This is a genomic window from Streptomyces sp. NPDC021562 (genome assembly GCF_040640875.1).
In the GTDB taxonomy this organism is placed as follows: Bacteria; Actinomycetota; Actinomycetes; order Streptomycetales; family Streptomycetaceae; genus Streptomyces.
In genome coordinates this window covers 172,467-228,479 of the sequence record NZ_JBFACN010000008.1, presented here as the reverse complement: position 1 = coordinate 228,479, position 56,013 = coordinate 172,467, and the positions used below count along the sequence as shown (strand labels likewise).

The 56,013-nt window shown below is 71.0% G+C and carries 52 protein-coding genes, 5 tRNA genes and 1 pseudogene (2 of these 58 running past the window's edge); 35 read left to right on the top strand and 23 right to left on the bottom strand.

What is annotated here, in order from left to right:
* Positions 1-490 carry the 5' portion of a helix-turn-helix transcriptional regulator gene (locus AB0G52_RS15120; protein ID WP_207921766.1) on the bottom strand. Its footprint begins 413 nt before the window's first position, so 490 of the gene's 903 nt are visible here — the first part of the coding sequence; its start codon is at positions 488-490; the stop codon falls past the left edge of the window.
* A 95-nt stretch (positions 491-585) separates the two neighbouring features.
* Here AB0G52_RS15120 and AB0G52_RS15115 point away from each other — a divergent pair, with 95 nt between their 5' ends.
* Both AB0G52_RS15115 and AB0G52_RS15110 read left to right on the top strand, forming a co-directional pair.
* Positions 586-1,281 (top strand): SDR family NAD(P)-dependent oxidoreductase, encoded by a 696-nt coding sequence (locus AB0G52_RS15115; protein WP_132889750.1) that lies wholly within the window; start codon positions 586-588, stop codon positions 1,279-1,281.
* Between the two features lie 264 nt (positions 1,282-1,545).
* Positions 1,546-1,677: a hypothetical protein gene (locus AB0G52_RS15110; RefSeq protein WP_132889751.1), complete on the top strand. Its 132-nt coding sequence runs from the start codon at positions 1,546-1,548 to the stop codon at positions 1,675-1,677.
* Between the two features lie 78 nt (positions 1,678-1,755).
* On the opposite strand, the gene AB0G52_RS15105 is transcribed toward AB0G52_RS15110, so the two are convergent.
* Positions 1,756-3,303 carry a metallophosphoesterase family protein gene (locus tag AB0G52_RS15105; RefSeq protein WP_361336724.1) on the bottom strand — a complete coding sequence of 516 codons (1,548 nt, stop codon included), beginning with the start codon at positions 3,301-3,303 and terminating at the stop codon, positions 1,756-1,758.
* Between the two features lie 143 nt (positions 3,304-3,446).
* On the opposite strand from AB0G52_RS15105, the gene AB0G52_RS15100 reads away from it, so the two are divergent.
* Together AB0G52_RS15100 and AB0G52_RS15095 are read left to right on the top strand one after the other, a co-directional pair.
* On the top strand, positions 3,447-4,490 hold the full coding sequence (locus AB0G52_RS15100; protein ID WP_132889753.1) for a 3-isopropylmalate dehydrogenase: 1,044 nt from the start codon (positions 3,447-3,449) through the stop codon (positions 4,488-4,490).
* 237 nt (positions 4,491-4,727) lie between these two features.
* Entirely contained in the window at positions 4,728-5,816 is a 1,089-nt protein-coding gene (locus AB0G52_RS15095) for a branched-chain amino acid aminotransferase (protein WP_132889754.1), read from the top strand.
* Between the two features lie 101 nt (positions 5,817-5,917).
* On the opposite strand, the pseudogene AB0G52_RS15090 reads toward AB0G52_RS15095, so the two are convergent.
* Positions 5,918-6,419, bottom strand: a pseudogene (locus AB0G52_RS15090) (cytosine permease); the annotation flags it as partial.
* Between the two features lie 153 nt (positions 6,420-6,572).
* On the opposite strand from AB0G52_RS15090, the gene ureA reads away from it, so the two are divergent.
* From ureA to cimA, 5 genes are all read left to right on the top strand, one after another.
* Positions 6,573-7,271 (top strand): urease subunit gamma, encoded by a 699-nt coding sequence (gene ureA / locus AB0G52_RS15085; protein ID WP_361336721.1) that lies wholly within the window; start codon positions 6,573-6,575, stop codon positions 7,269-7,271.
* Entirely contained in the window at positions 7,268-8,980 is a 1,713-nt protein-coding gene (locus AB0G52_RS15080) for an urease subunit alpha (protein WP_361336719.1), read from the top strand. Before ureA ends, AB0G52_RS15080 begins: the two co-directional genes overlap by 4 nt.
* Positions 8,981-8,989: 9 nt before the next feature.
* Positions 8,990-10,024 carry an agmatine deiminase family protein gene (locus AB0G52_RS15075; protein ID WP_361336717.1) on the top strand — a complete coding sequence of 345 codons (1,035 nt, stop codon included), beginning with the start codon at positions 8,990-8,992 and terminating at the stop codon, positions 10,022-10,024.
* A 17-nt stretch (positions 10,025-10,041) separates the two neighbouring features.
* Entirely contained in the window at positions 10,042-10,644 is a 603-nt protein-coding gene (locus AB0G52_RS15070) for a TetR/AcrR family transcriptional regulator (protein WP_132889758.1), read from the top strand.
* Positions 10,645-10,942: 298 nt separating this feature from the next.
* A complete protein-coding gene (gene cimA / locus AB0G52_RS15065; protein WP_361336715.1) occupies positions 10,943-12,553 on the top strand; it encodes a citramalate synthase in 1,611 nt (536 codons plus the stop codon).
* Between the two features lie 116 nt (positions 12,554-12,669).
* On the opposite strand, the gene AB0G52_RS15060 is transcribed toward cimA, so the two are convergent.
* Entirely contained in the window at positions 12,670-14,535 is a 1,866-nt protein-coding gene (locus AB0G52_RS15060) for a ricin-type beta-trefoil lectin domain protein (RefSeq protein ID WP_361336713.1), read from the bottom strand.
* A 127-nt stretch (positions 14,536-14,662) separates the two neighbouring features.
* On the opposite strand from AB0G52_RS15060, the gene AB0G52_RS15055 reads away from it, so the two are divergent.
* Both AB0G52_RS15055 and AB0G52_RS15050 read left to right on the top strand, forming a co-directional pair.
* Positions 14,663-17,674 (top strand): glycoside hydrolase family 3 N-terminal domain-containing protein, encoded by a 3,012-nt coding sequence (locus AB0G52_RS15055; protein ID WP_361336711.1) that lies wholly within the window; start codon positions 14,663-14,665, stop codon positions 17,672-17,674.
* Positions 17,675-17,715: 41 nt separating this feature from the next.
* Positions 17,716-19,095, top strand: coding sequence for a hypothetical protein (locus AB0G52_RS15050; RefSeq protein WP_361336709.1), 1,380 nt, complete (start codon positions 17,716-17,718; stop codon positions 19,093-19,095).
* Between the two features lie 44 nt (positions 19,096-19,139).
* Here the strand turns inward: AB0G52_RS15050 and AB0G52_RS15045 are convergent, their stop codons facing one another.
* Positions 19,140-19,583, bottom strand: coding sequence for a MarR family transcriptional regulator (locus AB0G52_RS15045; RefSeq protein ID WP_132889763.1), 444 nt, complete (start codon positions 19,581-19,583; stop codon positions 19,140-19,142).
* 61 nt (positions 19,584-19,644) lie between these two features.
* Between AB0G52_RS15045 and AB0G52_RS15040 the strand changes: the two genes are divergently transcribed.
* Complete coding sequence (locus tag AB0G52_RS15040) at positions 19,645-20,718, top strand: FUSC family protein (RefSeq protein ID WP_361336707.1); 1,074 nt, start codon at positions 19,645-19,647, stop codon at positions 20,716-20,718.
* Between the two features lie 63 nt (positions 20,719-20,781).
* Here the strand turns inward: AB0G52_RS15040 and AB0G52_RS15035 are convergent, their stop codons facing one another.
* Both AB0G52_RS15035 and AB0G52_RS15030 read right to left on the bottom strand, forming a co-directional pair.
* Complete coding sequence (locus AB0G52_RS15035) at positions 20,782-22,293, bottom strand: hypothetical protein (protein WP_361336706.1); 1,512 nt, start codon at positions 22,291-22,293, stop codon at positions 20,782-20,784.
* A gap of 151 nt (positions 22,294-22,444) precedes the next feature.
* Positions 22,445-23,437 carry a 4,5-dihydroxyphthalate decarboxylase gene (locus AB0G52_RS15030; protein ID WP_361336704.1) on the bottom strand — a complete coding sequence of 331 codons (993 nt, stop codon included), beginning with the start codon at positions 23,435-23,437 and terminating at the stop codon, positions 22,445-22,447.
* 99 nt (positions 23,438-23,536) lie between these two features.
* Here AB0G52_RS15030 and AB0G52_RS15025 point away from each other — a divergent pair, with 99 nt between their 5' ends.
* Complete coding sequence (locus AB0G52_RS15025; protein ID WP_361336702.1) at positions 23,537-24,178, top strand: helix-turn-helix domain-containing protein; 642 nt, start codon at positions 23,537-23,539, stop codon at positions 24,176-24,178.
* A gap of 124 nt (positions 24,179-24,302) precedes the next feature.
* Here AB0G52_RS15025 and AB0G52_RS15020 read toward each other — a convergent pair whose 3' ends face one another.
* On the bottom strand, positions 24,303-24,896 hold the full coding sequence (locus tag AB0G52_RS15020; protein WP_132889768.1) for a YceI family protein: 594 nt from the start codon (positions 24,894-24,896) through the stop codon (positions 24,303-24,305).
* Between the two features lie 388 nt (positions 24,897-25,284).
* Between AB0G52_RS15020 and AB0G52_RS15015 the strand changes: the two genes are divergently transcribed.
* Positions 25,285-26,880, top strand: coding sequence for an acyl-CoA carboxylase subunit beta (locus AB0G52_RS15015; protein ID WP_132889769.1), 1,596 nt, complete (start codon positions 25,285-25,287; stop codon positions 26,878-26,880).
* A gap of 35 nt (positions 26,881-26,915) precedes the next feature.
* Positions 26,916-27,116, top strand: a complete 201-nt coding sequence (locus AB0G52_RS15010) for an acyl-CoA carboxylase subunit epsilon (protein WP_046729245.1) — start codon at positions 26,916-26,918, stop codon at positions 27,114-27,116.
* Between the two features lie 178 nt (positions 27,117-27,294).
* Here AB0G52_RS15010 and AB0G52_RS15005 read toward each other — a convergent pair whose 3' ends face one another.
* The 8 genes from AB0G52_RS15005 to AB0G52_RS14970 all read right to left on the bottom strand — a co-directional run bounded on the left by AB0G52_RS15005 (position 27,295) and on the right by AB0G52_RS14970 (position 37,969).
* Positions 27,295-27,876: an ATP/GTP-binding protein gene (locus AB0G52_RS15005; RefSeq protein WP_046729246.1), complete on the bottom strand. Its 582-nt coding sequence runs from the start codon at positions 27,874-27,876 to the stop codon at positions 27,295-27,297.
* Positions 27,857-28,429 (bottom strand): DUF742 domain-containing protein, encoded by a 573-nt coding sequence (locus tag AB0G52_RS15000; protein ID WP_132889770.1) that lies wholly within the window; start codon positions 28,427-28,429, stop codon positions 27,857-27,859. The genes AB0G52_RS15005 and AB0G52_RS15000 overlap by 20 nt, the downstream gene beginning before the upstream one ends.
* Before the next feature lie 96 nt (positions 28,430-28,525).
* On the bottom strand, positions 28,526-28,939 hold the full coding sequence (locus tag AB0G52_RS14995; RefSeq protein ID WP_004983065.1) for a roadblock/LC7 domain-containing protein: 414 nt from the start codon (positions 28,937-28,939) through the stop codon (positions 28,526-28,528).
* A 10-nt stretch (positions 28,940-28,949) separates the two neighbouring features.
* A complete protein-coding gene (locus tag AB0G52_RS14990; protein WP_361336699.1) occupies positions 28,950-32,219 on the bottom strand; it encodes a nitrate- and nitrite sensing domain-containing protein in 3,270 nt (1,089 codons plus the stop codon).
* Between the two features lie 391 nt (positions 32,220-32,610).
* The gene (locus tag AB0G52_RS14985; RefSeq protein WP_046729249.1) at positions 32,611-33,186 is read right to left on the bottom strand and encodes an ATP/GTP-binding protein; all 576 of its coding nucleotides are present in this window, start codon (positions 33,184-33,186) and stop codon (positions 32,611-32,613) included.
* Positions 33,167-33,565: a DUF742 domain-containing protein gene (locus AB0G52_RS14980; RefSeq protein ID WP_019058642.1), complete on the bottom strand. Its 399-nt coding sequence runs from the start codon at positions 33,563-33,565 to the stop codon at positions 33,167-33,169. Before AB0G52_RS14980 ends, AB0G52_RS14985 begins: the two co-directional genes overlap by 20 nt.
* Positions 33,566-33,676: 111 nt before the next feature.
* Entirely contained in the window at positions 33,677-34,090 is a 414-nt protein-coding gene (locus AB0G52_RS14975) for a roadblock/LC7 domain-containing protein (RefSeq protein ID WP_030382516.1), read from the bottom strand.
* Between the two features lie 9 nt (positions 34,091-34,099).
* Complete coding sequence (locus AB0G52_RS14970; protein WP_361336697.1) at positions 34,100-37,969, bottom strand: nitrate- and nitrite sensing domain-containing protein; 3,870 nt, start codon at positions 37,967-37,969, stop codon at positions 34,100-34,102.
* Between the two features lie 570 nt (positions 37,970-38,539).
* Here AB0G52_RS14970 and AB0G52_RS14965 point away from each other — a divergent pair.
* The 9 genes from AB0G52_RS14965 to AB0G52_RS14925 all read left to right on the top strand — a co-directional run bounded on the left by AB0G52_RS14965 (position 38,540) and on the right by AB0G52_RS14925 (position 42,506).
* Positions 38,540-38,728 carry a hypothetical protein gene (locus AB0G52_RS14965; RefSeq protein WP_132889773.1) on the top strand — a complete coding sequence of 63 codons (189 nt, stop codon included), beginning with the start codon at positions 38,540-38,542 and terminating at the stop codon, positions 38,726-38,728.
* Positions 38,729-38,864: 136 nt separating this feature from the next.
* Positions 38,865-39,650 (top strand): fumarylacetoacetate hydrolase family protein, encoded by a 786-nt coding sequence (locus tag AB0G52_RS14960; protein ID WP_132889774.1) that lies wholly within the window; start codon positions 38,865-38,867, stop codon positions 39,648-39,650.
* Entirely contained in the window at positions 39,643-41,127 is a 1,485-nt protein-coding gene (gltX, locus tag AB0G52_RS14955) for a glutamate--tRNA ligase (RefSeq protein ID WP_132889775.1), read from the top strand. Before AB0G52_RS14960 ends, gltX begins: the two co-directional genes overlap by 8 nt.
* An 80-nt stretch (positions 41,128-41,207) precedes the next feature.
* Positions 41,208-41,939 (top strand): HAD family hydrolase, encoded by a 732-nt coding sequence (locus AB0G52_RS14950; protein ID WP_361336694.1) that lies wholly within the window; start codon positions 41,208-41,210, stop codon positions 41,937-41,939.
* 91 nt (positions 41,940-42,030) lie between these two features.
* Positions 42,031-42,102: transfer RNA gene (locus tag AB0G52_RS14945), tRNA-Gln, on the top strand.
* Between the two features lie 21 nt (positions 42,103-42,123).
* Positions 42,124-42,196 (top strand) — tRNA-Glu (locus AB0G52_RS14940).
* Positions 42,197-42,224: 28 nt separating this feature from the next.
* Positions 42,225-42,297: transfer RNA gene (locus AB0G52_RS14935), tRNA-Glu, on the top strand.
* A 21-nt stretch (positions 42,298-42,318) separates the two neighbouring features.
* Positions 42,319-42,390 (top strand) — tRNA-Gln (locus AB0G52_RS14930).
* Between the two features lie 43 nt (positions 42,391-42,433).
* A tRNA-Glu gene (locus AB0G52_RS14925) sits at positions 42,434-42,506 on the top strand.
* Between the two features lie 53 nt (positions 42,507-42,559).
* Here AB0G52_RS14925 and AB0G52_RS14920 read toward each other — a convergent pair.
* On the bottom strand, positions 42,560-43,204 hold the full coding sequence (locus tag AB0G52_RS14920; protein WP_361336692.1) for a MerR family transcriptional regulator: 645 nt from the start codon (positions 43,202-43,204) through the stop codon (positions 42,560-42,562).
* 89 nt (positions 43,205-43,293) lie between these two features.
* Between AB0G52_RS14920 and AB0G52_RS14915 the strand changes: the two genes are divergently transcribed.
* Entirely contained in the window at positions 43,294-43,803 is a 510-nt protein-coding gene (locus AB0G52_RS14915) for a DUF4188 domain-containing protein (protein WP_361336690.1), read from the top strand.
* A gap of 228 nt (positions 43,804-44,031) precedes the next feature.
* On the opposite strand, the gene ndgR is transcribed toward AB0G52_RS14915, so the two are convergent.
* Entirely contained in the window at positions 44,032-44,748 is a 717-nt protein-coding gene (ndgR, locus tag AB0G52_RS14910) for an IclR family transcriptional regulator NdgR (protein ID WP_003993203.1), read from the bottom strand.
* A 205-nt stretch (positions 44,749-44,953) separates the two neighbouring features.
* Between ndgR and leuC the strand changes: the two genes are divergently transcribed.
* The 4 genes from leuC (at position 44,954) to AB0G52_RS14890 (ending at position 48,271) form a co-directional block, all read left to right on the top strand.
* On the top strand, positions 44,954-46,378 hold the full coding sequence (gene leuC, locus AB0G52_RS14905) for a 3-isopropylmalate dehydratase large subunit (RefSeq protein WP_361336688.1): 1,425 nt from the start codon (positions 44,954-44,956) through the stop codon (positions 46,376-46,378).
* Positions 46,379-46,384: 6 nt separating this feature from the next.
* A complete protein-coding gene (gene leuD / locus AB0G52_RS14900; RefSeq protein WP_132889780.1) occupies positions 46,385-46,978 on the top strand; it encodes a 3-isopropylmalate dehydratase small subunit in 594 nt (197 codons plus the stop codon).
* Positions 46,979-47,264: 286 nt separating this feature from the next.
* Positions 47,265-47,495 (top strand): hypothetical protein, encoded by a 231-nt coding sequence (locus AB0G52_RS14895; RefSeq protein WP_046733962.1) that lies wholly within the window; start codon positions 47,265-47,267, stop codon positions 47,493-47,495.
* A gap of 140 nt (positions 47,496-47,635) precedes the next feature.
* Positions 47,636-48,271: an HU family DNA-binding protein gene (locus AB0G52_RS14890; protein WP_132889781.1), complete on the top strand. Its 636-nt coding sequence runs from the start codon at positions 47,636-47,638 to the stop codon at positions 48,269-48,271.
* A 108-nt stretch (positions 48,272-48,379) separates the two neighbouring features.
* Here the strand turns inward: AB0G52_RS14890 and AB0G52_RS14885 are convergent, their stop codons facing one another.
* Together AB0G52_RS14885 and cofC are read right to left on the bottom strand one after the other, a co-directional pair.
* The gene (locus AB0G52_RS14885) at positions 48,380-48,583 is read right to left on the bottom strand and encodes a hypothetical protein (protein ID WP_132889782.1); all 204 of its coding nucleotides are present in this window, start codon (positions 48,581-48,583) and stop codon (positions 48,380-48,382) included.
* A gap of 9 nt (positions 48,584-48,592) precedes the next feature.
* Positions 48,593-49,231, bottom strand: a complete 639-nt coding sequence (cofC, locus tag AB0G52_RS14880; protein WP_361336685.1) for a 2-phospho-L-lactate guanylyltransferase — start codon at positions 49,229-49,231, stop codon at positions 48,593-48,595.
* A gap of 155 nt (positions 49,232-49,386) precedes the next feature.
* Between cofC and AB0G52_RS14875 the strand changes: the two genes are divergently transcribed.
* From AB0G52_RS14875 to AB0G52_RS14865, 3 genes are read left to right on the top strand one after another with little or no spacing between them, the layout of a single operon-like run.
* A complete protein-coding gene (locus AB0G52_RS14875) occupies positions 49,387-50,151 on the top strand; it encodes a lysophospholipid acyltransferase family protein (protein WP_132889784.1) in 765 nt (254 codons plus the stop codon).
* Positions 50,148-51,158 carry an NAD(P)H-dependent glycerol-3-phosphate dehydrogenase gene (locus tag AB0G52_RS14870; protein WP_358974973.1) on the top strand — a complete coding sequence of 337 codons (1,011 nt, stop codon included), beginning with the start codon at positions 50,148-50,150 and terminating at the stop codon, positions 51,156-51,158. The genes AB0G52_RS14875 and AB0G52_RS14870 overlap by 4 nt, the downstream gene beginning before the upstream one ends.
* Before the next feature lie 59 nt (positions 51,159-51,217).
* The gene (locus tag AB0G52_RS14865) at positions 51,218-52,375 is read left to right on the top strand and encodes a D-alanine--D-alanine ligase family protein (protein ID WP_132889786.1); all 1,158 of its coding nucleotides are present in this window, start codon (positions 51,218-51,220) and stop codon (positions 52,373-52,375) included.
* 100 nt (positions 52,376-52,475) lie between these two features.
* On the opposite strand, the gene AB0G52_RS14860 is transcribed toward AB0G52_RS14865, so the two are convergent.
* Both AB0G52_RS14860 and AB0G52_RS14855 read right to left on the bottom strand, forming a co-directional pair.
* Positions 52,476-52,964: a DUF3515 domain-containing protein gene (locus AB0G52_RS14860; protein WP_132889787.1), complete on the bottom strand. Its 489-nt coding sequence runs from the start codon at positions 52,962-52,964 to the stop codon at positions 52,476-52,478.
* A gap of 20 nt (positions 52,965-52,984) precedes the next feature.
* The gene (locus tag AB0G52_RS14855; RefSeq protein ID WP_132889788.1) at positions 52,985-53,218 is read right to left on the bottom strand and encodes an Lrp/AsnC ligand binding domain-containing protein; all 234 of its coding nucleotides are present in this window, start codon (positions 53,216-53,218) and stop codon (positions 52,985-52,987) included.
* A 206-nt stretch (positions 53,219-53,424) separates the two neighbouring features.
* Between AB0G52_RS14855 and AB0G52_RS14850 the strand changes: the two genes are divergently transcribed.
* Both AB0G52_RS14850 and thiD read left to right on the top strand, forming a co-directional pair.
* Complete coding sequence (locus AB0G52_RS14850; protein WP_132889789.1) at positions 53,425-54,390, top strand: thiamine-phosphate kinase; 966 nt, start codon at positions 53,425-53,427, stop codon at positions 54,388-54,390.
* Positions 54,387-55,190, top strand: a complete 804-nt coding sequence (gene thiD / locus AB0G52_RS14845) for a bifunctional hydroxymethylpyrimidine kinase/phosphomethylpyrimidine kinase (protein ID WP_132889790.1) — start codon at positions 54,387-54,389, stop codon at positions 55,188-55,190. Before AB0G52_RS14850 ends, thiD begins: the two co-directional genes overlap by 4 nt.
* Before the next feature lie 372 nt (positions 55,191-55,562).
* Here thiD and rpmB read toward each other — a convergent pair whose 3' ends face one another.
* Positions 55,563-55,748: a 50S ribosomal protein L28 gene (rpmB, locus tag AB0G52_RS14840; protein ID WP_009190838.1), complete on the bottom strand. Its 186-nt coding sequence runs from the start codon at positions 55,746-55,748 to the stop codon at positions 55,563-55,565.
* Positions 55,749-56,006: 258 nt separating this feature from the next.
* Between rpmB and AB0G52_RS14835 the strand changes: the two genes are divergently transcribed.
* On the top strand, positions 56,007-56,013 hold the 5' end (the start) of the coding sequence (locus tag AB0G52_RS14835) for a DAK2 domain-containing protein (protein WP_361336681.1). It continues 1,667 nt past the right edge of the window; 7 of the gene's 1,674 nt are visible here — the first part of the coding sequence; its start codon is at positions 56,007-56,009; its stop codon lies off the right edge, out of view.

Below are 56,013 nucleotides of genomic sequence, written 5' to 3'. Positions count from 1 at the left end.
CGCCGCCCACCGGGAACCGCTCGCGGGCGAGGTTGCGCAGCTCGGGCGGGATGTCCGACGGGTCGCCGAGCAGCGCGGCCCAGGCGGGGTTCCAGCACAGCATCTGCCAGTGCGCGGTGAACACGGCGACCGCGACGTCCCCGAGCCGGTTCAGCACGCGGTGCACGCCCGGCGGGAGCCGGTCGGGGATCGGGCCGTCGTCCGGGGGCAGCAGCCCCGCCATGCGGTAGAGGTGCTCCCGCTCGGTGCGGGTCAGCCGCAGGGCACGGGCGAGTGCGGCGACCACCTGTCCGGAGGGTGCCGTGGCCCGGCCCTGCTCCAGGCGGACCACGTAGTCGACGGACACCCCCGCGCGTTCGGCGAGTTCCTCGCGGCGCAGTCCCGGCGCGCGCCGGGCGGGGCCGACCGGCAGTCCCAGGTCCGACGGGGACAGCCGCTCCCGCCAGGCTCGGATGGTGGTCCCCAGGTCGGTCGTCGTTTTCCCGGTCATGTCCGCCATCCTGCCTCCTCCGCGATCCTGGTACCGCCGTTCCTACGGTCCGGGCGTCCCTGGCAGCGCGTCCGGGCGGCGCGCAGGATCGAGCCATGACCATCACCTTCATCACCGGAGCCAACAAGGGGCTCGGCCGGGAGACCGCCCGCCGTCTCGTCGAGCTCGGCCACACCGTGCTCGTCGGCGCCCGCGACCCGGAGCAGGGCGCCGCCGCGGCCGACGCCCTCGGCGCGCGGTTCGTGCGGATCGACGTCACCGACGACGCCTCGGTCGCCGCCGCGGCCGCCGACGTCGCCGCCCACGAGGGCAGGATCGACGTCCTGGTCAACAACGCCGGTGTCGCCGAACCGGGCGCCGACCCGGCCGGGCTCACCGCCGCCGACGCCCTCGCCGTCTTCGACGTCAACCTCTTCGGCGTGATCCGCACGACCACCGCGTTCCTGCCGCTGCTGCGCGGGTCGGCGGACCCGGTCGTGGTCAACGTCAGCAGCGGACTGGGGTCGGTCGCCGTCACCCATGACCCGGACCGGGTCGAGTCCACCGTCGTGGCACCGCTCTACACCTCTTCCAAGGCGGCCCTGGTCATGCTCACCACCCAGTACGCCAAGGCCTTCAAGGACATCCGCGTCAACGCCGTCGACCCCGGCTACACGGCGACCGACCTCAACGCCCACAGCGGCCCGCAGACCGTCACCGAGGGCACCGACGCGATCGTCCGACTCGCCACCGAACCGGCCGGCGCCGGCACCGGCCGGTTCATCGACCGGCACGGTCCGGTCCCCTGGTAGTCGGCGCGCGGTTCGCCGAAAGGCCCGGTCAGGGCCGGACGGCCGACCTCGCCGTCTCAGATAGTAGGAAGTCCGAGTAATTGTGCAGACAGAGGCGGGCCGCTCCCTTACTTTTGTAGGAGCCGAACGTCTCGCTCGATCAAGCGAATGGCGGTCGTGAGCCGGGCCCCGTGCAGGCAACCCCTGCGGCCTTCGCTCCCCGCCCCTTCCGGCGTCTCGTAACCCCCCTGCCGTACTCCACGTATGCCGAAGGAGTCGATTCCCATGGCCGAGACGACCGTCCGCCGCCGAGTCCGCCACGTGTCCCGCACGAGCGACTCCGAGCGCAAGAACGCAGCCGCCGCCCTCCAGCGCGCCCTCGACCGCCGTGACAACGGCGGTGAGACGGGCCACTGACCGGCAGCGGTCCTCTGATCGGGAGCCGCACCCGCACGGGGTACGGCGCGGCCGGGACCGCCGCGCCGTACTCCGGGATCAGCCGCCGCGGCGTATCTCGAAGTGGTCGATCCGGGCCCCGTCCTGGGCCAGCGCCGACACCTTCAGCCGCGGGCCGGCACCCGCCTCCGCCTCGACCTTGAGGAAGGAGAAGCCGGTGTACCGCACCCGCGACCACTCCACCGTCTCGGCCGCGTTGTGCTGCCCCTCGGTCCAGTGGAAGCTGTCCACCGCGTCGTGCCGGGTGACGTGCCCCTCGTAGCTGTCCTGCACGCCGGAGGGGAACGCGTACAGGGCCCGCCCGCCGCCGCCCGCCGTGACGTGCACGATGCCGTCCCGGGTCGGGTCGGTCGAGCCGCCGACCGGGACCGCGCGGCCGACCCGGCCGTCCCGCACCGCGTCGGTGCGCTCGTAGACGTGGTTGTGTCCGTTGATCACCAGGTCCACCTGGTACCGGTCGAACAGCGGCAGCCAGGCCGCCCGCACGCCGCCGTCGGAGGCGTGCGAGGACGTCGAGTACGCGCAGTGGTGGAAGAAGACCACGACGAAGTCCACGTCCCCGGCCGTCCGCAGCTCCTTGAGCTTCCGCTCCAGCCACGCCGTCTGCCGGCCGCCGCTGTAACCGAGGTTGGCGGGTATCTCGTACGACACGTCGTTCGCGTCCAGCGCCACGAAGCCGACGTTGCCGTAGGTGAACGCGTACACGCCCGGTGCCCCGCGCGGGTCGAAGCCGTTGTCCGGGAGGGCGAAGCGGGCGTACTGGCCGCCGTAGCCGTCGGGGGAGTACCAGGCCTCCATGTCGTGGTTGCCGGTCGTCACCATCCACGGCACCGACCGCGCCACCGGGTCGTTCTGCTGCAGGAACCGGTCCCACTCGCGGGCGTCGTAGCCGTCCGAGGTCTTCCCGGCGCCGTTGCCGTCGGCGTAGCAGATGTCACCCGCGTGGAGGTGGAAGGCCGGGTTCTGCCGCAGCAGCGCGTGGTCGCTCGCCCGGCCCGCCTGACTGACGCCCTGGTCGCCGAAGGCCGTGAACACGAACCGCTCCGGACTCGCCGGCGCGGTGCGGAAGGGGGCGACGGCCGAGCGGTGGGCCGGGGCGGCCGGGTCCAGGCCCTCGTGGCCGACGCCGTAGTAGTAGGTGGTGCCGGGGGCGAGGCCGTCCACCGCCGCGTGCAGGTAGTACTGCTCGACCACCGGGCGCACGCCCCGCACGCCGGGCGTGCGCAGCTGCCGCACCTCCGCGTCGACGCGCCGGGAAAGGTCGTCGGGCCGGGTCCCGATCCGGACGAACGGCTTGCGGACGGGGGAGGGCACCTGCCAGGAGATCCGCATCTGCCGTCTCGGGTCGGCGCCGAAGGCGAGATGGCGGCCGAACGGCGGGACCGCCGCACCCCGGACCGCCGAGGTGGCCGGCGCCCGACTCGCCGACCTCGCCGCGCATCCGGCCAGCAGACCGCCGCCCGCCACCGCGCCCGCCGACACCAGGGTGCGGCGGCTCACCAGCCGGGTGCGCAGATACTCGTACTGCTCGGCCATGCTCATCCGGGCCGCGAGGCGCGGCGGAATGCCGAAGTCGGGGACGTCCATGCCGCAAAGATGCCCAGCACACGTCAACAACCGCCCTGCATGCGGGTGAACGCCGGGTGACGGGGTGAGTGGCGCCCCCCTCCGGGTGTCCGCATGACGGACGGTGCGTGTCATCCCATGGGACGAGGAGTACGGTGCTGTGCATGTCTCGCAGCATCGATCTCGCAGTGATCCCCGGTGACGGCATCGGGCAGGAAGTCGTGGCCGAAGGCCTCAAGGTCCTCTCCGCCGTCCTCCCGCAGGATGTGAAGCTGGAGACCAAGGAGTACGACTTCGGCGCCCGGCGCTACCACGCCACCGGTGAGACGCTCACCGACGCCGACCTCGACGCGCTGAAGCAGCACGACGCCATCCTGCTGGGCGCGATCGGCGACCCGAGCGTCCCGTCCGGCGTCCTGGAGCGCGGCTTCCTGCTGAAGCTCCGCTTCGCCTTCGACCACCACGTCAACCTGCGTCCGTCGAAACTGCTCCCCGGTGTCGCCACCCCGCTGGCCGGCGAGCCGGAGATCGACTTCGTCGTGGTCCGCGAGGGCACCGAGGGCCCCTACACCGGCAACGGCGGCACCATCCGCAAGGGTACCGAGCACGAGGTCGCCACCGAGGTGTCCGTCAACACCGCCTACGGTGTCGAGCGGGTCGTCCGGGACGCCTTCGCCCGCGCCCAGGCCCGCCCCCGCAAGAAGCTCACGCTGGTCCACAAGAACAACGTGCTCACCTTCGCGGGGCACCTGTGGACGAACATCTTCAACAAGGTGGCCGAGGAGTTCCCCGAGGTCACCACGGACTACATCCACGTCGACGCGGCCACCATCTACCTGGTCACCGACCCGGCCCGGTTCGACGTCATCGTCACCGACAACCTCTTCGGCGACATCATCACCGACCTCGCCGCGGCCGTCTCCGGCGGCATCGGCGTCGCGGCGAGCGGCAACATCAACCCCTCCCGCGAGTTCCCCTCGATGTTCGAGCCGGTCCACGGTTCCGCGCCCGACATCGCCGGCCAGGGCAAGGCGGACCCCACCGCCACGGTCCTGTCCGTCGCCCTGCTGCTGCGCCACCTCGGTTACGAGGCCGAGGCCGCCCGTGTCGAGGAGGCGGTCACCGCCGACCTCACCGAACGCCAGGGCAAGCCCGCCCGCTCCACCTCGGAGATCGGCGACGCGCTGGCCGTACGAGTAGCCGGCTGACCCGCCGGGCTTCTCCCTCCGTCAAGAAGCCGCCGGGTCGCACACGCACCCGGCGGCTTCCCCGTGCCTGCCACCGGGTGCCACCATCAACCCCGGGTCCGCTTTCACCCCGATTCCTTCCGCCCAGGCCCCCGCGCGATAATCGAACGCGAAGCCGCGGTATGAGGGAATGCTCGGACGTCCTACGACAAGGGTGTGAGCGCGGCCACCACTACAACCGGTGAAGGACTACCACTCATGACGACGCCCACGATCGAGCTCAAGCCGTCCGCGCACCCGACCGCCGCCGCCGAGCGCGAGGCGATCCTCGCCCACCCCGGATTCGGCCGCCACTTCACCGACCACATGGTGACGATCAAGTGGACCGAGGGCCGCGGTTGGCACGACGGCCAGCTCGTCCCGTACGCGCCGATCCCGCTCGACCCGGCCACCAACGTCCTGCACTACGCCCAGGAGATCTTCGAGGGGCTGAAGGCCTACCGCCGCCCCGACGGCTCGGTGGCCACCTTCCGGCCCGACCAGAACGCCAAGCGCTTCCAGCGCTCCGCCCGCCGCCTCGCCATGCCCGAGCTGCCGGTGGAGACCTTCATCGAGGCCTGTGACGTCCTGGTCCAGCAGGACAAGGACTGGGTCCCGGCGCACGGCGGCGAGGAGTCCCTCTACCTGCGTCCCTTCATGATCGCCACCGAGGTCGGCCTGGGCGTCAAGCCGGCCAACGAGTACCTGTTCCTGGTCATCGCCTCCCCGGCCGGCGCCTACTTCCCCGGTGGCGTCAAGCCGGTCTCCATCTGGGCCTCCGAGGACCGGGTCCGCGCCGTCCCCGGCGGCATGGGCGACGCCAAGACCGGCGGCAACTACGCGGCCAGCCTGCTCGCCCAGGCCGAGGCCGCCGCCCAGGGCTGCGACCAGGTCTGCTACCTCGACGCGGTCGAGCACAAGTGGGTCGAGGAACTCGGCGGCATGAACCTGTACTTCGTGTACGGCAACAAGATCGTCACCCCCACCCTGTCCGGGTCCATCCTGGAGGGCGTCACCCGCGACAGCCTGCTGACCGTCGCCCGCGACCTCGGCTACGAGTCCGAGGAGGCCCGGGTCTCCATCGACCAGTGGCAGCGCGACTCCGAGAACGGCACCCTCACCGAGGTCTTCGCCTGCGGCACGGCCGCCGTGATCACCCCGGTCGGCACGGTCAAGCGGACCGGCGCCGAGTGGCAGCAGTCGGGCGGCGAGCCCGGCGAGGTCACCCTCAGGCTCCGCGAGGCGCTCCTCGACATCCAGCGCGGCACGGCGGAGGACAAGCACGGCTGGATGCACCAGCTCGGCTGATCGACCTCCGGTCGACCGTCCGACGCGTACCACCTCCCCCGTACGGGGGAGGTGCCTCCTACGACGTGGTGGACCGGCCTGAAGCCGGCGTTCGGTGCCACGAAGCCGCCCAGCAGGTAGCCGCCCGCCTCCGGCAGCGCGGCGGTGGTGAAGTGCGGGGCGTAGGCGAGGACCCCGAGAAGCAGCAGGGCCGTCATGCCGACGGCGAGGACCTTGGACATGGCGAGCAGCACCCGGTAGCCGTAGACCGCGCCCGCCACCGTCGCCGCCGATCCACACGGTCAGCGCGGTGTAGCCGAGGGCCAGCAGCAGGCCCACCACCGAGCCGACCAGCCGCCCGCGCACCCCGAACTGGGCGCCGGAGGAGGTGGAGAGGTTGGTGGCGGTGCGCAGGGAGACCAGGGCCAGCGGGGCCGTGAACACCGTGCCGATCAGCGTGCCCGCCACGATCGCGCTCACCGACGCCCACCAGCCGAGCCCGAAGGACGGCGGCAGTCAGCCGAAGACGATCACGCCGAGGCAGAGGTTGGAGCCGAGCAGGATCGAGACCAGATCCTTCGGACCGCTGGTGCTCCCCCACGCTCCGCGCTGTTCTATCGGCATGGCTGGTCTCCTTCGACGGCCGCCCAAATGTTAGAGCGACGTTCAATGTGGGTGACCCGGCGGACGATGTCAATGGTTTCCTTCTCGTGATCCGGTGTTTAGAGTGTTGCTCTAAGTTGAGCGAGGTAAGAGGAAGCGAAGGAGGTGCCGGACGTGCGACTGACGCCCACGGAACGTGACCGGCTGCTGCTCTTCGGAGCCGCCGAGCTGGCCCGTGCCCGCCGCGCGCGGGGCCTCAGGCTCAACGTGCCCGAGGCCACCGCGCTGATCGCGGACACCGTCTGCGAGGCCGCCCGGGACGGAAAGCGGCTCGCCGAGGCGATCGAGGCGGCCCGCGCCGTCCTCGGCCCGGCCGACGTGCTGCCCGGCGTCGCCGACGTCGTCACCGAGGTGCACGTCGAGGCCGTCTTCGACGACGGGTCCAGGCTCGCCGTGGTCACCGACCCGATCGGGGGCGGGGGACTGGGTGAGGAGGCGCCCGGCGCGCTGCTGCCGGGGCCCGAGCACGCCGACCCCGAGGCGGTCGTCCGGCTGACCGTCACCAACACCGCGGCCGTCCCCGTCTCCGTCACCTCGCACTTCCACTTCTTCGAGGCCAACCCGCGCCTCGACTTCGACCGCGCCGCCGCCTACGGCCTGCGGCTCGCCGTGCCGGCCGGGTCGTCCGTGCGGTTCGGGCCGGGGGACTCGCTGGAGGTCGGCCTCGTGCCGATCGGCGGCGAGCGGGTCGCCATCGGCTTCGCCGGGCTCGTCGACGGGCCGCTGGACGCGCCCGGCGCCCGCGAGGAGGCGCTGCGCCGCGCCGCCGCCTGCGGGTACCTGGGCATTCGAGAGCAGGAGACCGGGCGATGAGCCGCCCCGGAGGCCACCCCGCCGAGGCGCGCCGCCTCACCCCGCACGAGTACGCGGCCACCCACGGCCCCCGCGCCGGCGACCGCGTCCGCCTCGGGGACTCGGGGCTCGTGATCCGCGTCGAGGACGACTCCCAGCGCTACGGGGACGAGTTCCTGGCCGGCTTCGGCAAGACCGCCCGGGACGGGCTGCACCTCAAGGCCGCCGCCGTGCGCGAGACCTGCGACGTCGTGATCAGCAACGTCGTCGTCATCGACGCCGTGCTGGGCATCCGGAAGGTCTCCATCGGCATCCGCGAGGGGCGGATCTGCTCGATCGGGCGGGCCGGGAACCCCGACACCCTCGACGGAGTCGACGTCGTGGTCGGCACCGGTACGTCCATCGTGTCCGGCGAGGGGCTCATCGCCACCGCCGGGGCCGTGGACACGCACGTCCACCTGCTGTCGCCGCGCATCATGGAGGCCTCGCTGGCCTCCGGTGTCACGACGATCATCGGGCAGGAGTTCGGGCCGGTGTGGGGCGTCGGCGTCAACTCGCCCTGGGCGCTGAAGCACGCGTTCGGCGCCTTCGACGCCTGGCCGGTCAACATCGGCTTCCTGGGCCGGGGTTCGTCCTCGCACCCGGCGCCGCTGGTGGAGGCGCTGGCGGAGGGCGGCGCGTGCGGCTTCAAGGTGCACGAGGACATGGGCGCCCACACCCGGGCCCTGGACACCGCGCTGCGGGTCGCCGAGGACCACGACGTCCAGGTCGCCCTGCACAGCGACGGGCTGAACGAGTGCCTGTCGGTCGAGGACACCCTCCGGGTGCTGGAGGGCCGCACCATCCACGCCTTCCACATCGAGGGCTGCGGCGGCGGCCACGTCCCCAATGTGCTGAAGATGGCCGGCGTCCCCCACGTCATCGGCTCCTCCACCAACCCGACGCTGCCCTTCGGCCGGGACGCGGTCGCCGAGCACTACGGGATGATCGTCTCCGTCCACGACCTGAAGACCGACCTGCCCGGCGACGCCGCCATGGCCCGCGACCGCATCCGCGCCGGCACCATGGGCGCCGAGGACGTGCTGCACGACCTGGGCGCGATCGGCATCACCTCCTCCGACGCGCAGGGCATGGGCCGGGCCGGGGAGACCGTCCGCCGCACCTTCGCGATGGCCGGCAAGATGAAGGCCGAGCTCGGTGCCCCGGACGACGGCCACGACAACGAGCGCGTGCTGCGGTACATGGCCAAGCTGACCATCAACCCGGCCATCGCCCACGGCCTCTCGCACGAGGTCGGCTCGATCGAGGTCGGCAAGCTCGCCGACATCGTGCTGTGGAGCCCGGAGTACTTCGGGGCCAAGCCGCAGCTGGTGCTGAAGGCCGGCTTCCCGGCCTTCGGCGTCACCGGCGACCCGAACGCGGCCACCGACACCTGCCAGCCCCTCGTGCTGGGACCCCAGTTCGGGGCGCACGGCGCCACCCCCGCCGACATCTCCGTCGCGTTCGTGGCGCAGGCCGCCCTCGACCAGGGCCACGACACCCTGCCCACCCGGCGCCGCCGGGTCGCCGTCCGCGGCACCCGCGGCATCGGCCCGGCCGACCTGCGGCGCAACTCCCGTACCGGAGCGGTCGACGTCGACCAGCGCACCGGCCTGGTCACCCTCGACGGCGAACCGCTGCGCTCCGAGCCCGCCGAATCCGTCTCCCTCAACCGCCTGTACTTCCTCTGAGGATCACCGATGACTGCTGCCTCCGACGGCTTCCGGATGCCCGCCGAGTGGACCCCCCACGAGCGCACCTGGATGGCGTGGCCGGGCCCCAACCCCACCTTCGACGACCCCGACGACCTGCGCCTGTCGCGGATCGCCTGGGCCTCGGTGGCCCGCGCGGTGCTCCGCTTCGAGCCGGTGACGGTCGTGTGCGGCCCCGGTCAGTCGGCGCAGGCGCGGACGCTGCTCGGCCCCGGCGTCGACACCGTCGAGCGAGACCTCGACGACGCCTGGATGCGGGACATCGGCCCCACGTTCCTCACCGACGGGCGGGAACTCGCCGCCGTGGACTGGACGTTCAACGGCTGGGGCGCCCAGCACTGGGCCCGCTGGGAGCACGACGCGAAGATCGCCGCCCAGGTCGCGGACCTCGCGGGCGCCCGGACGTACGCCTCGAAGCTGGTCAACGAGGGCGGCGCGATCCACGTCGACGGCGAGGGGACGGTCCTGCTGACGGAGACCGTGCAGCTCGGCCCCGAGCGCAACCCCGGCTGGACCCGCGAGGAGGTCGAGGCCGAGATCCACGGGATGCTCGGCACCCGCAAGGCGATCTGGCTGCCGCGCGGACTCACCGGTGACTACCCCCCGCACGGCTTCGGCACCCTCGGCCACGTCGACATCGTCGCCGCCTTCGCCCGCCCCGGCGTCGTGGTCGCCCACCACCAGCCGGACCCGGCCCACCCCGACCACGAGGTCACCCAGGAGGTCATCGGGCTGCTGCGGTCCGCGAGCGACGCCCGCGGCCGCGCCCTGGAGGTCGTCGAGGTCCCCGCGCCGACCGTCCTGGAGGCCGACGGACACTGGGCCGACTACTCCTACATCAACCACTACCTCTGCAACGGCGGGGTCGTGCTGTGCGGCTTCGACGACCCGCGCGACGAGACCGCGGCCGGGATCTTCCGCCGTCTCTTCCCCGAGCGGACCGTGACCCTGGTGGACGCCCGTACGATCTTCGCGGGCGGTGGCGGTATCCACTGCATCACCCAGCAGCAGCCGAAGATCTAGGGAACCAGGAGCGGAACATGGCCGGTGCGCGCAGGAACGCCCCGCCCCGCGAGGACGTGCTCGCCGCCGCCATGACCATGATCGCCGACCGGGGTCTGGAGAAGCTCACCATGGCCGCCCTCGGCCGCGAGGTCGGGATGAGCAGCGGCCACCTCCTCTACTACTTCCACTCCAAGGACGAACTCCTGCTCCAGACCCTGGAGTGGAGCGAGGGCCGGCTGGGCGCCGAGCGCGGCCGGCTGCTCACCCGGCCCGGCACCGCCCGCGGGCGCCTCGACGCCTACGTCGACCTGTACGTGCCCGACGGGCACCGCGACCCGCACTGGACGCTCTGGCTGGAGGTCTGGAACCGCTCGCAGAACGCCGAGGAGGCCGCCCGCGACCGGCAGGCCGCCATCGAGGGCGCCTGGCACCGCGACCTGGTGGCGCTGCTCGCGGAGGGCGTGTCCACGGGCGAGTTCCGCCCGGTCGACCCGGACCGCTTCGCCACCCGGCTGCGCGCCCTGCTCGACGGCTTCTCCATCCACGTGGCGATCGGCCTGCGCGGCACGGACCGGGCCCGGGCCCTCGGTCACGTACGGGAGTTCCTGGAAGCGGATCTCGTGCGACACCCGGCATGACGACCGCATCCTGAGACGGTGAGTGAGCCGGGGACACGGTTGTGCCAGACTGCCCCCGTGCTCTCGTTCGCCATGATTATGGGCAGCAGGCGCGCCGGTCCGCAGTGACCACCACGTACGACCAGGTACGGGTGGCCATCGTCGTCCTCGACCCGCGCGCAGACCTCTCGCACCCGCGAGGGGTTTTTTCGTTTTCCGGCCCACCTTCAGCCGGGAGGCAGGCGCGAGGGACCATGGAGGCACGGTGGAGCCGGTCATTCCGGTACGACCGAGATTCGACATCAGGAGCCTTGAGACCATGACCGAGACGGAAACCAGCGAGCTCGACGACTCGTTCCACGTCTTCGACACCACGCTGCGCGACGGCGCGCAGCGCGAGGGCATCAACCTCACCGTCGCGGACAAGCTCGCCATCGCCCGGCACCTGGACGACTTCGGCGTGGGCTTCATCGAGGGCGGCTGGCCGGGCGCCAACCCCAGGGACACCGAGTTCTTCGCCCGTGCCCAGCAGGAGATCGACTTCAGGAACGCCCAGCTCGTCGCCTTCGGGGCGACCCGCAGGGCGGGCGCCAAGGCGGCGGAGGACCCCCAGGTCAAGGCGCTGCTGGAATCCGGCGCCCCGGTGATCACGCTGGTCGCCAAGTCCCACGACCGGCACGTCGAGCTGGCCCTGCGCACCACCCTCGAGGAGAACCTGGAGATGGTCCGCGACACCGTCTCCTTCCTCCGGGACCAGGGCCGCCGGGTCTTCGTCGACTGCGAGCACTTCTTCGACGGCTACCGCGCCAACCCCGAGTACGCGAAGGCCGTCGTCCGCGCCGCCTCGGACGCCGGCGCCGACGTCGTCATCCTCTGCGACACCAACGGCGGCATGCTCCCCGCCCAGGTCAACGCCGTGGTCTCCACCGTCCTCGCCGACACCGGCGCCCGGCTCGGCATCCACGCCCAGGACGACACGGGCTGCGCGGTCGCCAACACCCTCGCCGCCGTCGACGCGGGCGCCACCCACGTGCAGTGCACGGCGAACGGCTACGGCGAGCGCGTCGGCAACGCCAACCTGTTCCCGGTGGTCGCGGCCCTGGAGCTGAAGTACGGCAAGAAGGTGCTGCCCGACGGCCGGCTGCGCGAGATGACCCGCATCTCCCACGCCATCGCCGAGGTCGTCAACCTCACCCCCTCCACCCACCAGCCGTACGTGGGCGTCTCGGCCTTCGCCCACAAGGCCGGCCTGCACGCCTCCGCCATCAAGGTGGATCCCGACCTCTACCAGCACACCGACCCCTCCCTCGTCGGCAACACCATGCGCATGCTGGTCTCCGACATGGCGGGCCGTGCCTCCATCGAGCTCAAGGGCAAGGAACTGGGCATCGACCTCGGCGGCGACCGGGAACTGGTCGGCCGGGTGGTGGAACGCGTCAAGGAACGCGAGCTCAAGGGCTACACCTACGAGGCGGCCGACGCCTCCTTCGAACTCCTCCTGCGCGCCGAGGTCGAGGGCAGGCCGCGGTCCTACTTCCGCGTCGAGTCCTGGCGGGCCATCGTCGAGGACCGCCCCGACGGCACCCACGCCAACGAGGCCACGGTCAAGCTCTGGGCCAAGAGCGAGCGCATCGTCGCCACGGCGGAGGGCAACGGCCCGGTCAACGCCCTCGACCGGGCGCTGCGGGTGGCCCTGGAGAAGATCTACCCCCAGCTGGCCAAGCTCGACCTGGTGGACTACAAGGTCCGCATCCTGGAGGGCAAGCACGGCACCGAGTCCACGACCCGGGTGCTGATCTCCACCTCCGACGGCAGCGGCGAATGGTCCACGGTCGGCGTCGCGGAGAACGTGATCGCCGCGTCCTGGCAGGCCCTGGAGGACGCGTACACCTACGGCCTGCTGCGCGCGGGCGTCGAGCCGGCCGAGTAGCCGGAACCCGAAAACCTGTCACCGCCCCCGCCCCTCACCTTTCTCCCGACCGGGTCGGGTGGTGGGTGGGCGAGGGCCCGGGGGTCCAGGGGGCGGAGCCCCCTGGGTCGGTTCGGCTACTGCAGGTTCCACTTCTGGTTGGCGGCGCCCGTGCACGACCAGATCTGCGCCCTGGCCCCGTTCGCCGACGAGTTGTCCGTGACGTCCAGGCACTTGTTCGCCGCCGTGTTCACCACGTCACCGGTGGACGAGTTGTACGACCACTGCTGCGCCCCGGTCCCGTTGCAGTCGTACAACTGCACCTTCGCGCCGTCCGCCGTCGACGCCGACGTCACGTCGAGGCACTTCCCGAGCGCCCGGATCGACCCGTCGGACTGCACGGTCCACTGCTGGGCGGTGGAGCCGTTGCAGTCGTAGAGCTGGACGGCCGTGCCGTTCGCGGTCGAACCGCCCGCCACGTCCAGGCACTTGCCCGCGAGCCCCACGAACGCGCCGGTCCGGCCGCCGCCGCCCGACTGGGTGCCGGACCAGGTGAAGGTCGCCGAGGTCTTGCCGGGGAGCGCGTAGGTGGCGTGCTGCGAGCCCCAGTTGATGGTCACCGTCTGCGCGCTCGACGAGTCGTTGTAGGCGATCAGCGCCTTCGAGCCGTCGGGGTTGCGCCAGGCCACGTTCGGCACGGTGGTGGACGCGGTGGAGGCGATCCGCTGCGCGCCGGGCCGGACGAACTTGGTCAGGTGGCCCATGTCGTAGTACTCGACGGTGTAGTCGACCGTGCCGCTCGCGCCGTCCCCGTTGTGCACGGTGACCAGACCCGTGCAGGTGCCGCAGCCGCCGTTGTGCGGGCCCATGTTCTGGTCCACGGCCAGCGACCACTTCGTCACCGACTTCGCCCAGTTGCGGGTGTAGTCGATGATGTTGGACATGTCCTCCTTCTGCTGGTTCGCGATCCAGGTGCCGCCGGAGTGCTCGGTGCCGAAGGCGTCCAGTGTCGGGTACTGGTTGTGCACGGTGGTCTGCTCGGAGACGTCACCGCCGTAGCCGTGCCAGGCGATCCCGCCGAAGTTCGGGTGGTTGCGGATCGTCGAGTCGTTGACCAGGGCGGCCGCGTACGAGTCGTACACGTCCCAGTTCCAGTCGTGCGCGAGGACCTTGGTGGACAGCCCGGCCGACTGGAGCTGCGGCAGCAGGTCGTTCTTGAGGAAGTACTGCAGCCCGGAGGCGTTCCAGCTCATCGACGGGTAGCCGGAACAGCAGGTCGGCTCGTTCTGCGGGGTCACGTAGGAGACCTTCACGCCCTGCGCCTGGTACGCCTGGAGGTACTTCACGAAGTACGCGGCGTAGGCGGCGTAGTCCTCCGCCTTGAGCCAGCCCCCGTTGAGCGAGCCGCTGTCCTTCATCCAGGCCGGCGCCGTCCATGGCGAGGCCATGACAGTCAGGGAGGGGTTCAGCTGGAGCGCCTGCCTGGTGAGCGGCACGACGTCCGCGAGGTCGTGCGAGATCGAGAAGCTGTTGAGGTTCGGGTCGGTCCGCCCGGCGGGTACGTCGTCGTACGTGTACCCGTACCGTGCCAGGTCCGAGGCGCCCATCGGATTGCGCAGGAAGGACAGTCCGATGCCGTCCGTGGGGGAGAACAGCTTCTTCATGGTGGCGTCCCGGGTGGCCTGGGACAGCGCCCCGCTGCTGTTCATCAGCCAGGCCGCGGTGTCCGTGAAGGACGCGCCGCCGCCGGTGAAGGTCTGGTACCGGGTGTTCTCGTCGACGGTGATGTTCGTGCCGCCGCCCCCGGTCCCGGCGGAGAAGGCGAACGGCGTCTGTGCCTGGAGCCCGCGGGTGACATGGCGTCCGGCGGAGTCGTCGGTGGTGGTGAGGTACGCGGTGACCTGCTCGCCGGCCGCGTGCGCGGGGGGCGCGAAGACGCTGAAGCCGGCCGCGGTGAGCAGTCCGGCCAGCAGCAGGCGCAGGGTGTGGGGGGTTCTTCTCATGGGCACATCGCCCTTCCTGACGGGACGTCTTGACGGGTGCGCGAGCCGTTAGTTAACTCACGGCGTGATCTAAGCCATGAGTGAACTGTGAGAGCCCCGAGTGAACCAGAGAGTCGAGGGAAGGTCCATGCCAAGAGCCGCCCTGCTCGTCTCCACCGCACTGCTCGCCGCCCTGATCCCCCTGTCCGCCGCCAGTGCCGCCGACGACCCGGCCCCCACCCCCGTCGACCGCTTCGAGGGCGAGGTCCCCTTCGCCTCCCAGCCCGCCGAGGGCATCTTCACCTGGGGAGGCGACAGCGACGACCCGCCCGCCCTCCGGTTCGCCGACCGCGCCGACGCCCCCGAGGGAGCCAAGGTCCTCGCCGGGACCTACGACATCAGCGGCTACGGCGGCTTCACCCACGACTTCGCCGCCACCGAGCCCGCCCACGACTGGTCCGCCCACAAGGGCATCCGCTTCTGGTGGGACGGCCAGGACAACGGCAAGAAGATCGCCTTCGAGATCAAGGACGGCGGGGCCAACGGCGAGGCCTCCGAGCTGTGGACGACGTCCTTCACCGACGACTTCACCGGCTGGAAGCAGATCGAGATACCGTTCACCGACTTCGTCTACCGGACCGACTACCAGCCGGTCGGCGGCATCGACCACGTCCTCGGCCTGACCCGGATGTGGGGCTACGCGGTCACCCTCCCCGTCGGGATCAAGGGCCGGTTCGCCATGGACGACGTGGAGCTCTACGGCAAGGCCGACCAGGCGCTGCGCGCGTCGGTCACCACGGACGCCGCCGTCTACCCGGTGAAGGAGGGCTCCACGGCGACCGTGAAGGTCACCGTCGCCACCACCGGCTCCGCCCCGATCGACGACCCGGTCACCGTGGCGTACGAGACGACGGGTGGGACCGCCGAGCCCGGCAAGGACTACAAGGCGGTCTCCGGCACGGTCACCTTCCCGGCGGGCACGGCCTCCGGGGCCACCCGGACCATCAAGGTGCCGACGCTGAAGGGCCGCTCGGCCGAGTCGGCCGAGACCGTCCCGCTGAAGCTCACGGTCACCGGCGCCAAGGCCCCCGCCGAGACCCCGCAGGTCGTCATCGACGCGCACGGACTGCCGTACCTGGACAGCAGGTTGCCCGTGCGCAAGCGGGTCGCCGACCTCCTCTCCCGGATGTCCCTGGAGGAGAAGGTCGGCCAGATGACCCAGGCCGAGCGCGGAGCCGTGGGCACCGGCGGTGACGTCGCCGCCTACGACCTCGGCTCGCTGCTCTCCGGCGGCGGCTCGACCCCCACGCCCAACACGGCCGCGGCCTGGGCGCGGATGATCGACGACTTCCAGCTCCAAGCGCAGGCCACCCGGTTCCAGATCCCGCTCCTCTACGGCGCCGACGCCGTCCACGGCCACAACAACCTGGCCGGTGCCACGATCTTCCCGCACAACATCGGCATCGGCGCCACCCGCGACCCCGCACTCGCCGAGCAGGCCGGTGCGGTCACCGCCTCCGAGGTCCGGGCCTCCGGCGTCTCCTGGGACTTCGCCCCCTGCCTCTGCGTCAGCCGTGACGAACGCTGGGGCCGCTCCTACGAGTCCTTCGGCGAGGACCCGGCGCTCGTACAGTCCATGGAGACCGTCATCCAGGGCCTCCAGGGGCGCGCGGACGGCCGTGACCTGAAGGACGACGACAAGGTCCTGGCCACCGCCAAGCACTTCGTCGGCGACGGCGGCACCGCCTACGGCTCCTCCACGACCGGCACGTACACCATCGACCAGGGCGTCACCACGGTCACCCGGCAGCAGCTGGAGGCCATCCACCTGGCGCCGTTCCGGACGGCCGTGGACCGGGGCGTCGGCACGGTCATGCCGTCGTACTCCTCGCTGGAGATCGTCGGCGACGGCCGGGGCCCGGTGAAGATGCACGCCCGCGCCGACATGATCACCGGGGTGCTCAAGGGCCGGATGGGCTTCCAGGGCTTCGTGATCAGCGACTGGAACGCCATCGACCAGCTTCCCGGCGACTACGCCTCCCACGTCAGCACCGCCGTCAACGCGGGCGTCGACATGATGATGGTGCCCTACAGCTACCAGGACTTCACGAAGACCCTGATCGACCAGGTGAAGGCCGGCACCGTCAGCGAGCAGCGCATCGACGACGCGGTGTCCCGCATCCTCACCCAGAAGTTCAGGCTGGGCCTCTTCGAGCACCCGTACGCCGACACGGGCAACGCCTCGAAGATCGGCTCCGCCAGGCACCGGGCCGTCGCCCGCGAGGCGGCCGCCGAGTCGCAGGTGCTGCTGAAGAACTCCGACGGCGTCCTGCCCCTGAAGAAGTCGCAGAAGGTGTACGTCGCCGGCTCCAACGCCGACGACCTCGGCAATCAGACCGGCGGCTGGACCATCACCTGGCAGGGCCAGTCCGGCACCCACACCACCGGCACCACCATCCTCCAGGGCATGAAGAACGCCGGGGGAGACGTCACTTACTCCAAGGACGCCTCGGCACCCACCTCCGGCTACGACGTGGGCGTGGTCGTCGTCGGCGAGACCCCCTACGCCGAGGGTGTCGGCGACGTCGGCAACGGCCACGACCTCGCCCTGTCCGCCGCCGACCGGGCCGCCGTGGACAAGGTGTGCGCGGCCATGAAGTGCGCGGTGCTGGTCGTCTCCGGGCGCCCGCAGCTCGTCGGCGACCGGCTCGGCGAGATCGACGCCCTGGTGGCGTCCTGGCTGCCGGGCACCGAGGGCGACGGCGTGGCCGACGTGCTCTACGGGAGGAAGGCCTTCACCGGTCAGCTCCCGGTCACCTGGCCGAAGGCGGAGGCGCAGCTGCCGATCAACGTCGGCGACGCCTCGTACGACCCGCAGTACCCGTACGGCTGGGGCCTGACCACACTGACCAAGGCGCCCCAGGGCGGTGAGGCCACCCTGAGGGCGCTCGGCGCGGCGGCGAGGGCCGCCGAGCGCTCGGGCTCCGGACCGGCGGGCCGGAAGGCGGTCACCCAGGCCCGGCTGCTGGTCCAGGCGAAGATCGGGCAGGCCGTCACGGCGGCCGTCTCGAAGCCCTTCGCCGACGCCGACCACCTGCTGCTGACCGGCAGGTACGCGGCGGCGGTGGAGAAGCTGACGGAGGCCTACCGAGCGGCCTAGGAGGACAGCGCTCCAGGGAGGCTTCGGGGTAGTTTCGAACCATGAACGCGGTGCGACAGACCACCCGAAGCCTCCCGGGGCTGCTGTTCCTGGCCCTTGCGCTGGCGCTGGTCGCCCTGGCCGCGCCCGTCCCACGGGCGAGCGCGGCCACCGGCGTCTCGGCGGTCGCCGACGCCCTGCGCAAGAACCCGGTGTACGTCGACCCGGCGGCCGCCGCCCAGCTCTCCACGGCCGACGCCGACGCGCTGGCCCGGCAGATCAAGGACGCGGACAAACCGCTGTTCGTCGCCGTCCTGCCCGCCGGTTACCCCACCAAGGACCTCTTCACGAACCTGCGCACCGCCACCGGCGTCACCGGCCTCTACGCCGTCCGCCTCGGCGACCGCTTCGACGCCCGCGCCGACTCCTCGGTCCTGCCCAGGACGGCCGTGCGGAACCTGGTCACCAGCGTCCAGGGCGAGAGCGCCAAGGCCCAGCTGACCGACTTCACCGACCGCGCCCTGACCGACATGGGCGGCAAGGCCCCCGCGAGCTGGGGCGGCGGCAGCACCGGCGGCTCCGGAGTCTCCAGTACGGCGCTGATCGCGCTCGGCGCCGTGGTCGTGGCCGGCGGGGCGGGCGCGTACGCGCTGGTCCGCCGGGGCCGCCGGCGCCACGAGCAGGAGCAGCGGGCCGCGCTGGACCGGCTCCGGGTGGTCGTGGACGAGGACATCACCGCGTTCGGCGAGGAACTGGACCGGCTCGACTTCCACCCGGCCGAGTCCGGCGCGGACGACGCGATGCGGGCCGACTACGAGCGGGCGCTGAACGCCTACGACCAGGCGAAGGCGGCGATGGCCGACGCCCGGCGGCCGGAGGACGTCCGCGCGGTCACCGAGGCCCTGGAGGACGGCCGGTTCTCGCTCGCCCAGCTTGCCGCCCGCCGGACCGGAACCCCGCTCCCGGAGCGCCGCCCGCCGTGCTTCTTCGACCCCCGGCACGGCCCTTCGGTCACGGACGCCACCTGGACCCCGCCCGGCGGCGCGCCCCGTGACGTACCGGTCTGCGCGGCCGACGCCGCCCGGCTGGCCGACGGCCGGGACCCGGTGGTCCGCCAGGTCGACACCGACCTGGGCCGCCGCCCCTACTGGGACGCGGGCCCGGCCTACGGTCCCTGGGCGGGCGGCTACTTCGGCGGCGGCATCCTGCCCGGCCTGCTCATCGGCACCGCCCTGGGCGGCTGGATGTCCGCGCCCGCCTACGCGGCCGACTACGGCACCGGCTACGGCGACTTCGGCGGCTTCGACACCGGTGGCTACCAGGGTGGCGACGTCTCGGGCGCGAACTTCGACCCCGGGGACTTCGGCGACTTCGGCGGAGGCGGCGGCGACTTCGGGGGCGGCGGAGGAGGGGACAGCGGGGACTTCGGCGGAGGCTTCTGACCGGGCTCGGGCCCGTCTCCGGTCCGGTCCGGCCCTGTCCTGTCCTACTCGAGATCCCCCAGCCGCTCCATCACCGAGGCGGCGAGCAGCAGCACCCCCCGCTCGGTCTCGCCGAGGGTGTGCAACGCCTCGGCGAGCCAGGCGTCCCGTTGTGCCATGTCGGCCTCCAGCGCCCGCCGGCCGTCCTCGGTGAGGCTCAGCAGGGACTGCCGCCGGTCGACGGTCCCCGGCTCCCGCCTGAGCAGCCCCTCCGCCTCCAGTTCGGCGAAGACCCGGGTGAGCGACTGCGGCCGCTGCCGTTCGGCCGCCGCGATCTCACCGGGTGTCGCACGGCCGTGCCGGTGCAGGTGGCCGAGGACGACGAGCTGATTGGAGCTGAGGCTCCCGTCCCCGCGTTCCCGCCGGAGCCGACGGCTGAGCCGGATCAGGGCACGGCGGATGCGGGCGGCGTCGGACAGGGCGTGATCGTCGGGGAGGGCATGATCCATACGGAATATAGTAAGCGAACGCTGATGACCTAGGCGTCTCGAACCACGTATCCTCCTCGGAGTGACCGCAAAACTGATACGCAATGCGTACGAAGCGGCGCTGACGATGACCGCAGTCCTGCTGTGCTGGTCCACGGCCCTGCTGCTGGAGCACTTGGCCGGGCTGCACACCGACGTCCTCGTCCTCGCGTGCGCCCTGCCCCTGACCCTCGCCGGCAGCCAGCGCACCGCGGACACCCGGCGTCGGCTCACCGCGCTGGTGCTGCTGCCGGTGACGGCGGGCGCGTCGATCTTCGTCGGCCGTCTGATCGCGTCCCACTACCCGATCGGCGCCGCCGTCTACACGGCCGGCATGGCGCTGGCCATCTGGATCCGCCGCTACGGTCCCGCCGCGACCAAGGCCGGCACCCTGATCGCCCTCCCCCTGGTCGCCCTGCTCGTCGTCCCCGGCCCGGCGCTGCCGCCCGAGGCCCAGAGCGAACTGATGACCTGGGGCTGGTCGGCACTGATCGGGGCGCTGGCCTGCGGCGCGGTGTGGCTGGTGCAGGGGCTGGCGGACCGCTTCGGCCCCTGGCGCCCCGACCCGGCCCCCGCTCCACCCGCGCGCCGCTCCCGTCTCCACCCCCGCCCCAGCACCCGTATGGCCCTGCAGATGGCGGCCGGAATCGCCGTCGCCTTCGCCCTGGGCGACCTGCTCTTCGACGACCACTGGCCCTGGGTCGTGCTGACCGCGTACGTCGCCGCGAGCGGCAACCGCGGCCGAACGGACGTACTGCGCAAGGGGATCGAGCGGCTCGTCGGTGCCTGCGTCGGCACCCTCCTGGCGACGGGCGTGGCGGCCCTGGGCATCACGGGCCACACGGCCGTGGCCCTGATGTTCACGGTCCTCGCGATCGCCCTGTGGCTGCGCCCCCTCACCTACGCCTGCTGGGCCGCCGGCATGACCTGCGTCCTCTCCCTCCTCCTCGGCTACTTCGGCCAGAACGCACAGCACCTGCTGCCGGTCCGCCTGGAAGGCATCGCGGTGGGCGCGGTCCTGTCGGTGGCGTCGGCCTGGTGGCTGCTGCCGGTACGGAAACGAACCGCCCCCGGCACACCGCGGCCGGCCCGCACCTGGAGACGCGCCCAGGCGTGACGCAGCCCGGCGGCATGCCGGGCGGCGTGCAGTTCGCGAGGTGACGCCGTGCCGGTCCGGGCGTCAGCGGCCGCTCCGTGGCCGCGACCTGCGTGCCGTGCGGAACACCAGCGTGCCGCCCGCCACCAGCAGGACGGCCATGGCCGCCCGTAGCAGGACCCCGTCCGCGCCCGTGGCGGCGAGCCCGCCGCCGGCCGCCGTCCCGCTCCCGGTTCCCGTGCCGGAGCCGGACGGGCCCGCGGTGGCCGTGGCCGACGGGGACGCGGGGGTGCTGGGCGACGGGCTGGACGGCGCCGAGCCGGTGGCCCGCACCGTGATCGCCGCGGTGTCGTTCGCCGCGTCGTCGTCACGGTTGGGGTATGCGGGATTCGCCACCGCCCGCACGCTGCCCTGCGCGCCGGGGACGACCCGGTCGATCCGCACCCTGAACTCCTGGGTCACGGAGTCGCCGGGACGGAAGTCCGTGCTGCCGATGTCGCAGGTGTAGCTCTTCGCGCCGGCCTTCCGCGGTGTGCAGTTCCACAGCGGCCCGGGGTCGCCCTGCTCGCCGGGGCCGGGGGCGCCGGTGATGGTGGTGCCGGCGGGCGGGGTCACCACGAAGGTGCCGGAGTTGTCGGCGTCCGTCCACTGGAAGCCCATCCGGCCCGGCCCGGTGTTCCGCACGCCCACGGTGATGCTCACCGTCTCGCCGACCTTGCCCTCGACCGTGGCACCGAGCGCCTGGTAGTCGGCGTGCTGGGTGGTGGCGAAGGTGCCGTACCCGGAGCCGGTGAAGCCGGAGCCTGCGGCGACGGACCTCAGGCCGAGCGGCGCGCCGGTGCCCGTCCTGGGGAAGTCGGACGGGTCGAAGGAGTCGGGCGCGGTGCCGCCGACCGGCCACACCACGTAGGTGTTGTAGCCGTACATGGTGTCCGCGGCGGCGGTGTAGCGCAGCGGCGTGTCCGTCTCGTAGGCCGAGCCGGGCGCGACCGGGGTGTCGAACCGGCACCAGGCGCCGACGTCGGGCGAGTCCGAGTAGTGGCAGTTGGAGTGGGCGCGGGCGAGGGAGACGCCGTCGGAGTCCTGCACCAGCAGCATGACGCCCTTGTCGGCGGGGGCGGCGCCGGTGTCGGCGAAGGCCGGGGTGCGCTCGAAGACGGCGCCGGGGGCGATGCCCGTCAGCGCCGGGTAGGGCCGGGTGACGAGCTTCGGGCCGCCGACCAGGACGTTCGTCCTCCCCGTCACGGTGGGCGCGTCGGAGGCGGTGGCGGTGTAGGCGATGGCACCGGTGTCGCCCGCCTTGGCGGCAGCGGTGGGCTTCAGGAAGAAGGGGTCGATCGACTCCCCGCCCGACAGCGGGCCCACGTCGCACCTCACCTTGAGGGCGCCGGTGCTCACGCAGTCCCCCGTGACCTCCATGGTCGCCTTCCCGGCGAGGGACGACGCGTCGACCACGACCGAGACGCCGTGGGCGTCCCCGCCCGAGGCGGTGATACCGAGGTTCAGGTTCGGGCCCTCGCCCTCGGTGGGGAGGTAGTAGTTCTGCTGGGCGTCCAGGACGAGCGTCGTCCCGGCGGCGTGCGCGGCCGGGGTCACGAACGCCAGGAGGGCAGTCGCGCATGCGGCGGCGGCTGCCGTCCGCCATGTTGTTCCACGTAGTGTCAGCACAGTACGTGGACACGCCAAGGCCGCGAAAGGTTGCGCGCGGGCGTCCGCCGGCCGAAGAACAGGTGCTGGTCCGGTGCGACTAGGTGTCGAGGAACTCGGGGACGAAGATGTCGCGGCTGGTCAGCAGGTGCTGGGAGAGGCCCTGTTCGTGGTGGTAGCGCAGGAAGGTGTCGACCGCCTTGCGGTTCGCGCGCAGGCCGTAGGGCCACCAGTCCTCGCCGAGCAGGCTGCGGTTGCGTTCGAACAGGCTGCTGAACCAGGGGGTCACCAGGCTCATGTGCTGCTTGGTGGCGTCCTCGACGTACCTGCGTTCGGCCAGTTCCTTGGCCTTGACGAAGGCGCGGTAGACCGAGCGCAGCTCCTCGGTACGGTGCACCAGGTCCCTGCGGACCGCGACGATGTGCATCGGGGGGAAGATCCCGGTGCGCCGGTAGTAGTCGCGCTCGACGTTCTCGTAGTCGGGGAAGAGCCGGGCGATCTTCGCCGACCCCCGCAGCATGGCCTGCGGCACGTCGACCGAGATGAGCGCGTCGATCTCTCCGGACTCGAGCATGGCGCCGAGGGTCCGGCCGTCGTCGGCGTGCCGCACGTGCACGCCGTCCGGCACCGGCTGCGGGAGCCAGTCGAAGGCGGGGACGGGATGGTTGGTGCCGCCGATGACCCAGCGGCACTGGTCGACGGTCACGCCGAACTCGTCCGACAGGATGCCTTTGGGCCAGACGCCTGCGTCGTGTCCGAAGAGCGCGAACTCGCCGAGGGTCTTGCCGGCGAGGTCCTGCGGCTTCTCGATCCCCGCCTCGGTGTTCACGAAGACGGCGGAGTGCCGGAAGTTGCGGTTCGGGAAGACGGGCAGCGCCATGAACGGCGCGTCGTCCAGGTCGAAGGTCCGCAGAAAGTAGGTCAGGCCGAGTTCCGCCACGTCGTAGCGGCCTTCGAGCATGTGCCGGAAGAGGTCCGAGACCAGGGGCTCCGTCTCCAGGGTGGCGTTCACCCCGTCGATCGTCACGCGGCCGTCGAAGAGCGCCTCGGTGTGCTCGTACCGGTACGTGCCGATGGTCAGGTCGCCGCTCATCGAGATCCTCACTTCCGTGAATGCCCTTTCATTTTTACGATGGTGCCCGATGGCGTTCCGTGTCAAGATGAATGCTCATTCACTTCGAGGAGGTCGGCGATGCCGCGCATCACGCCCGAGCGTCGGGAAGCCAAGCGTGCGGAGATCGTGGCGGCAGCACGCCGGTGTTTCGCGCGGGGCGGCTTCCATGCGACCTCGATGCCGGACATCGCGGCCGCGGCCGGTGTTTCCGCGGGTGCTCCCTATCGCTACTTCGCGAGCAAGGAGGAGATCATCCTGGCCATCGCCGCGGACGCCTTCCGGCTGATCTTCGAGCCGATGGAGCGGGTGGCCGTGGCGGCTGACGCCCCTTCCCTGGGCGACCTGCTGGCCGCCTCCCTCCAGGCCCTGAGTGCCGAGACGGTCACGGACGCCGCGGGGCAGGTGGTGCCGGTCGAGGAACTGCTGCAGTGCGTCGTGCAGACCTGGTCGGAACTGCTGCGCAACGACGGCGTGCACGCCCGCGCCCTGGAGGGCTTCGAAAGGGTCCGCGGCAGCATCGCCGCCGCCCTGCGCCGCGGACAGGCGGCGGGCGTCGTCCACACCGTGGAGCCGGAGAGCGGCGCACGGGTGCTGGTCGGTCTGCTGCACGGATTCCTGCTGCAGCGGGTGGCCTTCGGCTTGACCGACACGGCGGGATTCAACGACGCCGTCCGGGGGATGTTCGACGGAGCCGGGCGCCCGGGAACCGCCTCGCGGTGAGCGTTCCCCGGATCGGGCGGCAGGCCCGCCGCACACGCGGATGCGGCGCCGCCGCATCCGGCGGCGCCTCGATGACCGAGCGCCCGCCCTGCCGCGGTAAGCGGAGGACGTGCGCCGCGGAAGGTCACGCGTTCTTGATCGCCGAGATGTCGAAGTTCAGCTTGATCTTGTCGGAGACCAGGACACCACCGGTCTCCAGCGCCGCGTTCCACGTCACGCCCCAGTCGGAGCGCTTGATCTCGGCCTTGCCCTCGAATCCGACGCGCTCGTTGCCGAACGGGTCCTTGGCGGCGCCGTTGAACTCCAGGTCGATGGTGACCGGCTTGGTGACACCGAGGATCGTGAGGTCGCCGGTGATGCGGTAGTCCTCGTCGCCGAGGGCCTCCGCCTTGGTGGAGCGGAAGGTCATCGTCGGGAACTCGTCCGTCTTGAAGAAGTCCGCCGACTTCAGGTGGCCGTCACGGTCGGGGCTGCCCGTGGTGATGCTGGCCATCTGGATGTCGAGGGAGGCCGTGGACTTCGAGGGGTCCTCGCCGTCCAGGTGCAGCGTGCCCTCGAAGTCCTGGAAGCTGCCCTTGACGTTGGTGACCATCGCGTGGCGGGCCACGAAGCCGAGCGTGCTGTGGGCCGGGTCGATCGTGTAGTCGCCGGTGAGGGCGGCGAGGTCGGCGGCCGGGGCGGTGTCGGCGTCGTCGTTCTTGCGGCCGAAGATGCTCATGGGTGCTCCTTTGGGGGACGGGTCCCGTTGATGTTTAACATTCAACGAACTCAACGACGCTCACCGTAGACCTATTCCGTGCGACCTTCAACATCATCGGATCGCGTGTCGTACTCCTCACGCAACGTAATGCGTTGGATGCCGTACGGTGGGGATGCAGGCCGCCGTCCGAGGGGCTCCGTCACTCCCCGGGTGGTATGGGGCGTGCCGGAATGTGAGGCGGCTCTCGGCCGCCCCCTTTGTGTCACCCCTACAACGGCGACGCCCTCTGAACAGTCGGAACGGCTGCATGTCGGTCAGGTTCTGTTCGGTGCTTCCAGGAAAACGCGCCGGAGACTGTACGGAGTCGACGTCACGCATTCCTTGGTGTCCTTCGTAAGGTCACTACATGACCGTTTTGGAAGAGACGACGGGCGAGCCCACCGGCGAACCGACGGACGCGCGCGGGCGGGTCGCCGAGCTGCACGAGATCCGTGCGGTGGCCGTGGCCGGGCCCAGCGAGAAGGCGACCGAGGCGCAGCACGCCAAGGGCAAGCTGACGGCCCGGGAGCGCATCGAGCTGCTCCTCGACCCGGGTTCCTTCCAGGAGGTCGAGCAGCTGCGCCGGCACCGCGCCGTCGGATTCGGCCTGGAGGCCAAGAAGCCCTACACCGACGGTGTGATCACCGGCTGGGGCACCGTCGACGGCCGTACGGTCTTCGTCTACGCCCACGACTTCCGGATCTTCGGCGGCGCGCTGGGCGAGGCCCACGCCACCAAGATCCACAAGATCATGGACATGGCCATCGCGGCCGGCGCACCCCTGGTCTCCCTCAACGACGGCGCGGGCGCCCGTATCCAGGAGGGCGTCTCCGCCCTCGCCGGCTACGGCGGCATCTTCCAGCGCAACACGAAGGCCTCGGGTGTCATCCCGCAGATCTCCGTGATGCTCGGCCCGTGCGCGGGCGGCGCGGCCTACAGCCCCGCCCTCACCGACTTCGTCTTCATGGTCCGCGAGACCTCGCAGATGTTCATCACCGGGCCGGACGTCGTCAAGGCGGTCACCGGCGAGGAGATCACCCAGAACGGCCTCGGCGGCGCCGACGTCCACGCGGAGACCTCCGGCGTCTGCCACTTCGCGTACGACGACGAGGAGACCTGCATCGCCGAGGTGCGGTACCTCCTCTCCCTGCTCCCGCAGAACAACCGCGAGAACCCGCCGCGCGCCGAGTCCACGGACCCGGTCGACCGCCGCTCCGACGTCCTCCTCGACCTGGTCCCGGCGGACGGCAACCGGCCGTACGACATGGCCAAGGTCATCGAGGAGATCGTCGACGACGGCGAGTACCTGGAGGTCCACGAGCGCTGGGCGCGGAACATCATCTGCGCGCTGGCCCGGATCGACGGCCAGGTGGTGGGCATCGTCGCCAACCAGCCGCAGGTGCTGGCGGGCGTCCTGGACATCGAGGCGAGCGAAAAAGCTGCGCGCTTTGTCCAGATGTGTGACGCTTTCAATGTTCCGATCGTCACCTTCCTGGACGTCCCGGGCTTCCTCCCCGGTGTCGACCAGGAGCACGGCGGGATCATCCGGCACGGCGCGAAGCTGCTCTACGCCTACTGCAACGCGACCGTTCCCCGGATCTCCCTGATCCTGCGCAAGGCGTACGGAGGTGCCTACATCGTCATGGACTCCCAGTCGATCGGTGCCGACCTGACGTACGCCTGGCCGACGAACGAGATCGCGGTGATGGGCGCGGAGGGCGCGGCCAACGTGATCTTCCGCCGGCAGATCGCCTCCGCCGAGGACCCCGAGGCCATGCGGCAGAAGATGGTCAAGGAGTACAAGGCCGAGCTCATGCACCCCTACTACGCGGCCGAGCGCGGCCTGGTCGACGACGTCATCGACCCGGCCGAGACCCGCGAGGTGCTCGCCAGGTCGCTGGCGATGCTGCACACCAAGCACGCCGACCTGCCGTCCCGTAAGCACGGCAACCCCCCGCAGTAATCCTGCGGAAACCTCTCTCACGGAGACTGACACCCATGAACGTGCCTGACATCCGCGTCGAGAAGGGCAACGCCGACCCGGAGGAAGTCGCCGCCATCACGGCGGTCCTCCTGGCCCGCGCGGCCGCCCGGCCGACCGCCGACACCGAGCAGACCCACCGAGGCCGCGCCAAGGCGGGCTGGCGCCGCCTGGAGCGCGAGAACGGCTTCCGCGCCCCGCACAGCTGGCACGGCTAACAGCACGTATCACGTAAAGAGAAGGGCCCCTCTCGAACGAGAGGGGCCCTTCTCTTTACGTGTGCGCCGGGGGAAACGGACGCGCCCCCGAAGGGGCGCGGGAAACTGCGCGACAAGCCACGGACTGCCCGCAGTCGGCGAGCGGCCAGCCGTGGCAGCCCGGCAGCCGAGCCGGAACCTACCGCAGCCGCGCCATGAGCGCGTGCTCGACCAGGGTGATCAGCGCGCTCTTCGCGTCCGCACGATGCCGCGCGTCCGTCGTGATGATCGGCGTGTCCGGACCGATCTGCAGCGCCTCGCGGACCTCTTCCGGGTTGTACGGCTGGTTCCCGTCGAAGCCGTTGAGGGCGATGACGAAGGGCAGGCCGCTGTTCTCGAAGTAGTCCACCGCGGGGAAGCAGTCGGCCAGCCGGCGGGTGTCGACCAGCACGATCGCGCCGATGGCGCCGCGCACCAGGTCGTCCCACATGAACCAGAAGCGGTCCTGGCCGGGCGTGCCGAACAGGTACAGGATCAGGTCCTGGTCCAGGGTGATACGGCCGAAGTCCATGGCGACCGTGGTGGTCGTCTTGTCCCCGGTGTGGGTGAGGTCGTCGATGCCGGCAGACGCGGACGTCATCACGGCCTCTGTGCGCAGCGGATTGATCTCCGAGACGGCGCCGACGAACGTGGTCTTGCCCACGCCGAAGCCGCCCGCCACCACGATCTTCGCGGAGGTGGTGGAGCGGGAAGGACCGCCGCTAGAGCTTGCGAAGTCCACTGAGCACCCTTTCGAGCAGTGTCACGTCTGGCTGGCCGCCGGCGCTCTCGTCGCCGCCGGGCTGATGGATGGCGACCAGGCCCGCCTCCGCCAAGTCGGCGACGAGGATCCTGGCCACGCCGAGTGGGATCGACAGCAGGGCCGAGACCTCGGCCACCGACTTGATCTCCCGGCAGAGGTTGCAGATCCGCTGATGCTCGGGCAGCTGGCCCTGCATCTGGTGCGGCTGCGCGGTGGTGTGCACCAGTGCCTCGATGGCGAGCTGGTACCGCGGGCGGGTCCGGCCACCGGTCATGGCGTACGGACGCACCAAGGGGTTGTTCGAGCCGGAGGCCGGCGCCGCGTCGGGGCGCCGGTGCGGCTGTACCGGCTGGATGCGGGGCGCCGGCGGCTGGTCGTACGGGGACGGACCGGGACCCTGCGGGGCGTACGGCTGCCGGTGGCTCGGCGTGGAGGGGAAGTTGTACCGGTTCGCGGAACCGTCGCCGCCCTGGCCCTGCGCAGGACCGTACGACCAGTTGCCGTGATTCGAACCGCCTGGGGGTGTTGCCACTCTCTCTCCTCCTCCGACCGTGCCGGGCACCCATCCCTGTGGAGCCGCGTCCCGAAACCTTACGGCCCCGAGACGCCAAAACGCACCGTCTGACTATTAGTTGAGAAGGCTTCCCTGGAGTTCCGCACGCAGATCCGGGGTAAGAACCGTGCCCGCGCGGTCCACCAAAAGGGCCATCTCATACCCAATCAGGCCGATGTCGGCCTCCGGGTGGGCCAGGACCGCCAGCGACGACCCATCGGAAATGGACATGATGAACAGGAACCCCCGCTCCATCTCCACAACCGTCTGATTCACGCTGCCGCCCTCGAAGATCCGGGAGGCGCCTGCCGTCAGAGACGTCAGACCGGAGGCGACGGCCGCGAGCTGGTCGGCGCGGTCACGGGGGAAGCCTTCGGACATCGCCAGAAGGAGTCCGTCGGCGGAGACCACCACCGTGTGGGACACCCCCGGGGTGTTGTCCACGAAGTTGGTGATCAACCAGTTCAGGTTCTGTGCCGCCTGGCTCATCGGGCTCACACTAACGCTCCTGGTTGTAGGTGCTGTCAGGACCGAAGCCCTGGCCGTTCGTTTCACTGCCTGCGCTGCGTCCGCGCTGGACGCCCCGACGCAGGTTGCTCAGCCTGCCCCGGACGTCCTCCGGGGCGCGGGAGACCTGTGGGCCTCCCTGAGGGGTGCTCGCGGCGGCTCCCTCGACCAGGTTGGCCTTGGGTACCCGCCTCGGCAGGCCGGAGGACGTGACCCCGCCCGCCTTGGGCTTGCGCAGCGCCGAGGCCTGCTGCCAGCGCTCGTCGTTCTGCGACCGCCAGTTGCTCTCGCCCGTCGGCTCCGCGGCCGGGGCCGGAGCCTGCTGCGCGGGGCTCGTGCCGTTCGCGCCGCCCGTGCCGTTCACACCGCTCGTGCCGCCGCCCACGGATCCCCGGCGGGGCAGTCCGGCGTCGGTCATCTGGTGTCCGGCGGCGGGAGCCGCTCCCGGACGGTCGAAGCCTACGCGGTTCCGCTCCTCCACGTCACCGGCCTGCGCCGATTCCGCTTCGGGAGCGTACTGGGCCGGGTAGCCGTTCTGGTACCCGTCCTGCTGCGGCCAGTCGTCCTGGTAGTCCCGTTCGCGGAAGGACCCGAACGCCTCGGGGGCGGCTGCCTCGGCGGCCGCGGGCTCCTCTTGGACCGGCTCCGGATACGCGGGCTCCGGGTAGCCGCCGCCCGAGGGGAACGCCCCGGTCGAGAACGGGTCCTGCTGCTGCGGCAGGCCGCCGCCCTGCGCGTAGAACTGCTCGTCGTACGTGCTCTGCGACTGCTCCTGGTACGACGGCTGCGCGTCGTAGCCCGTGGGCTGCTCCTGGAACCCCGTGCCGCTGGTGTCGTAGCCCTGTCGGCCGCTGTCGAACTCGTCGGTGTACGCCGGGATCTCGGAGGTCTCCTGCGGGGCGGCCTGGGGCTGTGCGGCCCCCGGGGGCTGCGCCTGGGCCTCCAGGGCCGCACGGCGCTCCTCGCGCATCAGGGAGCGGCCCACGGGGTCGAGGTCCCGGATGTCGTCGGGGACCTCGAGGTAACGGCTGTCGTCGAAGCCGAGCTCGGCCGCGGTGCGCATCGGCTGGAGCTGCGGCTGCTGGAAGTTCTCACCCTGGAACTGCTGCTCCGGGATGATCTGCGAGACCGTGAACTCCTCGCGGTCCAGCGACTGTTCGCCGCCACCGCCGTGCGTGATCGCGTCCGGCAGCATGACCAGCGAGGTGGTGCCGGCCTGCTCGCCCGAGGGGCGCAGCTGGACCCGGATGCCGTGCCGGTCGGAGAGCCGGCCGACCACGAACAGGCCCATGCGCTGCGAGATCGCGGCGTCCACGGTCGGCGGGTTGGCCAGCTTGTGGTTGATGTCCGCGAAGTCCTCGGCGGTGAGACCGATGCCCTTGTCGTGGATCTCGATCATGATGCGGCCGTCGGGGAGACGGGTCGCGGTGACGCGGACCTTGGTCTGCGGGGAGGAGAACGTGGTCGCGTTCTCCAGGAGCTCGGCGAGCAGGTGCACGAGGTCGGTGACCGCGCGGCCGTGGATCTCGGCCTCCGGGACGCCGGACAGCTCGATGCGCTCGTACTGCTCCACCTCGGAGGAGGCGGCGCGCAGCACGTCGACCAGCGGGACCGGCTGGTCCCAGCGGCGGCCGGGCTCCTCGCCGGCGAGGACCAGCAGGTTCTCGCCGTTGCGGCGCATACGGGTCGCGAGGTGGTCCAGCCGGAACAGGTTCTCCAGCTGGTCCGGGTCGGCCTCGTTGTTCTCCAGGTCGGTGATCAGCGTCAGCTGGCCCTCGATCAGCGACTGGTTGCGGCGGGACAGGTTGGTGAAGATCGCGTTGATGTTGCCCCGCAGCAGGGCCTGCTCGGCGGCGAGCCGCACGGCCTCGCGGTGGACCTGGTCGAAGGCGCGGGCGACTTCGCCGATCTCGTCCGTCGAGGTGATCGGGATCGGCGCGACCCGGGTGTCGACCCGGCCGGGGTCGGTGCGGGAGAGCTGGTCGACCAGCATCGGCAGGCGCTGCTCGGCGATGCCGAAGGCGGCGTTGCGCAGCTGGCGCATCGAGCGGGACATCTGGCGCGCCACCATGCCGGCCAGGATGAACGCGGCGAGCAGGGCGACCACGACGGCGGCACCGGTGATGAAGGCGGAGGTCTTGGCGTCGTCGGCGATGCCGGACGCCTCGCTCACCGCCTTGTCGGCCATGTCCGACTCGATGGTGCGGTAGGCGTTGTACTTGAGGGTGTTCACCGCCCACCAGTTCTCGGCGGTGATCCCCTTGGTCGCCAGCGCCTGCCGGGTGAGGGGGTTGGTGTCCTGGAGCGTCGCCAGCGCCGAGACCATCGTGGTGGTGCTGGACGGCGGGGCCACGTACTTCGGGTCCTTGGCCTTGGCCTGCTGGGCCATGGCCGCGCCGTCGGTCTTGATCTTCTGCTCGAGGTCGGTCAGCTTCTGCGCGTCGGCCTCGGTGCCACCGCCGATGTACTCCTCGACGGCGATCCCCTCCAGGTAGGCGTACGAGGAGAGGGCGACCCGCTGGGAGGCCAGGTTGCCGGCGTCCGGTCCCGGTTTGACGAGCAGGTGCATACCGATCGAGCGCTCCAGCGACAGTGCCGCCTTGGTGAGCGCGATGGCGTAGACGGTACGGCCGTAGGAGGTGATGTTTCCGGTGCCCAGACCGAGTTCGTTGGCGAACTCCATCAGCGGGTGGGCGATCTGGGTGTATCCCTCTTCGGTCTTCACCCCGGTGAGCTTGGTGGTGTACGCCAGGGACCGGAGGTTGGCGAGCTGCGGCTCGGCCTCCCGGAACAGCTTCAGACGGCGTTCCAGGCCGGCTTTGTGCGGCATGTTCTGCGCGGCCGCGTCGAAGGCGTCGGCGGCCTTGTCGGTGCGCTGCCGCGCGTCGGTGACGACCTGCTTGTTCTTGTCCAGCAGGATCGGGGCCGCGCTGAGGTCACGCTCGTTGTAGAGGGCGTCGCTGTAGGTCAGGGCGGCGCGGACCAGGCGGGCGGTGTTCTCCGCGTCGCGGGCCTGCTGCCAGGTGTCGATGGAGCTCTTCACCTGGAAACCGCCCATGACCAGGCCGACGACCACGGGTATGAGCAGGATCGCGTTCAGCCTGGTCGGCACGCGCCAGTTCCGCGGGGAGAAGCGGCCGCCGCTCTTCGGGGGCGCGGCCGGTGGTTCCGCGGCTGGCACAGGGGTGGGCGCCGCAGCGCGCGGCGGCGGGGTGAAGTTGCCCCGTGCCGACGGCTCGGGACCGTTCTTGCTTCGCCTCACTCGACCAACAACCTCTCGGCGGCGGGCACCTGTCGTCGTGCCGCAGTCTCTCAGAGCCCGGTGTGTCACAGACCACTACTCAGTACGTCTTTGACTATTGGGCAGTTCAGGCATTCCAGCACGGGGCCCGGCGCAGTTCCAAACAGTGGAAACCGCCGGAGTACGCTGATGTAAGCCCCAGATAAAACGGTCATAAAGAGCGAGCCCCGCCAAAAGGCGGGGCTGTCGTGCGCGCAGCGGTACCGCGTGACCGCGACGCGTGGCGATACCACCGTATTCCTCTGCCGAAACGTTATGAACGCCGGAGCCGACCGTGTCAAAGGCCACAGCCGGCTCCGGTTTCCGTACGGCAACTGCCGTACATCAGGTCAGGTTCGGGTACGCCGGGCCGCTACCGCAGCCGAGCCATGAGCGCGTGCTCGACCAGGGTGATCAGCGCACTCTTCGCGTCGGCCCGGTGCCGGGCGTCGGTGGTGATGATGGGCGCGTCGGGCCCGATCTGGAGCGCCTCGCGCACCTCTTCGGGCGTGTAGGGCTGGTGCCCGTCGAAGCCGTTGAGGGCGATGACGAACGGCAGACCGCTGTTCTCGAAGTAGTCCACCGCCGGGAAGCAGTCGGCCAGCCGGCGGGTGTCCACGAGCACGACGGCGCCGATCGCGCCGCGCACCAGGTCGTCCCACATGAACCAGAAGCGGTCCTGACCGGGCGTGCCGAACAGGTACAGGATCAGGTCCTGGTCGAGCGTGATGCGGCCGAAGTCCATGGCCACCGTGGTGGTGGTCTTGTCCCCGGTGTGGGTGAGGTCGTCGATGCCCGCCGAGGCGGACGTCATCACGGCCTCCGTGCGCAGCGGGTTGATCTCGGAGACCGCTCCCACGAACGTGGTCTTGCCGACGCCGAAGCCGCCCGCCACCACGATCTTCGCGGAGGTGGTGGCCCGGCCTCCGTCAGAGCTTGCGAAGTCCACTGAGCACCCTTTCGAGCAGCGTCACGTCCGGAGCGCCGCCGTTGTTCTCGTCGCCGCCCGGCTGGTGGATGGCGACCAGGCCGGCCTCGGCGAGGTCGGCCACCAGGATCCGGGCCACCCCCAGCGGCATGGCGAGCAGGGCCGAGACCTCGGCCACCGACTTCACCTCGCGGCACAGGTGGCAGATGCGCTGGTGCTCAGGGAGCAGCCCCATGAGCGCTGCCGGGTCGGCCGTCGTGCTGATCAGCGCCTCGATGGCGAGCTGGTAGCGCGGCCGGGTCCGGCCGCCGGTCATCGCGTAAGGACGTACCAGCGGCTGGTCGCCCTCGTCCCCGTACGGCTCCGCGTACGGATCATGAGAGGCGGTGGGCGGGGTCATCGTTCCTCCGGGCGGGACAGCAAGTCGGTCGGGCTAGCCGTCTGACGTGGGCCGGTGGGGGGTTTGTGGCGGCCGGACGGTGATTTGGTGAGGCGGGTTGGATCCAGGCTGTCAGTGGAGCAGACTGCCTTGCAGTTCGGCACGCAGATCGGGAGTGAGCACCGCGCCCGCGCGGTCGACCAGCAGCGCCATCTCGTAGCCGACGAGGCCGATGTCGCACTCCGGGTGGGCCAGCACGGCGAGGGACGAGCCGTCGGAGATGGACATCAGGAAGAGAAAACCGCGTTCCATCTCGACCACCGTCTGCGCCACGTTGCCGCCCTCGAAGATCCGGGAGGCCCCGGCCGTCAGCGAGGTGAGCCCGGACGCGACGGCCGCCAGCTGGTCGGCGCGGTCACGCGGGAAGCCTTCGGACATCGCCAGAAGGAGGCCGTCGGCGGACACGACGACGGTGTGGGACACACCTGGGGTGTTGTCCACGAAGTTGGTGATCAACCAGTTGAGGTTCTGTGCCGCCTGGCTCATCGGACTCAACTAACGCTCCTGCTGGTGAGTGGGGCTCGGGAAGCTGCCGGTCTGCGGGCCGGGTGCGGCCTGCCTGCCCTGCGCGATACCCCGACGGAGATTGGTCAGCCGGCCGCGAACGTCGTCAGGCGAACGCGAGACCTGCGGACCTGCTTGGTGCTGTTGCTGCTGCTGTGCGGTGCCCGGGACGAGGTTCGCCCGGGGCACCCGGCGCGGCAGCCCGGAGGTGGTGACGCCGCCCGCGGCCGGCTGCCGTACGCGCTCCGCCTGCCGGACGAGGTCGTCGTTGGGGGAGGGGCGCCAGGAGCTGGTCGCGGAACGCTGGGGGGCCGCGGCCGCGGGGGCCGGCGGCGTTACGGGGACGGGCGGAAGCGGCGCCGGACCGTTGCCGTTGCCCTGGGGGTGCTGCTCCTCCTGCCCGCCGTGGAACCAGTTGGTCTCCAGCGTGTCGTACAGCGGGGTACGACCGTCGCCGGGACCGCTCGCCGGGGGCAGCGCCTCCGGCTCCTGGCGGACCGGCGGCACCGGCTGGCGCTGCGCGGTGCCGAAGTCCATGCTGCGGGCGTTGTTCCCCTGGCCGTTGCCCGCGAAGCCGTTCTGGCGGCCGGGCAGGGAGTGCTGGCCGGTGCCGCCGCCGTCGAAGGGCGGGGTGGCGAACTGGCCGGTGGAGCCGTTGTCGTAGGCCTGCGGAGCGGAGAACTGGCCGGTGTTCTGGGGACCGCCCGGCTGACCGGCCGGGGAGCCGAAGACGTCGGAGCGGACGAACGGGCCGGAGTCCTGCTGCTGCCCGTTCACGTTCGGACGCGGGAACGAGCCGGTGTCCTGCGAGCCGTTCACGTTCGGACGCGGGAAGGAGCCGGTGTCCTGCTGGCCGTTCGGATTCTGGCGGGGGTACGCGCCGGTGTTCTGGCCGCCGCCGGGGACGTTGAAGTCCGGGCGCGGGAACTCGCCGGTGGACGACGGGCCCTGCGGGATCGCCGGCATCTGCGAGGTGGCGCCGAGGTCGTGCCGCTCGTCGATGCGGGGCATCGGCGCGGTGTGACCCTGGTCCCGCTCGTCGTGGCCGCGCGGCGTGTCCAGCGAAGCGCGGGAGAGCGGCGGCTGGGCGTTGTCGTCGCTCCAGCTGGGCCGCCCCTGCGGGTTGCCGCCGGGCAGCTCGGCCCGGGGACCGCCGCGCGGCGGGAGCTGCGGCTGACGGCCCTGGTCGGAGGGGTTCGCGGCGCGCGGCGGCGGGACCGGGCCGCGGTTGCCGAAGGCGTCCTGGCCGCCGAAGGGGTCCTGCGGGTTGCCGAACGCGTCCTGGTTGCCGAAGGCCGCGCCGTTCTGCCGGCCGCCCTGCGGGGCCTGCGGGCCTTGCGGGCCGCGGGCGCCGCCGGGCGCACCGGGACGGTTGCCGTTCTGGCCCGCTCCGGGCAGCGCGGCCCGGGGACCCTGGCCGTTGCCGACCTGACCGCGCGGACCGGCACCGGCACCGAGCAGCCCGCCACCGGAGGGCCCGCCGGAACCGGGGGCGCCACCGCGCGAGCCGCCCGCGGCACCGCCGCCGAGCGCCGGGGCGGGGGCACCCGCGCCGAGCGGACCCGGAGCGCCACCCTGGCCGTTGCCCCGCCGGGCCGCCGCGGCACCGGCCGCGGCCTGCGCGGCGGCCGGACCACCGGACGGCGCCGGGGCGCCGGGCTTGCCGGGAGCGGGCTTCTTGCCGCCCTGGGCGACGTCGACCGGGAGCATGACCAGCGCGGTCGTACCACCGGAGTCGGAGGGGCGCAGCTGGATGCGGATGCCGTGCCGCTGGGACAGCCGGCCGACCACGAACAGACCCATGCGGCGGGAGACGGAGACGTCCACGGTGGGCGGCGAGGCGAGCCGCTCGTTGATCGCCGCGAGGTCCTCGGGGGAGAGGCCGATACCGGTGTCGTGGATCTCGATCAGCACGCGGCCGTCGGGCAGCGCGTGACCGGTGACCTTGACCTTGGTCTGCGGCGAGGAGAAGGAGGTCGCGTTCTCGAGCAGCTCGGCGAGCAGGTGCACGAGGTCGTTGACCACGCGGCCGGCCACTTCGGTGGTCGGCACGGCGGCCAGCTCGATGCGCTCGTACTGCTCCACCTCGGACGCGGCGGCGCGGAGCACGTCGACCAGCGGGACCGGGCGGGTCCAGCGGCGGCCGGGCTCCTCACCCGCGAGGACGAGGAGGTTCTCACCGTTACGGCGCATACGCGTCGCGAGGTGGTCGAGCTTGAACAGCGAGGACAGCTGGTCCGGGTCGGCCTCGCGGGACTCCAGCTCGGAGATGAGCGAGAGCTGACGCTGGATGAGGCCCTGGGAACGGCGCGAGAGGTTGGTGAACATCGCGTTGACGTTGCCCCGCAGCAGGGCCTGCTCGGCGGCGAGGCGGACCGCCTCGCGGTGCACGTCGTCGAAGGCCGCGGCCACCTGGCCGATCTCGTCCCGGGAGTGCACACCGACCGACTCCACGGACGTGTCCACGTCCTGCGGGTCGGACTCGGAGAGCTGCTTGACCAGCTCGGGCAGGCGGTCCTGGGCGACCTTGGTGGCGGTCTCCTGGAGGCGGCGCAGCGAGCGGATCATGGACCGGGCCACGATGAAGGCACCGACCAGCGAGACACCGAGGACGAGCAGGATCAGCGCACCGGAGATGATGGCCGACTGCTCGGAGGAGTTGCGCAGCTCGCGCGCCTTCTGCTCCATGTCCTCGAGCAGGGTGTGCTCGATCTTCTGCATCTGGTCGATCTTGGTCGAGCTGTCGTCCACCCAGTCGCGGTACGACCGCTTGGACAGCTCGTTCAGACCGTTCTGGGCGCCGAGCGCACGCTTGGCGTAGGTGTTGGCGGCCTCGATCGTCGGGTTGTTCTCGTCGATCGGCTTGAGCAGCTCGGCCGCGTTGCCGGAGTAGATCTTCCGGAAGATCGTCAGCTCGGAGGTCTCGCTCGCCTGGGCCGACTCGCCGTAGAGGCGGTCGTTCTCCGAGAGGTCACCCGTGCTGGTGTTGTTGGCGGGCAGGGCCGCGGCGATGACGGCGCGCTGGACGGACGCGTACTCCTTGGCGGTCGAGAACGCCGCCAGGGCGCGGGTGCGCTGGATCATCTCCGGGTTGCTGGAGGCCTGCGCCATGTCCTGCGAGAGGTCGATCAGCTGGGTGATCAGCCGGTGGTAGGCCTCGACCGTCTGGGTCGAGTTCCGCTGCTGCTGGTAGGCGTCCTTGCGGATCTTCGCCAGGTCGTCCAGCTGGCCGGCCAGGCCGACGAGGCTGTCGCGGACGCCCTGGAGCTGACCGTTCTTGCTCGCGGTGTCGATTTCCTCGGAGGCGTTGAGGAAGTTCTCGCGGGCCCGGTCGGTCTTCTCCTCGAATCCCTTGACCGTGACGCTGTTCGTCGACTGGCCGTGCGCCAGCGGGCCGGCCGACTGGTCGCGCTCGTCCTGGAGCGCCTGGGCCAGCTCGGTGGCCTGCTTGGTCATGTCCGTCAGCAGCTTGATGTTGTCGAGCTGCTGGATGTCGTCCAGGGACTGGTTGATGCGCACCGCGCCCAGCGTCGTGGCCGCGACCACGGGGAGCGCGAGCAGCGACACCAGGCGCGTGGAGATGCGCCAGTTGCGCAGGGCTATCCGCGAGCCCGGGTTGGACGGTCCCTTCGCGGGCTTGATCGGGGGCGCCGGCGTGGCGGTCGGCTGGGGGCCCGTGGAGCCCGTCGGCCCCGGGGAAGCAGACACGGCGGGACGCCCGGGGCGCTCACCGCCGTCACCACCGCCGACCGGGGCCTGGCCCGGGTTCTGGGCGTGCTGGGGCGAGGAACCGCGGTCGGTCCCGCCGTGCGCCTCCGGCTCCGCCGGAGCGCTGCCATCCCTCTTGAAACGTCCCTGCACTAGCGTCGCAACCTCTGGACCAGGCGCCCCTCCGCTGAACGGAGGGACACGGTGTCGGCGTTGTACGGAGAGCGCCCTGAATGCGCCCCCTGATTGGTCGTGAGTGTGACCGGCGCTGGCTCCCCCTGTCTCGCCGCCACTCGGCGCTGTGTTGCGCCCCCTGCGCGCCGGCTCGATCCTGCGGCGGTCCGTGGAATTCCAGCACAGTGCCGGATCTCCAACAAGGGCCGTGGACCGAGCTGTGACCTCTGTGACAGCGTGTGAGTGACACGTTACGAGATGTCTAGGCCGTTCGCGTACATAACGGACGTATGCCCGCCAGTCGCGCGTGCGTCAGCCGTGTCCCAGTCGCCATGATCAGGAGCGGAATGACAGGTTCAGTTCGGCAATGTCCGTTTCGTTGCCGAGAGTTGCCTGTGGGGAATGACCCGTTTGTCCCCGCCTTCGTGAGCAAACTCACACGGGGATCAGGGCTAGTTGGCGACTTCCGTCGGGAATTCGATGTTTAGCCTGGCGCTTTACAAGAGGCGACGCTCTGCCAACCCACACACGACGGGGTCCACTGCAACCGTGAAGACGACGATGATGTTCCGCAACATAGCCAACCCCCGGCGCACCACCCTCGCCCACCTCAAGGACGCCGAGGAGCTGGGGACCCCGGAACTGCCCGAGCACTCCCTCGACCTCCCCGCCCAGACCGCCAACCCGCGGCGCACCATCCTCATGGAGGCCCCCGCCGGGACCCCGGTCGCCGAGTAGTACGGGACCGCCCTCCCGTACGGGTCCGAGGCCGCCGTTCACTCAGTCACCTGGGTAATTCCACGGCGGCCGCCCCGCCCCGCGTTAGCCTGGAGCGTCAGACTCCAACCGGCTCAGTGAGGGGCGCCAGGATCCCGTGCGCATCGCCAGGTTCTCCATCGACGGGAACGTCGCCTTCGGCGCCGTCGAGGGCGACGAGCAGGACGAACTCGTCCTCGACATCATCAAGGGCATTCCGTTCGCCGACTTCGAGCTCTCGGGGACCAAGGTCCCGGTGAGCAAGGTCAGGCTCCTGCCGCCGGTGCTCCCCAACAAGGTGGTGGCCTACGGCCGCAACTACGCGGAGCACGCGAAGGAACTCGGCAACGAGGTACCGGACGCCCCTTTCGCCTTCTTCAAGCCGTCCACCTCGGTGGTCGGCCCCGGCGACGCGATCCAGTACCCGGCCTTCTCCCAGGAGCTCCACCACGAGGCCGAACTGGCCGTGGTCATCGGCCGCATGTGCCGTGAGGTCCCGCGCGAGCGCGCGGCGGACGTCATCTTCGGCTACACCTGCGCCAACGACGTCACCGCCCGTGACGTGCAGAAGCGCGAGAAGCAGTGGGCCCGGGCCAAGGGCTTCGACACGTCCTGCCCGCTCGGCCCCTGGGTGGAGACGGACCTCGACCTCGCCACCGCGTCCGACCTGACGATCCAGCTCACCGTCAACGGCGAACAGCGTCAGCTCGGCCGTACGAGCGAGATGATCCACCCCATCGCGGACCTGATCGTCCACATCACCGAGGCCATGACGCTGCTGCCCGGCGACGTGATCCTCACCGGCACCCCGGCAGGGGTCGGCCCCCTCAACGTCGGCGACGAGGTCGCCGTCACCATCGAAGGCATCGGCACTCTCACCAACAAGGTTGTCAAGCGTGGCTAGCGCATCCGGCTCCCCCGTCCGCGTACGTTTCTGCCCCTCGCCCACCGGTAACCCCCACGTGGGCCTGGTCCGCACCGCCCTGTTCAACTGGGCGTTCGCCCGCCACCACAAGGGCACCCTGGTCTTCCGCATCGAGGACACCGACGCGGCCCGCGACTCCGAGGAGTCGTACCGCCAGCTGCTCGACGCGATGCGCTGGCTGGGCTTCGACTGGGACGAGGGCCCCGAGGTCGGCGGCCCGCACGCGCCGTACCGCCAGTCGCAGCGGATGGACATCTACCAGGACGTCGCGCAGAAGCTCCTGGACGCCGGCCACGCCTACCACTGCTACTGCTCCCAGGAGGAGCTGGACAGCCGCCGGGAGGCCGCCCGCGCCGCCGGCAAGCCGTCCGGCTACGACGGCCACTGCCGCGACCTCACCGCCGAGCAGGTCGAGGCCTACCAGGCCCAGGGCCGTACGCCGATCGTCCGCTTCCGGATGCCCGACGAGACGATCACCTTCACGGACCTGGTCCGCGGCGAGCTGACCTTCACCCCGGAGAACGTCCCGGACTACGGCATCGTCCGCGCGAACGGCGCCCCGCTGTACACGCTGGTCAACCCGGTCGACGACGCCCTGATGGAGATCACCCACGTCCTGCGCGGCGAGGACCTGCTCTCCTCCACCCCGCGCCAGGTCGCCCTCTACAAGGCGCTGACCGAGCTGGGCGTCGCCAAGCAGACCCCGGCCTTCGGCCACCTCCCCTACGTCATGGGCGAGGGCAACAAGAAGCTGTCCAAGCGCGACCCGCAGTCGTCCCTGAACCTCTACCGCGAGCAGGGCTTCCTGCCCGAGGGCCTGCTCAACTACCTCTCGCTGCTGGGCTGGTCGCTCTCCGCGGACCGGGACGTCTTCTCGGTCGACGAGATGGTCGCCGCCTTCGACATCTCCGACGTGAACCCCAACCCGGCCCGCTTCGACCTGAAGAAGTGCGAGGCGATCAACGCGGACCACATCCGCATGCTGGACGTGAAGGACTTCACCGAGCGCTGCGCCCCCTGGCTGAAGGCCCCCTTCGCCCCCTGGGCCCCGGAGGACTTCGACGAGGCGAAGTGGGAGGCGATCGCCCCGCACGCTCAGACCCGCCTGAAGGTCCTCTCGGAGATCACCGACAACGTCGACTTCCTGTTCCTCCCCGAGCCGGCCGTGGACGAGGCGTCCTGGGCCAAGGCCATGAAGGAGGGCAGCGACGCCCTCCTGGCCACGGCCCGCGAGAAGCTCGAGGCGGCCGACTGGACCTCCCCCGAGTCCCTCAAGGAGGCCGTCCTGGCCGCCGGCGAGGCGCACGGCCTCAAGCTCGGCAAGGCCCAGGCGCCCGTCCGTGTCGCCGTCACCGGCCGCACGGTCGGCCTGCCCCTCTTCGAGTCCCTGGAGATCCTCGGCAAGGAGAAGACCCTGGCCCGGATCGACGCGGCGCTCGCCAGGCTGGCCGCGTAGCGCACGCGCGCGTGAGAGGGGCGGCCCCGGTTCATCCCGGGGCCGCCCCTTCGTCGTACCCGCCGGGTACCGTCGGGCGTATGACGATCAGGGCCGTGGTCTGGGACGTGGACGACACTCTCTTCGACTACACGAGCGCCGACCGCGCGGGCATGCGGGCGCACCTCGCGGCCGAGGGGCTGCTCGCGGCGTACGAGAGTGCCGAGGCGGCGCTGGTGCGGTGGCGGGAGATCACCGACCGGCAGTGGGCGCGGTTCTCGGCGGGGGAGGTGTCCTTCGAGGAGCAGCGCCGGGAGCGGATCCGGGTGTTCCTCGGGGAGGCCCTGAGCGGCGACGAGGCCGACGACTGGTTCGGGCGCTACCGCACCCACTACGAGGCCGCCTGGGCCCTCTTCCCGGACGTCCTGCCCGCCCTCGACGCGCTCGCCGCGGGCTACCGGCACGCCGTGCTGTCCAACTCCAGCCTGCACGTCCAGGACCCCAAGCTGCGGGCGCTCGGTGTGCACGACCGCTTCGAGGTCATCCTGTGCGCCGCCGAACTCGGCGTCTCCAAGCCCGCCGCCGGTGCCTTCCTGGCGGCCTGCGAGGCGCTGGACCTGCCCCCGCACGAGGTCGCGTACGTCGGTGACCACCCGGAGATCGACGCGCGCGGTGCCGTCGACGCGGGGCTGCTGTCGGTGTGGATCGACCGGACCGGAGCGTCCACCGGGGCCGACGCGCCCGTCGGCCCGCACCGGATCGCCTCCCTCGCCGAACTGCCCGCGCTCCTGCGCGCCGATACCCGTTTTGGAGCCCCGTCCACCTTCAGGTAATGTTCTTCCTGCGCCGCCGGGGAGCGGGCCGAAAGGCCGGAACCGGAGGAGCGAAACTAGAACAAGATCCCCTCAGGGGCTTGCGTTCCAGTGGCCTATGGTGTAATTGGCAGCACGACTGATTCTGGTTCAGTTAGTCTTGGTTCGAGTCCAGGTAGGCCAGCTCGCAGAGCTCATCTGCAAAGCCCCCGTTGTGTAGCGGCCTAGCACGCTGCCCTCTCAAGGCAGTAGCGCCGGTTCGAATCCGGTCGGGGGTACGGAGATCATCCACAGGTGATCGCTAGGGCCCCCGTTGTGTAGCGGCCTAGCACGCCGCCCTCTCAAGGCGGTAGCGCCGGTTCGAATCCGGTCGGGGGTACGAACTGGTCTAAACCATCATTGGTCTATGGTGTAATTGGCAGCACGACTGATTCTGGTTCAGTTAGTCTTGGTTCGAGTCCAGGTAGACCAGCTGGGATCTGCGGCGTTGCACATCGAACGCTTGCAAGATCCACGCCCCCGTTGTGTAGCGGCCTAGCACGCCGCCCTCTCAAGGCGGTAGCGCCGGTTCGAATCCGGTCGGGGGTACAGACGACGAAGGCCCTCCGCTCCCTGCGGAGGGCCTTCGTCGTGTCCGGGCCCTACTCGAAGCCGTAGCGCCGGGCCGTCTCCTCCTCCTGGGCCAGCCGGTGCAGGGCCTGGAGCATCGGCTCCACCAGCACCGCGCTGGCCACCGCGGCCGCCACCTTCTCCTTCTCCGAGGGCCGCGTCTCCAGGAAGTCCAGATCGGCGATCGCCGCCTGGTGCATCAACTTCGCCCGGGTCACGAGGAGTTCGCTGTCCCAGTCGTAACCGAGCCGGCGGAACGCGGCCACCGACACCACCAGCCGGCGATAGGCGGGGGAGAGGGTCGTCAGCTGCTTGGCGTTCTCCCAGCCGAGGGTGGTCAGCAGGGCGCCCACCTCCCGGTGCGCGGCCCGCACGTACTCGTCGTCCTCGTCCGGCTCGGGCACCTGTGGCAACGCCCACAGCGCGGCGCCCACCCTGATGGTGCGGCCCAGGGACTCGTCGTCGACGTGCCCGAGCACCTCGCGCACCTTCGCCACCGGCACCCGGCCGACCTGGATCATCGCCCGCACCAGCCGCAGCCGGCGCAGGTGCTCCTCGTCGTACTCCGCGGTCGTGGTGTTGACCTGGCGGCCCGGCGGCAACAGGCCCTCGCGCAGGTAGTACTTGATCGTCGCGACGGGCACCCCGCTGCGCTCGCTCAACCGGGCAAGCCGCATCTCTTGCACCTCTCCTTGGTAAGTGCCACTATCCAAGCACCAAGGGACGGATAGTGCCGCTATCCGACCGGGAATCGGGGGTGTCTCGCATGGTCGGCAAACCGATACCGGGCCGCAGGACCGCGGCGCGCGAGGGCGATGCGGTGGTGCTGCTGATCGGCCTGCGCATCAACCACTTCTGGGCGGTGCACCAGTGGCTCCCGGTCATGCTGGCCATGGTCCGCATGCTGGGGGAGCTGGCGCGGGACCCCGGCCGGGGGCTCCTCGGACGCGTCCTGCTGACGGCGTCACCGCGGACGTACTACGTCGTCCAGTACTGGGAGTCCAAGGAGAAGCTGTACGCGTACGCGAGTTCGCCGGAGATGCTGCACCACGGGGTGTGGAGCCAGGTGAACCGCAAGGAGCGGGCGGGGAAGCTGCGGCAGCACGTGGGCCTGTGGCACGAGACGTACGTGGCGCCCGAGGGGTCGTACGAGTCGATCTACTTCGACATGCCGGAGTTCGGCCTGGGCGCGGCGAGCGGGACGGTCCCCGTGGAGCGCCGGGGCCGCTACGCGAAGGACCGGTTCGCTCATCGCTCCGGAAGTGGGACTTCCTAGGGGCGCTGGGGGAGGAACTGCGCGACCAGCCACGACGGCGTCGCGGACGGCTGACGGCCTGTGGAGGCACATTGCTCGCCGTCGGGCTTCGCGGGTGGTCGAGTGCGACGCCGTCGTGGCTGGTCGCGCAGTTCCCCGCGCCCCTTACGGGGCGCTCCCGCTCCCGTCGGGAGAAAGCTGCCGCGGCGTTGAGGCGGCCTCTCCTGGCGGGAGCGTTCGTTTCGGGGCTCAGCCCGTGCGGCGCAGGGCCTCGGAGAGGCGGCCCGCCGCGTCGATGACCGCCTGGGCGTGCATGCGGCCGGGGTGGCGGGTCAGGCGCTCGATCGGGCCGGAGACGGAGACGGCGGCGACCACGCGGTTGGAGGGCCCCCGCACCGGCGCCGACACCGACGCGACGCCCGGCTCCCGCTCACCGATGGACTGGGCCCAGCCGCGGCGCCGGACGCCGGAGAGGGCCGTCGCCGTGAAGCGGGCCCCCTGCAGGCCGCGGTGCAGCCGCTCCGGCTCCTCCCAGGCCATCAGGATCTGCGCCGAGGAACCGGCCTTCATCGTGAGGGTCGAGCCGACCGGGACCGTGTCCCGCAGGCCGGACAGGCGTTCCGCGGCGGCCACGCAGATCCGCATGTCTCCCTGCCGGCGGTAGAGCTGCGCGCTCTCGCCGGTGATGTCGCGCAGGTGCGTGAGCACCGGGCCCGCCGTCGCGAGCAGGCGGTCCTCGCCGGCCGCCGCGGCCAGTTCCGCGAGTCGCGGACCGAGAATGAAACGGCCCTGCATGTCGCGTGCCACCATGCGGTGGTGTTCCAGAGCCACGGCCAGCCGATGGGCCGTGGGCCGTGCCAGTCCGGTTGCGCCGACCAGACCCGCGAGGGTGGCCGGACCGGACTCCAGAGCGCTCAGGACAAGGGCCGCCTTGTCCAGAACGCCGACGCCGCTACTGTTGTCCATGCAACGATACTCACGTCTCACTCTGTGAAACGCAAGTTCAATTTTCGGGGGAACGCGCCACTCTGGAAGAACACAGTGGCCCGCGGACCAACGGGCCCGGCGGCGGACGCCCGGAACCACGACTTCAGGGGCCCGGAACACGGGCAGCCGCTTCCTCAAGATCTCTAGTTGGGCCGGTGCACGTCTGCCGGCCGGAGGGAAAGCGATGGGTAGGACACTCGCGGAGAAGGTCTGGGACGACCACGTCGTCCGGCGCGCCGAGGGCGAGCCCGACCTCCTCTTCATCGATCTGCACCTGCTGCACGAGGTGACCAGCCCGCAGGCCTTCGACGGTCTGCGTCAGAACGGCCGCCCGGTGCGCCGCCTCGACCTCACCATCGCGACCGAGGACCACAACACCCCGACCCTCGACATCGACAAGCCGATCGCGGACCCCGTCTCCCGCGCCCAGCTGGAGACGCTGCGCAAGAACTGCGCCGAGTTCGGGGTGCGCCTGCACCCGCTGGGCGACGTCGAGCAGGGCGTCGTGCACGTGGTCGGCCCGCAGCTGGGCCTGACGCAGCCGGGCACGACGGTCGTCTGCGGCGACTCCCACACCTCCACCCACGGCGCCTTCGGCGCGCTGGCGTTCGGCATCGGCACCTCCCAGGTGGAGCACGTGCTGGCCACCCAGACGCTGCCGCTGGCCCGCCCGAAGACCATGGCCATCACGGTCGACGGCGAACTGCCCGAGGGCGTCACCGCCAAGGACCTGATCCTGGCGATCATCGCCAAGATCGGCACCGGCGGCGGCCAGGGCTACATCCTGGAGTACCGCGGCTCCGCCATCGAGAAGCTCTCGATGGAGGCCCGCATGACCATCTGCAACATGTCGATCGAGGCCGGCGCCCGCGCGGGCATGATCGCCCCCGACGAGACCACCTTCGCGTACATCAAGGGCCGCGCCCACGCCCCCGAGGGCGCCGACTGGGACGCGGCGGTCGAGTACTGGAAGACGCTGCGCACGGACGAGGACGCGGTCTTCGACGCCGAGGTCCACATCGACGCCGCCGCGCTCTCGCCGTTCGTCACCTGGGGCACCAACCCGGGCCAGGGCGCCCCGCTTTCGGCGAACGTCCCCGACCCGGCTTCGTACGAAGACGCTTCGGAGCGCCTCGCCGCCGAAAAGGCCCTGGAGTACATGGGGTTGGAGGCCGGCCAGCCGCTGCGCTCCATCGCCGTGGACACCGTCTTCGTAGGCTCCTGCACCAACGGCCGGATCGAGGACCTGCGCGCCGCCGCCGAGATCCTCCGCAGCCGCAAAGTCGCCGACGGCGTACGGATGCTGGTCGTCCCCGGCTCCGCGCGGGTCGGTCTGCAGGCCGTCTCCGAGGGCCTGGACGTGGTCTTCAAGGAGGCCGGTGCCGAATGGCGGCACGCGGGCTGCTCGATGTGCCTCGGCATGAACCCCGACCAGCTGGCCCCGGGCGAGCGTTCCGCCTCCACCTCGAACCGCAACTTCGAGGGGCGGCAGGGCAAGGGCGGGCGCACCCACCTGGTGTCGCCGCAGGTCGCGGCCGCGACCGCCGTCCTGGGCCACCTGGCCTCCCCGGCCGACCTGTCCGACGTTCGTACGCCCGCTGGAGTCTGATCAGCCATGGAAGCATTCACCACGCACACCGGCCGGGCCGTCCCGCTGCGCCGCTCCAACGTCGACACCGACCAGATCATCCCTGCTCACTGGCTCAAGAAGGTGACCCGGGACGGCTTCGAGGACGGGCTGTTCGAGGCCTGGCGCAAGGACGAGGACTTCATCCTCAACCGCCCCGAGCGGCAGGGCGCCACCGTCCTGGTCGCCGGCCCCGACTTCGGCACCGGCTCCTCCCGTGAGCACGCCGTGTGGGCGCTGCAGAACTACGGCTTCAAGACCGTGATCTCCTCCCGCTTCGCCGACATCTTCCGGGGCAACTCGCTGAAGAACGGCCTGCTCACGGTGGTCCTGGACCAGAAGATCGTGGAGGCGCTCCAGGAGCTCTCGGAGCGCGACCCCGAGGCGGAGATCACCGTCGACCTGGAGAACCGCGAGGTGCGCGCCGAGGGCGTCACCGCCTCCTTCGAGCTGGACGAGAACTCCCGCTGGCGGCTGCTGAACGGGCTGGACGACATCTCCATCACCCTCCAGAACGAGGCCGACATCGCCGCCTACGAGGCCAAGCGGCCGTCGTACAAGCCGCGGACGCTCCAGGTCTGACCGGAGCCCGGTTCGGGCCTGATCACCACATCTGAATACGGCTGGTTTCAGCCATCGCACGACCCCGCCGGTACCCCCGATCGCCACGATTGGGGGTACGGCCATGTCTGCACCCGAACGGACGCTCGCGTTGTCGCAGGTCTTGCCAACTTCCCACGTTAGGCCTGATGTTGTGGGGGTAGGTGAGTGCTGTGTCCGGCGCTCGCGCAAGTGCCCGGAAGGCCATTCGAGGCGGCAGTTGCCCCCTGCGCAGGCGACAACTCGCCCCAGATGGCACAATCTGTGCATGGAACACGACGGCCAACTCCAGCTCTATGCGGCGGTCGCGGACCAACTGAAGGAAGCGCACACAACAGTGCGCGCACTGCAAGTCCCGGAGGGCGTACGGATGGCGCTGACCCGGAAGCTGCTGGTCATTACGGCCGCGGCCAAGCACGACATCGCCGACGCGGCAAGGCGGCTCGAGCGGTTCAACGCCGACCTCGAAGCGGGTCGATTCCCGCAAGAGGAAGGCTGACCGGACCCTGCGAGACGGTCGAGTCCGTTGCGGCACAAGGGTGATTAGCCCGTTTCGTGTTTGATTTGCGGTATATATCTGCCTAACGTGCGAAAAAGCTTGAACACTTTCGTTCTGGCGAGGTCTCCGAAGGGGAAGACGTGAACAAGGCGCAGCTCGTAGAAGCGATTGCCGACAAGATGGGCGGCCGCCAGCAGGCGGCCGACGCTGTCGACCATGTCCTGGACGCCATCGTCCGCGCGGTCGTCGCGGGTGAGCGGGTCTCGGTCACCGGCTTCGGGTCCTTCGAGAAGGTGGACCGCCCCGCCCGTTACGCCCGCAATCCCCAGACGGGCGAGCGGGTTCGGGTCAAGAAGACCTCCGTGCCGCGCTTCCGTGCAGGTCAGGGCTTCAAGGACCTGGTGAGCGGCTCCAAGAAGCTCCCGCGCGGCGGTGAGGTCTCGGTCAAGAAGGCGCCCAAGGGCAGCCTGACCGGCACCGCTTCGGCGACGGTCAAGAAGGCGGCGGCCAAGAAGACCACCGCCAAGAAGGCGACGGGCGGGGCCAGGAAGACCACGGCCGCCGCGAAGAAGACGACGGCGAAGAAGACCACGGGCGCGGCGGCGGCCAAGAAGACCACCGCGGCGGCGAAGAAGACCACCGCCAAGAAGACCACGGCGACCGCGAAGAAGACCGCCGCGCAGAAGGCGCCGGCCAAGAAGGTCACCGCCAAGAAGGCGCCGGCCAAGAAGTCGACCGCGCGGAAGGCCACCGCCAAGAAGACCGCGAGTCGCTAGGCGTCCGCTTTCCGCGGCGCAGTCGGGATACTCACGCGACGGGCCGGATTCCCCCGGGGAGTCCGGCCCGCGGTGTGTTCCAGGGGGCTTTCAGATGGGGGTACCGCCTCAGAGCGTCTGCAAGGTCACGAGGGTGATCCGGAGGTCGTCTCCGGCCCCCTCCGTTTCGATCCGCACCCGCTGTCCGGGTCGCAGCAGCCTCAGGCCGCCCGCCTCGAAGGCCGGGCCGTCGAAGGGGACCGGGGTTCCGTCGTCCAGGAGTACCTGGCCGCTGTGGGTCTCGGGGTCGTACGTGTAAGCGGTCGCCTGCATGGGCGCAGCCTACTGGTCCGGGATCAGCAGGCGGGCCGCCACCGCGGCCGTGCGGGGCCCCATGCCCAGGGCCAGGGCGGTGCGCAGGTCCGCACCGGTGTCCACGTCCTGGCGTACCGAGTCGACGTCGGCGACCCGCAGCTCCACGGCTCCCGAGGCGGCGTGCCGGGCGCGGGAATCCGGGCCGAACGCGGGCGCCAATTCACTGCCGGGCGCCGCCGTCAGCAGAGTCGTGCCGATCGCCGCCGCGTCCGGGAGAAAAGCGCGCGGGAATTCCGCGGCCGAGTCGAGCACCCGGGCCAATTCCAGCGGACGCAACGCGGGCAGATCGGCGTTCAGGGCCGCCACGGGGCTTTCCGGACGCGATGCGCGGACGACGGCCGCCCCGTGCCGGAGGGCGGCGTTCAGGCCGCCTCCCGGCGTGTCGGGGACGATGCGCGCGCCCAGCGCCGAGAGTTCGCGTCCGGCCAGCGGATCGACCGTGACGACCGCCACATCCTTCACGGCCTGGCAGGCCAGGGCCGCCGCCACCGTGTCCAGGGCGAACGCGAGGGCCAGCGACGGGCGCACGCCGTCCGACGCGGTGTCCGCGAGCCTGCTCTTGGCCCGGGCCAGAGGCTTGAGCGGAATGACCAAGGTCCACTGCACCGATGTACCGTCCCTCCCTTGTTGCCTCATTGTCACCCGGGCTCACCGGGTGACCGCGACACCGAGGCGTACGGTGTTCTCGACAGACCGGCGGGCCGGGACCACACTTCTTCCCGATCCCGGACCGGGAGGAAGTCCTAGAGGAAGGTGTCCGCGTGCCCCGCCGGAGAATCGGCTTCTGGTACCGCTTCGCTGCGGTGCTCTGCAAACCGCCGCTGGTGGTTCTGATCAAGCGGGACTGGCGCGGAATGGAGCACATTCCGGCCGAGGGCGGATTTATCACCGCGGTGAACCACAATTCCCACATCGACCCCTTCGCCTACGCCCACTATCAGTACAACAGCGGCCGCGTTCCGCGATTCCTGGCGAAGAGCGGGCTTTTCAAGAAGGGATTCGTCGGTGCCGCCATGCGGGGCACCGGGCAGATCCCCGTCTACCGGGAGTCCACCGACGCGCTCAGCGCCTTCCGGGCCGCGATCGACGCCGTGGAACGTGGCGAGTGCGTCGCCTTCTACCCGGAGGGAACGATCACGCGCGACCCGGACCAGTGGCCCATGACCGGCAAGACCGGTGCCGCCCGCGTCGCCCTGCAGACCAGGTGCCCGGTGATCCCGGTCGCCCAGTGGGGCGCCAACGAACTGCTCCCGCCGTACGCGAAGAAGCTCAACCTGCTGCCCCGCAAGACGCACCACGTCCTCGCCGGTCCGCCGGTCGACCTCACCCGCTTCTACGACAAGGAGATGACCCAGGAGGTCCTCAAGGAGGCGACCGAGGTCATCATGGCGGCCATCACGCGCCAGCTGGAGGAGATCCGCGGCGAGAAGGCCCCCGAGACCCCCTACGATCCTCGCCAGGTGCGGATCGAGCAGCGGCGCCGGACGCGTGCGCAGAGCGGTCTGGAAGAGGAGAGCGGCAAGTGAGCAAGCCTGCCAAGGCGGCGGTCTTCAGCGCGGGTTCGTGGGGTACGGCCTTCGGGATGGTGCTCGCCGACGCCGGGTGCGAGGTCACCCTGTGGGCGCGGCGCGCGGAGGTCGCGGAGGCGATCAACTCCGGCCGTACCAACCCCGACTACCTGCCGGGCGTGGAACTCCCCGAGAACCTCCGGGCCACGACCGACCCCGCCGAGGCGGCCGCCGGCGCCGACTTCACGTTCCTGTCGGTGCCGTCCCAGACCATGCGGGCCAACCTCGCCGAATGGACGCCGCTGCTCGCGCCCGGGACGATTCTCGTGTCCCTGATGAAGGGCGTCGAACTCGGCACCGCCATGCGGATGAGCGAGGTCATCGACGACGTCACCAAGGTCGGCGCGGACCGTATCGCCGTCGTCACCGGGCCCAACCTCGCCCGGGAGATCGCGGCCCGGATGCCGGCCGCCGCCGTGGTCGCCTGCACCGACGAGACGGTGGCCCGGCGCCTCCAGGCGGCCTGCCACACCCCGTACTTCCGGCCGTACACCGAGACCGACGTGGTCGGCTGCGAGCTGGGCGGCGCCGTGAAGAACGTCATCGGCCTCGCCGTGGGCATCGCGGACGGCATGGGGCTCGGCGACAACGCCAAGGGCTCGCTCATCACCCGCGGTCTCGCGGAGACCGCCCGGCTGGGCAGCGCGCTCGGCGCCGACCCGCTGACCTTCTCCGGACTCGCGGGCCTCGGCGACCTGGTGGCCACCTGTTCCTCGCCGCTGTCCCGCAACCACACCTTCGGCACCAACCTCGGCAAGGGCATGACCCTGGAGGAGACCGTCGCGGTCACCCGGCAGACCGCCGAGGGCGTCAAGTCCTGCGAGTCCGTGGCCGATCTGGCCCGCAGGCACGGCGTGGAGATGCCGATCACCGAGACCGTCGTGGACATCGTGCACGAGGGCAAGCCGCCGGTGGTCGCCCTCAAGGAGCTGATGTCGCGCAGCGCGAAGCCCGAGCGACGCTGAGCCACGGCACGCCACGGACGCTGTCTCGGGGCCCTACCACCGGGTACTCTCAACGCGATATGAGCACCGAGAACCTCCCCCAGAGCCCTGAGCAGCCCGCTCGCAAGCCGCGTGTGGCCGTCGTGTTCGGCGGTCGCAGCTCCGAGCACGGGATCTCCACGGTCACCGCAGGCGCCGTACTCGCCGCCATCGACCGGACGAAGTACGACGTCCTGCCGATCGGCATCACCCGGGAAGGCCGCTGGGTGCTCACGGCCGACGAACCGGAACGCATGGCGATCGCCGACCGCCGCACCCCGGAGGTCGGCGACCTCGCCGAGTCCACCGAGGGCGGCGTCGTGCTCCCGGTCGACCCGGCCAGCCGCGAGGTCGTCTACAGCGAGCCCGGCTCGGTGCCCAAGGCGCTCGGCGAGGTCGACGTGGTCTTCCCGGTGCTGCACGGCCCCTACGGCGAGGACGGCACCCTCCAGGGCCTCCTGGAGCTCTCCGGCGTCCCCTACGTCGGCTCGGGCGTGCTCGCCTCGGCCGTCGGCCAGGACAAGGAGTACATGAAGCGGGTGTTCACCTCCTTCGGGCTCAAGGTCGGCCCGTACCTGGTGATCCGCCCCCGCGAGTGGAAGCAGGACGAGTCCGCCGCCCGCAAGCGGATCGTCGACTTCGCCGGCGAGCACGGCTGGCCGCTGTTCGTGAAGCCCGCGCGCGCGGGTTCGTCGATCGGCATCACCAAGGTCGACGACCTGGCGGGCCTGGACGAGGCGATCGCTCAGGCCCAGTCCCACGACCCGAAGATCCTCGTCGAGGCGGCGCTGCGCGGCCGGGAGATCGAGGTCGGCGTCCTGGAGTTCGAGGACGGCCCGCGCGCCTCGGTCCCGGCCGAGATCCCGCCGGCCGCCGCGCACGCGTACTACGACTTCGAGGCCAAGTACCTCGACTCCACCCCCGGTGTCGTCCCGGCCCCGCTGACCGCGCGGGAGACGGCCGAGATCCAGGCGCTCGCGGTGGACGCCTTCGAGGCCGCGTCCTGCGAGGGCCTGGTCCGTGCCGACTTCTTCCTCACCGAGGACGGCGACTTCGTCATCAACGAGATCAACACGATGCCGGGCTTCACCCCGATCTCGATGTACCCGCAGATGTGGCAGGCGACGGGGGTCAGCTACCCCGACCTCGTCGACCGCCTGATCCAGGCGGCCCTGACCCGCTCGACAGGCCTCCGCTAGTAATCGCCCCGAGCCGGAGCGCCCCGAAAGGGGCGCGGGGAACTGCGCGACAAGCCACGCCGCACCCGCACTCGACGTCCCACGGCTCCCCCCACGGCGCCTAGTCGGCGATCCCCTCCGGCACCGCTTCCTTGATGGCCGGCGCCAGGCTCACCAACGGCGCCATGCCATCGCCGGTCCGCTTCGCCGGAATCGTCACCTCGACATACGCCTTCCGCAGCGTCGTGGTGAACCGGAACGACGCGTCGGCCTGCTGCTCCAGCAGCCACCCCACCCCGTTCACCTCCACCCCGTCCGCCTCCGGGTCGGCCATCTTCGCGGGCCGCGGCACACCGCACCGCAGTATGATCGCCGGGTCGCCGCCCCAGCCGGCGGTCAGCGGAGAGGCCGGTTCCGGATCACGCCGGCCCAGCTTGTCAACCTTCGTCGGCAGCACCCGGTCGAGGCGGTCGCAGAGCTTCACGACTGCCGCGCCCGGACGGGGAACCGCCGCCGACGGGGCGTCGTCTGCTGATGAGCAGCCCGCGGTCGCGATCACCGACGCGGCGAGCGCGGACAGACCGAATGGCCGGTGACGGAAGAAGTTCACCGGCCAAGGGTAGACGGGGGCTACAGATGGACCACCGGGCAGGTCAGGGTGCGGGTGATGCCGTCCACCTGCTGGACCTTCGCGACCACCATCCGACCGAGTTCGTCGACCGTCTCGGCCTGCGCGCGCACGATGACGTCGTACGGTCCTGTCACGTCCTCGGCCTGGATCACACCGGGGAGCTTGCTGATCGTCTCGGCGACGGTCGACGCTTTGCCGACCTCCGTCTGGATCAGGATGTACGCCTGTACCACGGAACCTCCAGGGCGGCCACGAGGATCATGTGGGGAAAAGGAACGCCACGGTATCGCGTCGCCGCTCACCGCGGGGAGACCTGCGCGGACAGCGGCTTGCGCGCCAGGGTGCAGGCACGGCAGAAGTTGACGGTCACCTCGACCGTATCCAGGACGACGGTGACGCGCGAGCGGGCACGGCACGGCACAGAAGGGGCGCCAGGGCAATGAAGGGCACTGTTGGTGAGCTCGGGGAGTTCGGGCTCATCAGGGAGCTCACCTCCCGTCTCACCACCACTCCGGCGGTCCGGGTCGGCCCCGGTGACGACGCCGCGGTGGTCGCCGCGCCCGACCGCCGGGTCGTGGCGAGCACCGACATCCTGCTGGAGGGCCGGCACTTCCGCCGCGACTGGTCCACGGCCTACGACGTGGGCCGCAAGGCCGCCGCCCAGAACCTCGCGGACATCGCCGCCATGGGCGCCGTGCCGACCGCGCTGCTGCTCGGCCTGGTCGTCCCCGCCGAACTGCCCGTGACCTGGCCCAGCGAGCTGATGGACGGCATCCGGGACGAGTGCCAGGTGGCCGGCGCCTCGGTGGTCGGCGGGGACGTCGTACGCGGGGACACGATCATGGTGTCCATCACCGCGCTCGGCGACCTGCGCAACCAGGAGCCGGTCACCCGGGGCGGCGCCCAGCCCGGCGACCTGGTGGCCGTCACGGGCTGGCTGGGCTGGTCCGCGGCCGGCTACGCGGTGCTCTCCCGCGGCTTCCGCTCGCCCCGCGCCTTCGTGGAGGCCCACCGCCGCCCCGAGCCGCCCTACCACGCGGGTCCGGCGGCCGCCGGCCTCGGCGCCACCGCCATGTGCGACGTGAGCGACGGGCTGATCGCCGACCTCGGGCACATCGCGGAGGCCAGCAAGGTCCGTATCGACATCCGGTCCGGCGCGATCGACGTCCCCACCCAGATGAACGACATCGGGCAGGCCGTCGGCGTCGACCCCATCCAGTGGGTGCTGACCGGCGGCGAGGACCACGCGATCGTGGCGACCTTCCCGCCGGACGTGAAACTGCCCGCCCGCTGGAAGGTGATCGGCGAGGTCCTCAACCCGTCCGCGCTGCCCCAGGTCACCGTCGACGGGGCGCCCTGGACCAGCAAGGGCGGCTGGGACCACTTCGGGGACATCGAGTCATGACCCTCCCGCGCGTCCTGACGGTCGCGGGCTCCGACTCCGGCGGCGGGGCCGGGATCCAGGCCGACCTGAAGACGATGCTGGCGCTCGGCGTCCACGGCATGAGCGTGGTCACCGCGGTCACCGCGCAGAACTCCGTCGGCGTCCAGGGTGCCTGGGAGCTGCCGGTGGCGGCGGTGCGCGCCCAGTACCGCGCCGTCGTGGACGACATCGGCGTGGACGCGGTGAAGACCGGCATGCTCGCCTCGGCGGAACTGGTCGAGGCGGTGTCCGAGTTGATCGCCGGGACCGGTGTGCCCACGGTCGTGGACCCGGTGGGCGTCTCCAAGCACGGTGACCCCCTGCTCGCCGCCTCCGCGCTGGACTCGGTCCGCACCAAGCTGCTCCCGGTCGCCACCGTGGCCACCCCGAACCTCGACGAGGTGGCGCAACTCACCGGTGTCCGCGTCGAGTCGGAGGCCGGTCTGCGACGGGCCGCGGCCGCCGTGCTGGCGTACGGACCGAAGTGGGTGCTGATCAAGGGCGGGCATCTGCCGGGCGACGCCGTCGACCTGCTCACGGACGGCACGGACGAACATCTGCTGCGCGCCCCCCGGCACGACAACCGGCACACGCACGGCACCGGCTGCACCCTCGCCGCCGCGATCGCCGCCCGGCTCGCGACGGGGCAGTCCGTGCCGGAGGCGGTGGCGGCGGCCAAGGAGTACGTCACCGGGGCGATCGCGGCCGGGTTCGCGCTCGGCGCCGGGATCGGGCCCGTGGACCACGGCTGGGCCCTCAGAAGGGGTACTCCCGCAGCTTGATGCCGGCGCGAAGAACGGGCCGGCGTTCCCGGAGATCTTCCGGCAGCCCTTGGCGAAGTCCCGGATCCGCGTCTTGAGGGCGGCCGGGACCTTCCAGCCCATCCCGGCGAACCGGTGCGGCGCGGTCCGGGTCGCCGTCGTAGTCGGCGATGACGGCCGCGCGGCCGGGCGTGCCCTTCTCGAAGGTGACATGATCCGCGCCAGGTCACCGCTGTCGAGGGGGCCCAGGATGCCGAAACGCAAGGGGACAGCTGGTCAGGACGCGGTCGGCCGGATCCGGGATGCGCGGGCACGGCAAAAAGCCGGCCCACCTTCCGGTGGACCGGCTCTGTGCAGCGAACCAGCGGTGGCCGCGCGCTCAGCGACAGTGCGTCAGCGCGAGACCTTGCCGGCCTTGATGCACGAGGTGCAGGCGTTCACGCGCTTCGGCGTCCCGCCGACCACGGTACGCACACGCTGGATGTTGGGGTTCCAGCGACGGGACGTACGGCGGTGCGAAAACGAGATGTTGTTGCCGAAGCCCGGCCCCTTGCCGCAGACGTCGCAGTTGGCAGCCACGGGTCACTCCAAAGACTTCAGATGCACTTACGGTTGAATCCCGGCGTGCCGGGATCGAGATCGATGGATCTGAGATCTTGATTGGCGTTGCCAGGGGAATGGCCCGATCGGATCGGGCAACCGGAGCAGCATACAACGGCTGCGACGGTTAGACGAAACTAGCATGGCAGCTCAGGGGCTCGCTCCGGGCCCTCTTCCGGCGGCCGGCCCCGCGGGGTCTACGCTGCGTCCACGTCCGGCCGGCTCAAGGAGGCGCAGGTGGCGC

Bases quoted from the DNA above. Each gene is read 5' to 3' on its own strand.
- AB0G52_RS15115 (WP_132889750.1), top strand. From the start codon at position 586: ATGACCATCACCTTCATCACCGGAGCCAACAAGGGGCTCGGCCGGGAG.
- AB0G52_RS15110 (WP_132889751.1), top strand. From the start codon at position 1,546: ATGGCCGAGACGACCGTCCGCCGCCGAGTCCGCCACGTGTCCCGCACG.
- AB0G52_RS15105 (WP_361336724.1), bottom strand. From the start codon at position 3,303: ATGGACGTCCCCGACTTCGGCATTCCGCCGCGCCTCGCGGCCCGGATG.
- AB0G52_RS15100 (WP_132889753.1), top strand. From the start codon at position 3,447: ATGTCTCGCAGCATCGATCTCGCAGTGATCCCCGGTGACGGCATCGGG.
- AB0G52_RS15095 (WP_132889754.1), top strand. From the start codon at position 4,728: ATGACGACGCCCACGATCGAGCTCAAGCCGTCCGCGCACCCGACCGCC.
- AB0G52_RS15080 (WP_361336719.1), top strand. From the start codon at position 7,268: ATGAGCCGCCCCGGAGGCCACCCCGCCGAGGCGCGCCGCCTCACCCCG.
- AB0G52_RS15075 (WP_361336717.1), top strand. From the start codon at position 8,990: ATGACTGCTGCCTCCGACGGCTTCCGGATGCCCGCCGAGTGGACCCCC.
- AB0G52_RS15070 (WP_132889758.1), top strand. From the start codon at position 10,042: ATGGCCGGTGCGCGCAGGAACGCCCCGCCCCGCGAGGACGTGCTCGCC.
- cimA (WP_361336715.1), top strand. From the start codon at position 10,943: ATGACCGAGACGGAAACCAGCGAGCTCGACGACTCGTTCCACGTCTTC.
- AB0G52_RS15060 (WP_361336713.1), bottom strand. From the start codon at position 14,535: ATGAGAAGAACCCCCCACACCCTGCGCCTGCTGCTGGCCGGACTGCTC.
- AB0G52_RS15055 (WP_361336711.1), top strand. From the start codon at position 14,663: ATGCCAAGAGCCGCCCTGCTCGTCTCCACCGCACTGCTCGCCGCCCTG.
- AB0G52_RS15050 (WP_361336709.1), top strand. From the start codon at position 17,716: ATGAACGCGGTGCGACAGACCACCCGAAGCCTCCCGGGGCTGCTGTTC.
- AB0G52_RS15045 (WP_132889763.1), bottom strand. From the start codon at position 19,583: ATGGATCATGCCCTCCCCGACGATCACGCCCTGTCCGACGCCGCCCGC.
- AB0G52_RS15030 (WP_361336704.1), bottom strand. From the start codon at position 23,437: ATGAGCGGCGACCTGACCATCGGCACGTACCGGTACGAGCACACCGAG.
- AB0G52_RS15025 (WP_361336702.1), top strand. From the start codon at position 23,537: ATGCCGCGCATCACGCCCGAGCGTCGGGAAGCCAAGCGTGCGGAGATC.
- AB0G52_RS15020 (WP_132889768.1), bottom strand. From the start codon at position 24,896: ATGAGCATCTTCGGCCGCAAGAACGACGACGCCGACACCGCCCCGGCC.
- AB0G52_RS15015 (WP_132889769.1), top strand. From the start codon at position 25,285: ATGACCGTTTTGGAAGAGACGACGGGCGAGCCCACCGGCGAACCGACG.
- AB0G52_RS15010 (WP_046729245.1), top strand. From the start codon at position 26,916: ATGAACGTGCCTGACATCCGCGTCGAGAAGGGCAACGCCGACCCGGAG.
- AB0G52_RS14995 (WP_004983065.1), bottom strand. From the start codon at position 28,939: ATGAGCCAGGCGGCACAGAACCTGAACTGGTTGATCACCAACTTCGTG.
- AB0G52_RS14980 (WP_019058642.1), bottom strand. From the start codon at position 33,565: ATGACCCCGCCCACCGCCTCTCATGATCCGTACGCGGAGCCGTACGGG.
- AB0G52_RS14975 (WP_030382516.1), bottom strand. From the start codon at position 34,090: ATGAGCCAGGCGGCACAGAACCTCAACTGGTTGATCACCAACTTCGTG.
- AB0G52_RS14950 (WP_361336694.1), top strand. From the start codon at position 41,208: ATGACGATCAGGGCCGTGGTCTGGGACGTGGACGACACTCTCTTCGAC.
- AB0G52_RS14920 (WP_361336692.1), bottom strand. From the start codon at position 43,204: ATGCGGCTTGCCCGGTTGAGCGAGCGCAGCGGGGTGCCCGTCGCGACG.
- AB0G52_RS14915 (WP_361336690.1), top strand. From the start codon at position 43,294: ATGGTCGGCAAACCGATACCGGGCCGCAGGACCGCGGCGCGCGAGGGC.
- ndgR (WP_003993203.1), bottom strand. From the start codon at position 44,748: ATGGACAACAGTAGCGGCGTCGGCGTTCTGGACAAGGCGGCCCTTGTC.
- leuC (WP_361336688.1), top strand. From the start codon at position 44,954: ATGGGTAGGACACTCGCGGAGAAGGTCTGGGACGACCACGTCGTCCGG.
- leuD (WP_132889780.1), top strand. From the start codon at position 46,385: ATGGAAGCATTCACCACGCACACCGGCCGGGCCGTCCCGCTGCGCCGC.
- AB0G52_RS14895 (WP_046733962.1), top strand. From the start codon at position 47,265: ATGGAACACGACGGCCAACTCCAGCTCTATGCGGCGGTCGCGGACCAA.
- AB0G52_RS14885 (WP_132889782.1), bottom strand. From the start codon at position 48,583: ATGCAGGCGACCGCTTACACGTACGACCCCGAGACCCACAGCGGCCAG.
- AB0G52_RS14865 (WP_132889786.1), top strand. From the start codon at position 51,218: ATGAGCACCGAGAACCTCCCCCAGAGCCCTGAGCAGCCCGCTCGCAAG.
- AB0G52_RS14850 (WP_132889789.1), top strand. From the start codon at position 53,425: ATGAAGGGCACTGTTGGTGAGCTCGGGGAGTTCGGGCTCATCAGGGAG.
- thiD (WP_132889790.1), top strand. From the start codon at position 54,387: ATGACCCTCCCGCGCGTCCTGACGGTCGCGGGCTCCGACTCCGGCGGC.